General features: G+C 66.9%; 58 protein-coding genes, 1 other RNA gene and 1 pseudogene (1 of these 60 only partly in view). 35 read left to right on the top strand and 25 right to left on the bottom strand.

Features of this window, described 5'->3' with window-relative positions; all coding sequences use genetic code 11:
* A protein-coding gene (locus LL964_RS05175) for a DUF3108 domain-containing protein (protein ID WP_104587243.1) crosses the window boundary here: on the top strand, positions 1-48 show its final stretch. It extends 633 nt beyond the left edge of the window; the window shows 48 of its 681 coding nt (coding positions 634-681); its start codon lies beyond the left edge, outside the window; it ends in the stop codon at positions 46-48.
* 485 nt (positions 49-533) lie between these two features.
* On the opposite strand, the gene LL964_RS05170 is transcribed toward LL964_RS05175, so the two are convergent.
* From LL964_RS05170 to LL964_RS05160, 3 genes are all read right to left on the bottom strand, one after another.
* Positions 534-863: a hypothetical protein gene (locus tag LL964_RS05170; RefSeq protein ID WP_104587242.1), complete on the bottom strand. Its 330-nt coding sequence runs from the start codon at positions 861-863 to the stop codon at positions 534-536.
* The gene (gene murA, locus LL964_RS05165; RefSeq protein WP_104587241.1) at positions 860-2,134 is read right to left on the bottom strand and encodes a UDP-N-acetylglucosamine 1-carboxyvinyltransferase; all 1,275 of its coding nucleotides are present in this window, start codon (positions 2,132-2,134) and stop codon (positions 860-862) included. The genes LL964_RS05170 and murA overlap by 4 nt, the downstream gene beginning before the upstream one ends.
* 221 nt (positions 2,135-2,355) lie before the next feature.
* Entirely contained in the window at positions 2,356-2,583 is a 228-nt protein-coding gene (locus tag LL964_RS05160) for a BolA family protein (protein ID WP_104587240.1), read from the bottom strand.
* A 53-nt stretch (positions 2,584-2,636) separates the two neighbouring features.
* Here LL964_RS05160 and LL964_RS05155 point away from each other — a divergent pair, with 53 nt between their 5' ends.
* From LL964_RS05155 to LL964_RS05085, 15 genes are all read left to right on the top strand, one after another.
* A complete protein-coding gene (locus tag LL964_RS05155) occupies positions 2,637-3,638 on the top strand; it encodes a KpsF/GutQ family sugar-phosphate isomerase (RefSeq protein WP_104587239.1) in 1,002 nt (333 codons plus the stop codon).
* A gap of 49 nt (positions 3,639-3,687) precedes the next feature.
* Positions 3,688-4,236, top strand: coding sequence for a KdsC family phosphatase (locus LL964_RS05150; protein ID WP_104587238.1), 549 nt, complete (start codon positions 3,688-3,690; stop codon positions 4,234-4,236).
* Positions 4,233-4,808, top strand: a complete 576-nt coding sequence (gene lptC / locus LL964_RS05145) for an LPS export ABC transporter periplasmic protein LptC (RefSeq protein WP_104587237.1) — start codon at positions 4,233-4,235, stop codon at positions 4,806-4,808. The genes LL964_RS05150 and lptC overlap by 4 nt, the downstream gene beginning before the upstream one ends.
* Positions 4,786-5,346, top strand: coding sequence for a lipopolysaccharide transport periplasmic protein LptA (gene lptA, locus LL964_RS05140; RefSeq protein ID WP_104587236.1), 561 nt, complete (start codon positions 4,786-4,788; stop codon positions 5,344-5,346). The genes lptC and lptA overlap by 23 nt, the downstream gene beginning before the upstream one ends.
* Entirely contained in the window at positions 5,346-6,065 is a 720-nt protein-coding gene (lptB, locus tag LL964_RS05135) for an LPS export ABC transporter ATP-binding protein (protein WP_104587235.1), read from the top strand. The genes lptA and lptB overlap by 1 nt, the downstream gene beginning before the upstream one ends.
* A 40-nt stretch (positions 6,066-6,105) precedes the next feature.
* Complete coding sequence (locus LL964_RS05130; RefSeq protein ID WP_104587234.1) at positions 6,106-7,542, top strand: RNA polymerase factor sigma-54; 1,437 nt, start codon at positions 6,106-6,108, stop codon at positions 7,540-7,542.
* 87 nt (positions 7,543-7,629) lie between these two features.
* Positions 7,630-7,947, top strand: coding sequence for a ribosome hibernation-promoting factor, HPF/YfiA family (gene hpf / locus LL964_RS05125; RefSeq protein ID WP_011037930.1), 318 nt, complete (start codon positions 7,630-7,632; stop codon positions 7,945-7,947).
* 21 nt (positions 7,948-7,968) lie between these two features.
* Positions 7,969-8,427 (top strand): PTS sugar transporter subunit IIA, encoded by a 459-nt coding sequence (locus LL964_RS05120; protein ID WP_104587233.1) that lies wholly within the window; start codon positions 7,969-7,971, stop codon positions 8,425-8,427.
* Entirely contained in the window at positions 8,424-9,374 is a 951-nt protein-coding gene (hprK, locus tag LL964_RS05115) for an HPr(Ser) kinase/phosphatase (RefSeq protein WP_104587232.1), read from the top strand. The genes LL964_RS05120 and hprK overlap by 4 nt, the downstream gene beginning before the upstream one ends.
* The gene (gene rapZ / locus LL964_RS05110) at positions 9,371-10,243 is read left to right on the top strand and encodes an RNase adapter RapZ (protein ID WP_167395312.1); all 873 of its coding nucleotides are present in this window, start codon (positions 9,371-9,373) and stop codon (positions 10,241-10,243) included. The genes hprK and rapZ overlap by 4 nt, the downstream gene beginning before the upstream one ends.
* A gap of 458 nt (positions 10,244-10,701) precedes the next feature.
* A complete protein-coding gene (locus tag LL964_RS05105; RefSeq protein ID WP_104587231.1) occupies positions 10,702-11,094 on the top strand; it encodes a PTS sugar transporter subunit IIA in 393 nt (130 codons plus the stop codon).
* Complete coding sequence (locus LL964_RS05100; protein ID WP_104587230.1) at positions 11,087-11,356, top strand: HPr family phosphocarrier protein; 270 nt, start codon at positions 11,087-11,089, stop codon at positions 11,354-11,356. Before LL964_RS05105 ends, LL964_RS05100 begins: the two co-directional genes overlap by 8 nt.
* A 58-nt stretch (positions 11,357-11,414) precedes the next feature.
* Entirely contained in the window at positions 11,415-13,154 is a 1,740-nt protein-coding gene (gene ptsP, locus LL964_RS05095) for a phosphoenolpyruvate--protein phosphotransferase (protein WP_104587229.1), read from the top strand.
* Positions 13,155-13,457: 303 nt separating this feature from the next.
* Positions 13,458-14,819 (top strand): magnesium transporter, encoded by a 1,362-nt coding sequence (mgtE, locus tag LL964_RS05090; RefSeq protein WP_104587228.1) that lies wholly within the window; start codon positions 13,458-13,460, stop codon positions 14,817-14,819.
* A 96-nt stretch (positions 14,820-14,915) separates the two neighbouring features.
* The gene (locus LL964_RS05085) at positions 14,916-15,692 is read left to right on the top strand and encodes a carboxylesterase family protein (protein WP_425478158.1); all 777 of its coding nucleotides are present in this window, start codon (positions 14,916-14,918) and stop codon (positions 15,690-15,692) included.
* A 101-nt stretch (positions 15,693-15,793) separates the two neighbouring features.
* On the opposite strand, the gene cydB is transcribed toward LL964_RS05085, so the two are convergent.
* The 8 genes from cydB to LL964_RS05045 all read right to left on the bottom strand — a co-directional run bounded on the left by cydB (position 15,794) and on the right by LL964_RS05045 (position 24,318).
* A complete protein-coding gene (gene cydB, locus LL964_RS05080) occupies positions 15,794-16,810 on the bottom strand; it encodes a cytochrome d ubiquinol oxidase subunit II (RefSeq protein WP_104587227.1) in 1,017 nt (338 codons plus the stop codon).
* Positions 16,810-18,207, bottom strand: a complete 1,398-nt coding sequence (locus tag LL964_RS05075; protein ID WP_104587226.1) for a cytochrome ubiquinol oxidase subunit I — start codon at positions 18,205-18,207, stop codon at positions 16,810-16,812. Before LL964_RS05075 ends, cydB begins: the two co-directional genes overlap by 1 nt.
* Positions 18,208-18,624: 417 nt before the next feature.
* Positions 18,625-20,013, bottom strand: a complete 1,389-nt coding sequence (locus LL964_RS05070; RefSeq protein ID WP_104587225.1) for an amino acid permease — start codon at positions 20,011-20,013, stop codon at positions 18,625-18,627.
* 464 nt (positions 20,014-20,477) lie between these two features.
* Positions 20,478-21,539, bottom strand: a complete 1,062-nt coding sequence (locus LL964_RS05065; protein ID WP_104587224.1) for a pectate lyase family protein — start codon at positions 21,537-21,539, stop codon at positions 20,478-20,480.
* A 446-nt stretch (positions 21,540-21,985) separates the two neighbouring features.
* A complete protein-coding gene (locus LL964_RS05060) occupies positions 21,986-22,171 on the bottom strand; it encodes a hypothetical protein (protein WP_104587223.1) in 186 nt (61 codons plus the stop codon).
* A 177-nt stretch (positions 22,172-22,348) separates the two neighbouring features.
* Positions 22,349-23,296 carry a proline iminopeptidase-family hydrolase gene (locus LL964_RS05055; protein WP_104587222.1) on the bottom strand — a complete coding sequence of 316 codons (948 nt, stop codon included), beginning with the start codon at positions 23,294-23,296 and terminating at the stop codon, positions 22,349-22,351.
* A 125-nt stretch (positions 23,297-23,421) separates the two neighbouring features.
* Positions 23,422-23,497, bottom strand: a non-coding RNA gene (locus LL964_RS05050) — sX9 sRNA.
* A gap of 56 nt (positions 23,498-23,553) precedes the next feature.
* Positions 23,554-24,318: a LuxR family transcriptional regulator gene (locus LL964_RS05045; protein WP_104587221.1), complete on the bottom strand. Its 765-nt coding sequence runs from the start codon at positions 24,316-24,318 to the stop codon at positions 23,554-23,556.
* Positions 24,319-24,494: 176 nt separating this feature from the next.
* On the opposite strand from LL964_RS05045, the gene LL964_RS05040 reads away from it, so the two are divergent.
* From LL964_RS05040 to LL964_RS05030, 3 genes are all read left to right on the top strand, one after another.
* Entirely contained in the window at positions 24,495-25,877 is a 1,383-nt protein-coding gene (locus LL964_RS05040) for an APC family permease (protein WP_104587220.1), read from the top strand.
* A gap of 422 nt (positions 25,878-26,299) precedes the next feature.
* Positions 26,300-27,697 (top strand): trypsin-like serine peptidase, encoded by a 1,398-nt coding sequence (locus LL964_RS05035; protein WP_104587219.1) that lies wholly within the window; start codon positions 26,300-26,302, stop codon positions 27,695-27,697.
* Between the two features lie 198 nt (positions 27,698-27,895).
* The gene (locus tag LL964_RS05030; RefSeq protein WP_104587218.1) at positions 27,896-28,906 is read left to right on the top strand and encodes an MBL fold metallo-hydrolase; all 1,011 of its coding nucleotides are present in this window, start codon (positions 27,896-27,898) and stop codon (positions 28,904-28,906) included.
* Between the two features lie 30 nt (positions 28,907-28,936).
* Here LL964_RS05030 and LL964_RS05025 read toward each other — a convergent pair whose 3' ends face one another.
* The 5 genes from LL964_RS05025 to soxR all read right to left on the bottom strand — a co-directional run bounded on the left by LL964_RS05025 (position 28,937) and on the right by soxR (position 37,092).
* Positions 28,937-30,448, bottom strand: coding sequence for a tryptophan halogenase family protein (locus LL964_RS05025; protein WP_104587217.1), 1,512 nt, complete (start codon positions 30,446-30,448; stop codon positions 28,937-28,939).
* 178 nt (positions 30,449-30,626) lie between these two features.
* Positions 30,627-31,667 (bottom strand): cupin-like domain-containing protein, encoded by a 1,041-nt coding sequence (locus LL964_RS05020; RefSeq protein ID WP_104587216.1) that lies wholly within the window; start codon positions 31,665-31,667, stop codon positions 30,627-30,629.
* Positions 31,668-31,680: 13 nt separating this feature from the next.
* Positions 31,681-32,433 (bottom strand): SapC family protein, encoded by a 753-nt coding sequence (locus tag LL964_RS05015; protein WP_104587215.1) that lies wholly within the window; start codon positions 32,431-32,433, stop codon positions 31,681-31,683.
* 342 nt (positions 32,434-32,775) lie between these two features.
* A complete protein-coding gene (locus tag LL964_RS05010) occupies positions 32,776-35,931 on the bottom strand; it encodes a TonB-dependent receptor (protein ID WP_167395310.1) in 3,156 nt (1,051 codons plus the stop codon).
* A gap of 714 nt (positions 35,932-36,645) precedes the next feature.
* Positions 36,646-37,092, bottom strand: a complete 447-nt coding sequence (gene soxR / locus LL964_RS05005; RefSeq protein ID WP_104587214.1) for a redox-sensitive transcriptional activator SoxR — start codon at positions 37,090-37,092, stop codon at positions 36,646-36,648.
* 90 nt (positions 37,093-37,182) lie between these two features.
* On the opposite strand from soxR, the gene LL964_RS05000 reads away from it, so the two are divergent.
* On the top strand, positions 37,183-38,553 hold the full coding sequence (locus LL964_RS05000) for an MFS transporter (protein WP_208621433.1): 1,371 nt from the start codon (positions 37,183-37,185) through the stop codon (positions 38,551-38,553).
* A 501-nt stretch (positions 38,554-39,054) separates the two neighbouring features.
* Here the strand turns inward: LL964_RS05000 and LL964_RS04995 are convergent.
* From LL964_RS04995 to pdxH, 8 genes are all read right to left on the bottom strand, one after another.
* Complete coding sequence (locus LL964_RS04995) at positions 39,055-40,221, bottom strand: glutathionylspermidine synthase family protein (RefSeq protein WP_104587212.1); 1,167 nt, start codon at positions 40,219-40,221, stop codon at positions 39,055-39,057.
* Position 40,222: 1 nt separating this feature from the next.
* Positions 40,223-40,792 (bottom strand): DUF1190 domain-containing protein, encoded by a 570-nt coding sequence (locus LL964_RS04990; protein ID WP_104587211.1) that lies wholly within the window; start codon positions 40,790-40,792, stop codon positions 40,223-40,225.
* Between the two features lie 13 nt (positions 40,793-40,805).
* Complete coding sequence (locus LL964_RS04985; RefSeq protein WP_104587210.1) at positions 40,806-41,210, bottom strand: DUF350 domain-containing protein; 405 nt, start codon at positions 41,208-41,210, stop codon at positions 40,806-40,808.
* Between the two features lie 34 nt (positions 41,211-41,244).
* Entirely contained in the window at positions 41,245-41,922 is a 678-nt protein-coding gene (locus tag LL964_RS04980; protein ID WP_208621440.1) for a YjfK family protein, read from the bottom strand.
* Positions 41,919-43,001: a potassium channel family protein gene (locus tag LL964_RS04975; protein ID WP_104587208.1), complete on the bottom strand. Its 1,083-nt coding sequence runs from the start codon at positions 42,999-43,001 to the stop codon at positions 41,919-41,921. The genes LL964_RS04980 and LL964_RS04975 overlap by 4 nt, the downstream gene beginning before the upstream one ends.
* A 26-nt stretch (positions 43,002-43,027) precedes the next feature.
* Positions 43,028-43,801: a PspA/IM30 family protein gene (locus LL964_RS04970; protein WP_104587207.1), complete on the bottom strand. Its 774-nt coding sequence runs from the start codon at positions 43,799-43,801 to the stop codon at positions 43,028-43,030.
* Positions 43,802-43,810: 9 nt separating this feature from the next.
* Positions 43,811-44,227, bottom strand: a complete 417-nt coding sequence (locus LL964_RS04965; protein WP_104587206.1) for a YjfI family protein — start codon at positions 44,225-44,227, stop codon at positions 43,811-43,813.
* Between the two features lie 168 nt (positions 44,228-44,395).
* Positions 44,396-44,995, bottom strand: coding sequence for a pyridoxamine 5'-phosphate oxidase (gene pdxH, locus LL964_RS04960; protein WP_104587414.1), 600 nt, complete (start codon positions 44,993-44,995; stop codon positions 44,396-44,398).
* Positions 44,996-45,185: 190 nt separating this feature from the next.
* On the opposite strand from pdxH, the gene LL964_RS04955 reads away from it, so the two are divergent.
* The 11 genes and pseudogenes from LL964_RS04955 to LL964_RS04905 all read left to right on the top strand — a co-directional run.
* A complete protein-coding gene (locus LL964_RS04955) occupies positions 45,186-45,728 on the top strand; it encodes a shikimate kinase (protein WP_104587205.1) in 543 nt (180 codons plus the stop codon).
* Positions 45,725-46,837: a 3-dehydroquinate synthase gene (aroB, locus tag LL964_RS04950; RefSeq protein WP_104587204.1), complete on the top strand. Its 1,113-nt coding sequence runs from the start codon at positions 45,725-45,727 to the stop codon at positions 46,835-46,837. The genes LL964_RS04955 and aroB overlap by 4 nt, the downstream gene beginning before the upstream one ends.
* Positions 46,838-47,104: 267 nt before the next feature.
* Complete coding sequence (locus LL964_RS04945; protein ID WP_104587203.1) at positions 47,105-47,356, top strand: WGR domain-containing protein; 252 nt, start codon at positions 47,105-47,107, stop codon at positions 47,354-47,356.
* A 13-nt stretch (positions 47,357-47,369) separates the two neighbouring features.
* A complete protein-coding gene (gene hemE / locus LL964_RS04940) occupies positions 47,370-48,434 on the top strand; it encodes a uroporphyrinogen decarboxylase (RefSeq protein WP_104587202.1) in 1,065 nt (354 codons plus the stop codon).
* Between the two features lie 779 nt (positions 48,435-49,213).
* On the top strand, positions 49,214-49,501 hold the full coding sequence (locus LL964_RS04935) for a RebB family R body protein (protein ID WP_104587201.1): 288 nt from the start codon (positions 49,214-49,216) through the stop codon (positions 49,499-49,501).
* Between the two features lie 38 nt (positions 49,502-49,539).
* Positions 49,540-49,809: a RebB family R body protein gene (locus LL964_RS04930; RefSeq protein WP_104587200.1), complete on the top strand. Its 270-nt coding sequence runs from the start codon at positions 49,540-49,542 to the stop codon at positions 49,807-49,809.
* A gap of 30 nt (positions 49,810-49,839) precedes the next feature.
* Positions 49,840-50,106 carry a RebB family R body protein gene (locus LL964_RS04925; RefSeq protein WP_104587199.1) on the top strand — a complete coding sequence of 89 codons (267 nt, stop codon included), beginning with the start codon at positions 49,840-49,842 and terminating at the stop codon, positions 50,104-50,106.
* Positions 50,107-50,161: 55 nt separating this feature from the next.
* The gene (locus LL964_RS04920; protein ID WP_022973268.1) at positions 50,162-50,440 is read left to right on the top strand and encodes a RebB family R body protein; all 279 of its coding nucleotides are present in this window, start codon (positions 50,162-50,164) and stop codon (positions 50,438-50,440) included.
* Positions 50,441-50,542: 102 nt separating this feature from the next.
* Complete coding sequence (locus LL964_RS04915; RefSeq protein WP_104587198.1) at positions 50,543-50,878, top strand: hypothetical protein; 336 nt, start codon at positions 50,543-50,545, stop codon at positions 50,876-50,878.
* Between the two features lie 89 nt (positions 50,879-50,967).
* On the top strand, positions 50,968-51,147 hold the full coding sequence (locus LL964_RS04910; protein ID WP_167395309.1) for a RebB family R body protein: 180 nt from the start codon (positions 50,968-50,970) through the stop codon (positions 51,145-51,147).
* A pseudogene (locus LL964_RS04905) lies at positions 51,144-51,353 on the top strand (RebB family R body protein); the annotation flags it as partial. The gene LL964_RS04910 and the pseudogene LL964_RS04905, both read left to right, overlap by 4 nt.
* 214 nt (positions 51,354-51,567) lie before the next feature.
* Here LL964_RS04905 and LL964_RS04900 read toward each other — a convergent pair.
* On the bottom strand, positions 51,568-51,783 hold the full coding sequence (locus LL964_RS04900) for a hypothetical protein (protein ID WP_228329389.1): 216 nt from the start codon (positions 51,781-51,783) through the stop codon (positions 51,568-51,570).
* Between the two features lie 95 nt (positions 51,784-51,878).
* Between LL964_RS04900 and LL964_RS04895 the strand changes: the two genes are divergently transcribed.
* From LL964_RS04895 to LL964_RS04880, 4 genes are all read left to right on the top strand, one after another.
* Positions 51,879-52,226, top strand: a complete 348-nt coding sequence (locus LL964_RS04895; protein WP_047695780.1) for a hypothetical protein — start codon at positions 51,879-51,881, stop codon at positions 52,224-52,226.
* Positions 52,227-52,245: 19 nt separating this feature from the next.
* The gene (locus LL964_RS04890) at positions 52,246-53,316 is read left to right on the top strand and encodes a hypothetical protein (RefSeq protein ID WP_104587195.1); all 1,071 of its coding nucleotides are present in this window, start codon (positions 52,246-52,248) and stop codon (positions 53,314-53,316) included.
* Positions 53,313-53,933: a hypothetical protein gene (locus tag LL964_RS04885; protein ID WP_104587194.1), complete on the top strand. Its 621-nt coding sequence runs from the start codon at positions 53,313-53,315 to the stop codon at positions 53,931-53,933. Before LL964_RS04890 ends, LL964_RS04885 begins: the two co-directional genes overlap by 4 nt.
* 170 nt (positions 53,934-54,103) lie before the next feature.
* Positions 54,104-54,790 carry a glycoside hydrolase domain-containing protein gene (locus tag LL964_RS04880; protein WP_104587193.1) on the top strand — a complete coding sequence of 229 codons (687 nt, stop codon included), beginning with the start codon at positions 54,104-54,106 and terminating at the stop codon, positions 54,788-54,790.
* Positions 54,791-55,086 lie beyond the last annotated feature (296 nt).

The raw sequence follows: 55,086 nt of genomic DNA, 5'->3' as shown, positions 1-55,086 counted from the left end.
GAAAAAGGCCAGGATGCGCTGGACCTGACCATCAAGTCGCTGCGCTGAGCCTGATGTGACTGCCATTTCAAGAGCGCGCCAACGCGCGAGGCTTTAGGAGCCAGTGGGTCGAGGGCGCGGCGCCCTCACCGCTCGCGGAACACGCCGTGAATCCGTCCGTGGAGGCTCGGTGGCGGCATCCATGCCGCCACACGGTCCCGCAAGCGGCGAGGACACCGCACCAGACAATTGGTCGGTTGTTCGCTTAAAAGCTTGTCCGTTGATCGGCTTGCGTATTGATCCGCTCGGGTTGGGAGATTAGCGGACGCTTGCTTGTCAGAACTGCAGGGCACGGTGCCTGCTCTTACGATGCACACCGACCCTCTCGACCGGTCCTTGCCCGCCTACCGTCGCGGGACCTTACGCGGCATGGATGCCGCGTAAGAGCTTACAAGGACGTACTTGCAGCGTGTCCCGCGATGGTAGGCGGGCAAGGACCCTGCGACCAGGCCGCAGATCAGCCGCTTTACGACTGATCCATCCGCACCAACCCATCACTCCTCAGGCTTGGCCGCGGCCTTGTCATCGCCGCTGGAGAACACCGTGCGGCAGTCCACGCGGATCTGCTCGCCGCTGCTGCGCCAATAGAACAGATCGCAATGGCGCCTGCCTTCGACGGTCTTCTTGACCGCCACCGCGTAGAACGACTGCGCGATCTCGTCGCGGCTGGCGGTGCCGTCGCCGTTCCAGTCCATGTCGTTGAATTCCACGCCCTGGGTGATCGCCATGCCCACGCTCCAGGCGTAGGCCAGCCAGGCCAGGATCAGCACGATCACGCCCAGCAGGACCTTGCGTCGGGTGGTGAAGCGTCCGCGCAGGATCATGCGGTGCGCCGGATGGTCGCGCCCAGCGCCCCCAGCTTCTCCTCGATGTTCTCGTAGCCACGGTCCAGGTGGTAGATGCGATCGATGGTGGTCTCGCCGTCGGCCACCAGCCCGGCCAGGATCAGCGAGGCGGAGGCGCGCAGATCGGTGGCCATCACCGGTGCGCCACTCAGGCGTTCGGCGCCGCGGACGATGGCGGTATGGCCTTCGACCTGGATATCCGCGCCCAGGCGCAGCAGCTCGTTGACGTGCATGAAGCGGTTTTCGAAGATGGTTTCGTTGATCACGCCCACGCCCTCGGCCACGCAATTGAGCGCCATGAATTGCGCCTGCATGTCGGTGGGAAACGCCGGATACGGGGCGGTGGTGAGGTTGACTGCGCGCGGGCGCTTGCCCTGCATGTCCAGGGTGATGCTGTCGCCGCTGGCAGTGATGCTGGCGCCGGCCTCGGCGAGCTTGTCCAGCACCGCGTCCAGGGTGTCCGGACGCGCGCGGCGCACGGTGACGCTGCCACCGGTCATCGCCGCGGCCACCAGGAAGGTGCCGGTCTCGATGCGATCGGGCAACACCGCATGATGCCCGCCGCCCAGCCGTTCGACGCCCTGCACCACGATGCGCGGCGTGCCGGCGCCTTCGATCCGTGCACCGAGCGCGGTCAGGCACTCGGCCAGGTCGGTGACTTCCGGCTCCATCGCCGCGTTTTCCAGCACGGTGGTGCCGTCGGCCAGTACTGCCGCCATCAGCACGTTCTCGGTGCCGGTGACGCTGACCATGTCGAACACGTAACGGCCGCCCTTCAGACGACCGTTGCTGGTGGCCTTGATGTAGCCGTTCTCCACGCTGATCTCCGCACCCAGCGCCTGCAGGCCCTTGATGTGCTGGTCCACCGGGCGCGAGCCGATCGCGCAGCCGCCCGGCAGCGACACCTCGGCGGTGCCGTAGCGCGCCAGCAGCGGCCCCAGCACCAGGATCGAGGCGCGCATGGTCTTGACCAGCTCGTACGGGGCGACCTGGTGGGTGACCGAACGCGGATCGACCCGGATCGAGCGCCCCTTGGCCAGGGTGCCCTCATCGATGGTGACCTCGGCGCCGAGCTCGCCGAGCAGCTTCACCGTGGTGATCACGTCGTGCAGGTGCGGCACGTTGCTGATCTCCACCGGCGCATCGGCCAGCAGGGTGGCGCACAGGATGGGCAGCACGGCGTTCTTGGCGCCGGAGATATTGACTTCGCCATGCAGCGCTTGGCCGCCGGTCACTACGATTTTTGCCATGGGAATCTAAGAAGTCCGAAAGGAGAGGGATGTCGGAGAAGTGGTGAGCGCAACGTTCTGACGCTGGGACGTGCGGCGCGGCGCTGCAATCGGAGGAGCGAGCGGCGCCGGCACGGCTCGGCACGCGAGGGATGTCGCCAGGTCATGGTGGAGGATGCAGTGGACCACGCGATTCGGGCGCGCACCGTTTTTTCCACCCCGGCACGGCCCGCCTGGCGTGCTCAGCCTTCCTCGGGCGTCAGGGTCTTCAGCTGCAGCGCGTGGATCGCCCCGCCCATCAGGTCGCCCAGGGTCGCATAGACCATGCGGTGGCGTGCCAGCGGCGCCTTGCCCGCGAAGGCTGCGCTGACCACGGTGGCCTCGAAGTGCACGCCGTCGTCGCCGTGCACGTCGACGCGGGCTTCGGGCAAGCCGGATTCGATGAGTTTACGGATGGTTTCGGCGTCCAAAGGGCGTTTCCTCATAAAATGAGCGCACATTCTACTCTTCAGCCGGGTTCTGCATGGCCGTCTCGCACCTGCCTCCTGCCACCGTCAGCGACGCCAGCCTGATCGCCAGCGGACAGCGCGTGCTTGGGATCGAGCAGGACGCGCTGGCCAGCGTGGGCGCGCGGATCGGCAACGACTTCGCCGCCGCCTGCCGGCTGGTGCTGGCCTCGCGCGGGCGCGTGGTCGCCACCGGCATGGGCAAATCCGGCCATATCGCGCGCAAGATCGCCGCCACCCTGGCCTCGACCGGCACCCCGGCCTTCTTCGTGCATCCCGGCGAAGCCGGCCATGGCGACCTGGGCATGATCACCGAGGCCGACATCGTGCTGGCGCTGTCGTATTCGGGCGAATCGGACGAAGTGCGCATGCTGCTGCCGGTGCTCAAGCGCCAGGGTAACCCGATCATCGCCATGACCGGCCGCCCCGCCTCCACCCTGGCCCAGGCCGCCGACGTACACCTGGATGTCAGCGTCGCCGCCGAAGCCTGCCCGCTGCACCTGGCCCCGACCTCCAGCACCACGGCCTCGCTGGCGCTGGGCGACGCGCTGGCGGTGGCCCTGCTCGATGCGCGCGGCTTCACTGCCGACGACTTCGCCCGTTCCCACCCGGCCGGCAGCCTGGGCCGGCGCCTGCTGCTGCACATCACCGACGTGATGCATGCTGGCGACGACCTGCCCCGCGTGCGCGAAGACGCCAGCCTGAGCCAGGCGTTGATGGAAATGAGCCGCAAGCGGCTGGGGATGACCGCGGTGGTGGATGCCGAGGGGCGGCTGATCGGCCTGTTCACCGACGGCGATCTGCGCCGCGCGCTGGACAGCGACATCGACGTGCGCAGTGCCGGCATCGCCGAGGTAATGACCCGCAACCCCAAGACCATCGGCGCCGACCAGCTGGCCGCCGAGGCCGCTCGCCTGATGGAAGAGCACAAGATCAACGGCCTGATCGTGGTCGACGCGCAGCAGCGTGCGGTCGGCGCGTTGAACATTCACGACCTGTTGCGCGCCAAAGTGGTTTAACAGGTTCAGTTTTCAACCTGTCGGACCCCGTTCCCACCGATTCGTGCCGATGCCCTACTCTCCCCTGCAGCACCTCCCCGCCGAGTTGATCGACCGTGCCGCACGCACCCGTCTGGCCTGCTTCGATGTCGATGGCACGCTGACCGACGGGCGCCTGTACTACGACCATGCCGGCAACGAGAGCAAGGCCTTCAACGTACTCGACGGCCAGGGCCTCAAACAGCTCGAACACGCCGGCATCCATGTCGCACTGATCACCGCGCGCGCCAGCCTGTCGGCGGAAAAGCGCGGCCAGGATCTGGGCCTGCACGTGCAGATCGGGGTCAAGAACAAGCGCCTGGCCGTCCTGGCGCTGTGCCAGGAACACGGGCTGTCGCTGGACCAGGTGCTGTTCATGGGCGATGACCTGCCCGATCTTCCGGCCCTGCTCGCGGTCGGCTTGCCGGTCGCCCCCGCCAATGCCCACCCGTGGATCGCCGAGCGGGTGCAGTGGCATACCCGGGCCCGCGGCGGCGAAGGGGCCGCGCGCGAGGTCTGCGACACGCTGCTGGCCGCGCAGGGCCAGATCGACGCCATCATCGCGCGGTTCTCGGCATGAGCTGGAACTGGCGAACCACTCTTGGCGTGGTGCTGTTCGTGGCCGCGGTGGTGTCCGGCTGGTCGGCCTGGCAGCAGCGTGCGCGCCCGGTGGCGGCGGCGGTGGACGAGTCCAAGGCCGACTACGTGCTGCGCGATTTCGAGCTGATCGCCCTGGACAAACAGACTGGCAAGGAATCGATGACGCTGCGTGCGCCGGAAATGCACCGCAACCGTGCCGATCAGACCGCAGAAATCACCACGCCGGTGTTCCTGCTGCCCGATAACGCCAACCAGCCGTGGACCTTGCGTTCCAAGACCGGCTGGATCAGCCCCAAGGGCGACGAACTGCGGCTGCGCGGCGATGTGGAAGGCGACAGCCCGACCACCGGCCCCACCCCGCCGACCACCTTCCGCACCCAGAGTCTGGACGTGTTCCCGCAGCAGAACCTCGCCAAGACCGCCGCGCCGGTGAGCATGAGCCGGCCGGGTATCATGCAGAGCGGGGTCGGCTTCGAGGCCGATCTCAAATCACGCCAGTACAAGCTTCTCTCCCAGGTCAAGACCCGCTATGAACCGAATGCTGCCCGCTAAACTGGCGTTCGCCGCGCTACTGCTGCCTGCGATGGCCATGGCCAAGAGCAGCGATCGCAATCAGCCAATGGCGATCGACTCCAATGCCAACGACTGCAACATGCTCGATGACAGCGGCAAGTGCCGCTTCAGCGGCAATGTGGTGATCACCCAGGGCACGCTGGAGATCCACGCCGATACCGCCGACATCTTTCAGAAGAACGGCCAGACCGACCGCGTAGTGCTCACCGGCAAGCAGGCCACGCTCAAGCAGCAGATGGACGACGGCGCGATGATGAACGGCCAGGCCGACAACATCGAATACAAGGTTGCCGACGAAATCATCATCCTGACCGGCAACTACAAGGTCGACTCGCCCAAGGGCAGCAATGCCGGCCAGCGCATGGTCTACAACACCAAGACCGGCAACATGCAGAGCGGCGGCGATGGCAGCCGTGTGCGCACCATCATCCAGCCGAAGAACGCCGCCCCTGCGGCCGCACCGCCGGCCGCCAAGCCCGCTGCGAAACCTGCCGCCAAACCGCAGGGGAAGCCGTAATGCTGGTCGCCACCGGTCTGCGCAAGAAATACAAGCAGCGCGAAGTGGTCAAGGAATTCGGCCTGACCCTGGAAGCCGGCGAAGTGGTCGGCCTGCTCGGGCCCAATGGCGCCGGCAAGACCACCTGCTTCTACATGATCGTCGGCCTGGTCGAGGCCGATGCCGGCCGCATCGAGCTGGATGGGCGCGACCTCACGGCCGAGCCGATGTATGCACGGGCGAAACTGGGTGTGGGATACCTGCCCCAGGAGCCGTCGGTGTTCCGCAAGCTCACCGTGGCCGACAACATCCGCCTGGTGCTGGAGCTGCGCGAGGACCTCGACGGTGCGGCGCGCGAAAAGGAGCTCGCTGCGCTGCTGGACGAGCTGCAGATCACCCACGTGGCCGATCAGCTGGGTGCCAGCCTGTCCGGTGGCGAGCGCCGGCGCTGCGAGATCGCACGCGCGCTGGCGGCCAAGCCGCGCATGATGCTGCTGGACGAACCCTTCGCCGGCGTGGATCCGATTTCGGTCGGCGAGATCCAGCGCATCGTCACCCACCTCAAGGAACGCGGCATCGGTGTGCTGATCACCGATCACAACGTGCGTGAGACCTTGGGAATCTGCGACCGCGCGTATATCCTCGCCGAGGGAGGCGTGCTGGCGCAGGGGGCACCGGACGCGCTGCTCGCCAATCCCGACGTCCGTCGCGTGTATCTGGGGGAAACTTTCCGCCTTTGAGCGCGCCGCCGCGCCAACGATTTTCCCAGTCAGCGCCCGCATGAAAGCCCGGCTCCAGACATCGCTAGGACAGCAGTTGGTCATGACGCCGCAGTTGCGTCAGGCGATCAAGCTATTGCAGATGTCCACCACCGAACTGGAACTGGAGATCGCCGAGGCGGTGGAGACCAATCCACTGCTGGAATGGGCCGACGAAGCCGTCCAGGCGGCGAACGAGCCGCCTGCAGACGCGGCATCCCCGACCGGCGAGGACAGCCGACACGAGGACAGCCCGCCCGCCGAGCGCGACGACGACTGGTCGCAGGACGAACTGCAGTGGACCGGCTCGGGCAGCGGCGGCAGCTTCGACGACGACGACACCGGCGATGCGGCCGAGCGCGTCGCCGAATCGGAGACCCTGGCCGACCATCTGCTGTGGCAGTTGCACCTGTCGCCGCTGTCGCCGCGCGACCGCCAGATCGGAGCGACCCTGATCGATGCGCTGGACGAAGACGGCTACCTGCGCGAGCCGCTGTCGGCCATTCTCGACACCCTGGCGCTGGGCACCGCGGTCGATGAGGCAGAAGTCCTCACCGTTTTGCATCAGATCCAGCGCTTCGACCCGGTGGGCGTGGGCGCGCGCACCCTGGGCGAGTGCCTGGCGCTGCAGCTGGCGGTGCTCGATCCCGCCACCCCGGGCCGCGAGCTGGCGCTGCAGATCGTGGCCGGCCCGCTGGAACGGCTGCCGCGCAGCGGCGTGGCCGGCCTGGCGCATGAACTCAAACGCTCGGCCGCCGACGTGGAGCAGGCGGTGCAGTTGGTGCGCTCGCTGGACCCGCGCCCGGGCAAGCAGATCGGCGAACTGGCCCAGGACACCTACGTGGTGCCCGATTGCGTGATCTGGCGCCAGCGCGGTGTCTGGCGCGCGGCGCTGGCCGGACGCGCGCAGCCGAAGGTCACCATCCATCGCGGCTACGAGAACCTGATCCGCAGCTGCGGCGAGTCCGATGCCGGCTATCTGCGCGGGCAGCTGCAGGAGGCGCGCTGGCTGCTCAAGAGCCTGGAGGCCCGCGGCGAGACCTTGCTGCGGGTGGTGCGCTGCCTGCTGCAGCACCAGGCCGGCTTCCTGGAGTTCGGCGCGCAGGCGCTGCGGCCGCTGACCCTGCGCGAGATCGCCGGCGAACTCGGCCTGCACGAGTCCACGATCTCGCGCGCGATCGCGCGCAAGTACGTGCGCACGCCCCGCGGCACTATCGCACTGCGCTCGTTCTTCGCGTCCGGCATCGACACCGACGGGGGGGGCGAGGCCTCCAGCACCGCCATCCAGGCCATGATCCGGCGCCTGATCGAGGCAGAGAACCCGCGCAAACCCTTGTCTGACGCCAAGCTTGCCGAACTGCTGAAAACATCCGGCGTCCCGGTGGCGCGGCGCACCGTTGCGAAGTATCGTGAGGCCATGAACATTTCCGCCTCCCACGAACGCGTGCGCATCGCCTGACGTTGCAACCACCGCAACGCCGGCGCGTGCCGGGTTTGTCGGAGCACCGGAACGGTTCATTGGCCCACCGACCAATGGAGGTATCCGATGCGCATCGAGACGTATGGCCACCAGCTTGAAGTGACGCCCGCCCTGCGGGATTACGTGGCAAGCAAGCTGCAGCGCTTGCAGCGCCATTTCGACCAGCACTGCGAAGTCCGCACCCAGCTGGCCGTCCGAAAACCGGACCATCACGTGGTCGCCACCGTCAACCTCCCCGGCCGCACCCTGCACGCCGATGCCAGCGGCTCCACCATGTATGCGGCCATCGACCTGCTGGTGGACAAGCTCGACCGGCTGGTCCTGAAACACAAAGAGAAGAAATGTAACCACCACGCACGCGAGGTGCGCGACAATCCCGCATGACGCTTCCCGCTTGATGCCCTCATGCCCTTAACCGATCTGATGGCGGCCGTGCGCACCGTGGTGTCGCCGGCCGCCGATCGCGACACCGTCCTGCGCGTCGCCGCCGAGCTGCTGTCCTGCCCGCAGGCCGGCGCAGACGAGCTCTACACCAACCTGTGCGAACGCGAGGCCCTGGGCAGTACCGCCATCGGCCACGGCATCGCCATTCCGCATGGGCGATGTTCCAACCTCACCGAACCGCGCGGCGCGCTGCTGCGGCTGGACACCCCGGTGCCGTTCGGCGGCGATGAACCAGTGGATCTGGTGTTCGCCATGGCAGTGCCGGCGCACTACACCCATCAGCACCTGATGCTGCTGTCGGAACTGGCCGAACGCTTCTCCGACGCGGGGTTCCGGCGACAGCTGCGCGAGGCGCCCGATGCGCAGACCTTGCTGGCCCTGCTCGGCGACACGCCGCCAGCGCAGGCCAGCGCGGCATGAATACCGCCATCACCGCACGCGAACTGTTCGACCAGCAGCGCGACAAGCTGGCGCTGCGCTGGGTGGCCGGGCAGAAAGGCGAACACCGCGAGATCCAGGCCGGCAGCAACAATGCCCGCCGCCCGTCGCTGGCCGGCTACCTCAATGTGATCTACCCCAACAAGGTGCAGATCCTGGGCAGCGAGGAACTGGCCTGGCTGGATTCGCTGGATGCGCGCCAGCGCTGGGAAACCATCGAGAAGATCATCCAGGTGCAGCCGCTGGCGCTGGCGATCAGCAAGAACCAGTCGTGCCCGGAAGACCTGCGCGCGGCGGCCGACGAATCCAACACCCCGCTGTGGATCTCGCCCAAGCGCGGCCACGAGCTGCTCAACCACCTCTCCTACCATCTGGCGCGCACGCTGGCGCCGCGGGTCACCCTGCATGGGGTGTTCATGGAGATCTATTCGATCGGCGTACTGATCACCGGCGAAGCGGGCTCGGGCAAGAGCGAGCTGGCACTGGAACTGCTCAGCCGCGGTCACCGTCTGGTGGCCGACGACGCGCCCGAGTTCACCCAGATCGCACCGGACGTGCTGGACGGCACCTGCCCCGAGCTGCTGCAGGACCTGCTGGAGGTGCGTGGCCTGGGCGTGTTGAACGTGCGCGACATGTTCGGCGACACCGCAGTGAAGAAGAACAAGTACCTGCGCCTGATCGTGCACCTGACCCGGCCGATGACCGAGCCCACGCCATCCGGCTACGAGCGCCTGACCGGCGATTCGGGCAGCCGCCACGTGCTGGATCTGGACGTGCCGCTGATCACCCTGCCGGTGATGCCCGGGCGCAACCTGGCGGTGCTGACCGAGGCGGCCACCCGGCTGCACATCCTGCGCACCAAGGGCATCGACCCGGCGGCGATGTTCATCGCGCGCCACAGCAACCTGCTGGAGCGACGCACGCCATGAGCACCTCGCCCTCCTCGCTGATGATCGTGAGCGGGTTGTCCGGCTCGGGCAAATCGGTCGCGCTCAAGACCTTCGAAGACCTGGACTATTACTGCTCGGACAACCTGCCGGTGGAGCTGCTGCCGGACTTCGTGCGCAGCCGCCTGCGCGGCAATCCGCTGGGCGACCAGCGGTTGGCGGTCGGCATCGACGTGCGCAGCCGCAGCGACCTGACCCAGCTCGCGCAGTGGCGCCAGTCCGCCCAGGAGTACGGCATCGAGGCCCGCCTGCTGTTCTTCGAGGCCAGCGACGAAGCCTTGATCAAGCGCTATGCAGACACCCGTCGCCGCCACCCGCTGAGCCATCTCGGCCTGGCCTTGCCCGAAGCGATCACCCGCGAGCGGCAGTTGACCGAGCCGCTGCGCGATCAGGCCGACGCCATCATCGACACCAGTGCGCTCAACGTGCATCAGTTGCGCCGCCGCGTGGTGACCGAGTTCGCGCTCGGCTCGCATGATCGGCTGTCGCTGCTGTTCGAATCGTTCGCCTACAAACGCGGCGTGCCGGCCGAGGCCGATTTCGTGTTCGATGCGCGGGTGCTGCCCAACCCGCACTGGGACCCGGAGCTGCGCCCGCTCACCGGCCGCGATGCCGGCGTGCGCGAGTATCTGGACAACGAGGCCGACGTGCAGCGATACAGCGCGCAGATCGTGGATCTGCTCGATACCTGGCTGCCGCGGCTGCGCAACGACACCCGCAGCTACGTGACCATCGCCTTCGGTTGCACTGGCGGCAAGCACCGCTCGGTCTACATGGCCGAACGCCTGGCCCAGCACGCGCGCACGCAGGGCTGGCCAGAGGTGGCGACGTTTCATCGCGAGCAGGATTGAGGGGCGGGGATTCGGGAATCGGGAATCGTTGAAGCGGCATCCTGCGACGTGAGCGTGCTGCACCTAGGTTGAGGACGTCATGCTTGCTGGCCTCAGGTTGCGATCGCTTGCGAGTGGCTGGCGTGTGGTGGACGCTGCGCAGTCCGACAGCGCTGTAGCTGACGCAACACTGCACGATCGATGCGCTGGCGCCGTCACAAGCCATGCGTCGGTGTCTCCGCCACGCATGGTTCCAGTGCCCTGCCCGCCATCGCATGAAAGGCAGCGCTCGCTTGAGACGTGGGCCGCACCGCCGACGCTGCAGACGTCACGGATCAGGGCCACGCATGCAACGACACGATGGCGACATATGCTGCAGCCGCTTCGGCTGCAGCACTTCTAAACGGCTATTCAGTTCGCAACACTTCGGTGCGGACAAACGCTATCGCGCAGTCATGCCGACCTGTTAACGTTTCGACATGGCCTGTGGCATTCTCCTCATCACCCATCCCGGCATCGGCGCAGCGTTGTTGAACGTGGCGACGGGGCTGTTGCGGCATTTGCCGCTGAAGACCGAAGCGTTCGACGTCCCGTTCGATGCAGACCTGGATGCCTTGCTGCCCCAGGCGTCGGCGGCGATGCGGCGGGTCGACGGCGGCGACGGCGTACTGGTCATGACCGACCTGTACGGCGCCAGCCCCAGCAATCTCGCCAGCCGCCTGGCCAGGCTCGGCACACCGGTGCGCCGCGTCTCCGCCCTGAGTCTGCCGATGCTGCTGCGGGTGATGAACTACCCCGAACAAGGTTTGCAGGAGCTGCCCGCCACCGCGGCGGCAGGTACCCGCAACGGAGCGATCATCGACGATGCTTGAACGCGAACTCATTGTGTCCAACCGACTCGGACTGCATGCGCGGGCAACCGCCAAGCTGGTGCAGACGCTGTCGTCCTATCGCAGCAACGCCACGCTGGCGGCCAAGGGCCGCGAAGTGAATGCCAAGAGCATCATGGGCGTCATGCTGCTGGCCGCCGGCCAGGGCACCAAGGTGATGGTGCGGCTGGAGGGCGAAGACGAGGCCGAGGCCCTGCAAGCCCTGGTGGACCTGTTCGAGCGTCGTTTCGACGAGGACAGCTGAGCATGCGCGGCGTCGGTGCCGTTACGACCGGCACGGCGCGATCGCGCCGGGGGCACGCATGAGCGTGCGCCTGCGCGGACACGGCGCCGCGCGCGGCAATGCGCTCGGGCGCGCACGGGTCCGCCAGAGCCACGCGCTGGAGGTGGCCGAACAACGCGTGCCCGCCAGCCAGGTGGAAACGCAATTGCAGCGGCTGCATGCAGCGATCGACGCGGCCCGCGGCGAGATGCAGCAGTTGCGCGATCGGCTGCATGGTGCGCTGGCGCGCGAGGTGGGCGAGTTTCTCGAGCTGCACGCCTTGTTGCTGGACGATCCCGAACTGCTGCAGGGTCTGGACGAGCTGATTCGTACCCACCGCTACAGCGCCGACTACGCCTTGTGCGTGCAACGCGACCGGCTGGCGGCGGTGTTCGACGGCATGGAGGACGCCTACCTCAAGAGCCGCATGGACGATCTGGACCATGTCATCGGCCGCATCCACGCGTTCCTGCACAAGCGCGCCCCCGACCTCAAGGGCGTGGCCGGGGAGATCCTGGTCTGCGACAACGTGGCGCCGTCCGAACTGGCGCAGTTGCAGGCCCAGGGCGTGGTCGGCATCGTCACCGCTGCCGGCAGCGCGCTGTCGCATAGCGCGATCCTGGCGCGCAGCCTGCACCTGCCCCTGGTCGTGGGTGTTGGCGAGGCATTGCAGCGGATCGACGATGGCGATGTGCTGATCGTCGATGCCGGCTCCGGCCAGGTGATCGTCGATCCCACGCCCGAACACCTGCGCGACTACCGCGAACGCCTGCGCGCATTGGCCAAGGAACAGCGCGAACTCGGGCGCCTGCGCTCCAAGCCCACGCGCACGCGCGACAACGTCGACATCACCCTGCTCGCCAACGCCGAATCGCTGGAAGACGTCGCCAGCGCGCACGCGCTGGGCGCCAGCGGGCTGGGGCTGTATCGCACCGAATTCCTGTTCCTGCAGCGCAACGAGCTGCCCGACGAAGACGAGCAGTTCCAGACCTATCGCGATACCGTGCTGGGCATGAGCGGCCGCCCGGTCACCATCCGTACGCTGGACCTGGGCGCCGACAAGGCCGACCGCACCGGGCTGACACTGAGCGACGAGGACAACCCGGCACTGGGCCTGCGCGGGGTGCGGCTGTCGCTCGCCCGGCCGGCGGTGGCGCAGGCGCAGCTGCGCGCCATCCTGCGCGCCTCCGGCTACGGGCCGGTGCGCATCCTGGTGCCGATGGTCAGCGGCCGCGAGGAAATCCAGTTGCTGCGCAAGCAGCTGAAGAAACTGAGTACGCAGCTGCGCGAAGAGGGCCACGAGATCGCCGAGCATATTCCGCTCGGTGCGATGATCGAGGTGCCTGCGGCGGCGCTGGCGCTGGATTGTTTCATCGACGACATCGACTTCCTGTCGATCGGCACCAACGATCTGGTGCAGTACCTGCTGGCGGTGGACCGTAACAACGAAGCGCTGGGCGAGCTGTACTCGCCGCTGCACCCGGCGGTGCTGCGCCTGATCGCGCAGGTGATCGCCATCGGGCGCACCTACGGCAAGCCGGTGGCGGTGTGCGGCGAGATCGCCGGCGACCCACGCTTCGCGCCGATGTTGCTGGCGCTGGGGCTCACCGAATTCAGCCTGCATCCGGGCACCCTGCTGGAAGTGCGCCGCGCCATTCGCGACAGCCATCTGGGCGAACTGCGTGTGCACGGCGAAAAATTGCTGCGCGCGCGCGACCGCAAGGGTATCGAGAAATGGCTGGCAGCCATCGCACACGGCTGCAGCGGCAAAAGCAGCTAGGACAGCGCAGCTGCACCTCCTTCTCCCGTTTGCGGGGGAAGGTGCCCGTAGGGCGGATGGGGGCGCCGCGCCGATCATCGACCCGGCACTCAATCACCCAGTCACTACCGACGGACCAATTTGGGAGCGTCGTTGCGGCATGCAGCGTTTGCCAAGCGCGCCGGCGAGCCGGCGGCGCCCCATCGACCGTCCGCAAGCGCGCCGACACTGTATGTTTCGTCACCGTGCGCAAGCGATAATGCCGTGCTGACCCAGCACCGCGTCTTCCACTGACGGCGCGCCCACTCTTCCAGGGAGCCGCGCATGGCCGAAGCCGTCCGCCACGACAAGACCGCGCGCCAGCTGCGATTGCTGTCCGACGCGCTGGATAGCGGACGCCTGGGGCCGGTACGCCGGCTGGTCAATACGCTGGCGCCGGCGGAGATCGGCAACCTGCTCGAATCCTTGCCGCCGGGCAAGCGCGAAGTGGTGTGGGGGCTGGTCGATCCAGAAGACGATGGCGAGGTGCTGCTGCACGTCGGCGACGAAGTGCGCGAAAGCCTGCTGGCCGACATGGATCCGGACGAGATCGTCGCTGCGGTCGAAGACCTGGACATCGACGACCTGGCCAACCTGGTCGAAGACCTGCCCGACACCGTCATCGACGAAGTGCTCAAGTCGATGGATCGCGAGAACCGCGAACGGCTCGAACAGGTGCTGTCGTATCCGGAAGACACCGCCGGCCGCCTGATGAACCCGGACGTGGTGACGGTACGCGCCGACGTCAATGTCGATGTGGTGCTGCGTTACCTGCGCCTGCGCGGCGAACTGCCCGATCATACCGACCACCTGTACGTGGTGAGCCGTCGCCACCAGTATCTGGGCCGCGTGCCATTGGCAGCGCTGGTCACCCACGAGGACAGCACCCCGGTCAACCGGCTGATCGACGACGAGCAGCCGGCCATCGACGTGGGGGACGGCTCGGACGAAGTGGCACGCCGCTTCTCCGACCACGACTGGATCTCCGCGCCGGTGGTGGACGACAACAACATCCTGCTCGGCCGCATCACCATCGACGACGTGGTCGACATCATCCGCGAGCAGGCCGAGCACCAGGCCTTGAGCGCCGCCGGTCTGGACGAGGACGAGGACATGTTCAGCCCGGCGCGGCGCGCGTTCCGGCGCCGCCTGATCTGGCTGGGCATCAACCTGTGCACCGCGTTCCTGGCGTCCAGCGTGGTCAGCCAGTTCGAAGGCACCATCGAGAAGCTGGTGGCGCTGGCGGCGCTGATGCCGATCGTGGCCGGCATGGGCGGCAACGCCGGAACCCAGGTCTTGGCATTGATGGTGCGCGGCCTGGCGCTGGGGCAGATCGGCTCGTCCAACGTGATGACCCTGCTCAAGAAGGAGCTCACCGTGGCGCTGATCAACGGCCTGTGCCTGGGCGTCGGGCTCGGCCTGATCGTGCTGGCATGGTTTCGCCAACCGATGCTGTCGCTGGTGATCGGCACCGCCCTGACGGTGAACATGCTGACCGCCGCCTTCGGCGGCGTCCTGGTGCCGGTGACGCTCAAACGCCTGGGCTTCGATCCCGCGCTGGCCGGCGGGGTGATCCTGACCACGCTGACCGACGTGATGGGCTTTCTGAGCTTCCTCGGCCTGGCCACATTGATCCTGCTGCGCTGAGGCGGCCCCCATCGCCGCGACGCGACAGACGCGCCATATGCGTGATACTCCAGGCCTGTATTGATGCGGGAGGCGTGCGTGATCGGTCGTTACGTGATGTTGGGTCTTCTGGCGCTGGCGCTCGCCGGCTGTTCGAGCATGCGTGGTCCCGGCGATGGACGAAGCGGCCATTTCGTCACCCGCACCTTGCAGATGGAAGGTCGCCTGTATCGGTACCAGGTGTTCGTGCCGGCGGCCAAGGCGCCGCAGCCACGGCCCATCGTGTTGTTCCTGCATGGTTCCGGCGAGCGCGGCGACAACGGCCGCGATCAGGCCGAGGTCGGGCTCGGCCCCTATCTGAGCGCGCATGCCGACCGGTTCCCCGCGCTGGTGGTGCTGCCGCAGGTTCCCGAGAACGAAGAGTGGCTGGGAATCAACGCGCGCATGGCGATCGCCGCGCTGGATGCGGCCAGTGCGGAGTTCGCGGCCGATCCGCAGCGCACCTACCTGACCGGCATGTCGATGGGCGGCTACGGCGCCTGGGAGATCGGCTTGATGCAGCCGCGGCGCTTCGCGGCGATCGTGCCGATCTGCGGCGCGCTGAAGGCACCGCGCGAGGAACGCCGCACGCTCTATGTCAGCCTGGTCGCCAAGGAAGCCGACCCGTATACCGCGGCGGTCACCCAGCTCAAGCACGTGCCGATCTGGATGTTCCATGGCGCCAACGACGATTCGGTGCCGCCACACGACGACCGCGCGCTGTACCGCGCGGGCAAGGGCGTGGGTGCGAACCTGCGCTACAGCGAGTATCCCGACGGCAACCACAATGCCTGGGACGCGACCTACGCGGACCCGGCAATGTGGGAGTGGATGTTCAAACAGCGGCTGCACTGAGGACGGCCGCTGCCCGGACCCGGCAGCGGTATGCGTGCACGCCGGTTCCGGGCGCGCCATCCACATCACCCGACCCTGCCGGCGACGTCGCGTTCGCCGCGTCAGTGGTGATAGCCGGTGTCGGCAGTGATCTTGCCGCGAAACACGCGGTACGACCACACCGTATAGCCCAGGATCAGCGGCAGCAGCATGACCAGGCCCACCATCGCGAACGCCTGCGAGGACGGCGGCGCCGCCGCCTGCCAGATGGTGTAGATGGGCGGCACCAGATACGGCCACATGCCCAGTACCAGGCCGACGAAGCCCAGCACGAACAAGCCCATCGCCAGCAGGAACGGTGGCGTATCCGGCTGCCCGGGCGCACTGGCGCGCCACAATGCGATCCCCACCACGGCCACCAGCAGCGGCACCGGCATCAGCCACAGGTAATGTGCGCCGGTGAACCAGCGTTCCATCACGTGCGATTGCAACGACGGCAACCAGGCGCTGACCAGCCCGATGAAGATCAACACGCTGATGGTCAGCGGCCGGGTCAGTTGGCGCGCCAGCTGCTGCACATGGCCGTCGGTCTTGAGGATCAGCCAGGTGCTGCCGAGCAGCGCGTAGCCGAACACCAACGCCGCACCGGTCAGCATCGCGAACGGACTGAACCACCCCCAGACGCCGCCGACATACCGGTCGTTCTCGATCGGCAGCCCCTGCACCAGCGCCCCCAGGATCACGCCCTGCGCGAAGGTGGCCAGAATCGATCCGGCCGCGAACGCGTTGCTCCACAGCCGCCGCGAGCGCTGCGCCTTGAAACGGAACTCGAACGCCACGCCACGGAACACCAGCGCCATCACCATCAGCAGCACCGGCAGATACAGTGCCGACAGGATCGCCGCATAGGCCTTGGGGAAGGCCGCCAGCAGGCCCGCCCCGCCCAGCACCAGCCAGGTTTCGTTGCCGTCCCAGATCGGCGCGGCGGTGTTCATCATCAGATCCAGCTGCTGTTCGTCGCGGCGAAACGGCGCCAGGATGCCGATCCCGAGCACGAAGCCGTCCAGCACCACGTACATCAGCACACCGAAGCCGATCACCGCGAACCACGCCACCGGCAACACGCTCGTCATGTCCATCACACCGCTCCGTCGATGGGTTCGTCGGCGGCCGATAGCGGTCGCGCCGGAGTATGTTCACCGTGATCCAGCTGCGGCGCGTCGTGCGGGGTCGGCCCGATCCTGCCGATCTTGACCAGGTACCAGATGCCCCAGCCGAACACGAACGCATAGCCGGCCACATAGACTGCCAACGAGATCGCGGTCATCCAGGCCGACTGCGGGCCCACCGCATCGGCGGTGCGCAGCAGCCCATAGACCACATAGGGCTGCCGGCCCATCTCGGTGACGAACCAGCCCGAGAGCAGCGCGACGAAACCGCTCGGCAGCATCCAGCGCCACACCGTCAGCAGCCAGCGCCACTGCAGCAGGCGGCCGCGCCACCACGCGAACGCAGACACCCAGGCCACCAGCAGCATCAAGGTCCCCAGCCCCACCATGATGCGGAAGGCGAAGAACACCGGCATCACCGGCGGGCGCTCGGCCGCCGGCACCGTGGTCAACGGTGGAATGCTGCCCTCCAGGCTATGGGTCAGGATCAGGCTGCCCAGGCGCGGAATCGCCAGCTCGTACGCATTCCGCTCGGCCTGCGCATCGGGCAAGGCGAACAGCACCAGCGGAACGCCCTCGCCCGGCTCGCCTTCATGCCAGTGCGCTTCCATCGCGGCGATCTTCATCGGCTGGTGCTCGAGCGTGTTCAGACCATGCATATCGCCAACCACGATCTGCAGCGGCACGGTGATCGCAGCGAACACCACCGCCAGTTTGAGCATGTGCAGGCCCGCCTCGCGGTGCACGCCACGCTGCAGATACCACGCGCCCACCGCACCCACCACGAAGCAGGTGGTGATGAACGATCCCAGCGCCATGTGCGCCAGACGGTACGGGAAGGACGGGTTGAAGATGATCTGCAGCCACGCCACCGGGTGCACGATGCCATCGATCACCTCGTAGCCGGCCGGCGTCTGCAGCCAGCTGTTGGAGGACAGGATCCAGAACGTGGAAAACAAGGTCCCCAGCGCCACCATGCAGGTGGCGAGGAAATGCAGGCGTTCGGAAATGCGCCCCCAGCCGAACATCATCACGCCCAGGAAGCTGGCTTCGAGGAAGAACGCGGTCAGCACCTCGTAGCTCAACAACGGGCCGATCACCCCCCCGGCGATGCGGCTCAGCTCCGGCCAGTTGGCGCCGAACTGGAACGCCATCACGATGCCGCTGACCACGCCCATGCCGAAGGACACGGCGAAGATCTTCTGCCAGAAGAAGTACAGCTCGCGCCAGACCGGCAGACGCGTGCGCAGCCAGCGCCATTCGAGGAACGCCAGCAAACTGGACAGCCCGATGGTGAACGCAGGGAACAGCACGTGGAACGCGATGACGAACCCGAACTGGATCCGCGACAACAACAGGGCGTCCATGGAGAACCCTCCAGGAGTGAGTGGACCGTTGGCGCATCGGCGGTCGATCGACCGCCTTCGCCTGCGCTACGCCGTCATGATAAGGACGCCCGCCTCGGTTCCCGATGCGACACGGCGTCGCATCTGCGTCGAACCGTCGCGGCCTTCCTGCATCGGGATGCTACGCCTGCTGTGTAACGCAACATGTGTTTTCTGCCACAACGGCGTCCGCCCGTATCCGCTGCCCGGAGACGGCAGACGCGACGGTTGCTCGTGCAGGCGCATGCAATGATGCCCGCACGCTGCAACCGGCCTGTACCTGCCTCCTGGTGGCCATCGGGTGCTTCCGGCTCCGGCAGGTGCGTTGCCACCGAAGCTTGAGACACGCGGGCCGGCGAGCGGCAGCGCGGAGCGCTGCCTCACGTGGTGCTGGTGCCGTCACACCGTGCGGCGGATGCGCCGGGCGATTTCGCTGACCAGCGCAATGGCGACGGTCAGCCCGACCATCGACAGGAACTGCACCTGCGTTTCTGCCGAACGGGCCAGCAGCACGAAGATCATCGCCAGGATCGCCAAGGCCAGCACGGTCAGGAACGGATAGCCGCGCATGCGGAACGGCAACGCGACGCCGGCGCGATCGGCACGCGCACGCAGGATCAATTGCGACAGCAGCGAGATCGTCCACACCAGCAGGCAGGTGGCACCGACGATGTTGAGCAGCATCGGCAGCACCTTGGTGGGATACAGCAGTTCCAGCACCGCTGCGGCGAAACCGAACAGTACGCTGGCAACCACTGCCGCCAACGGCACCTGTTCCTTGCTGGTCCTGCTCAACCAGTGCGGCGCTTCGCCACGCTGCGCCAGCGAGAAGATCATCCGCGAGGCGCCGTACAGGTTGGCATTGAGCGCCGACAACAACGCCACCACCGCCACCAGGGTGATCGCGGTGGCCGCGCCGGGAATGCGCGCCACGTCCAGCACCGCCGCGAACGGCGAGCCGAGTGCGGCACTGGTCCACGGCACCACCGCCACGATCACGCTGATCGAGCCGATGTAGAAGACCAGGATGCGCCAGGCCACGGTACGGATGGTGCGCGCCAGGCTGCGGCCCGGGTCGGCGGTTTCCGCAGCGGCCACGGCCACGATCTCGGTGCCGCCGAAGGCGAACACCACCACCAGCAAGGCAGCACCGACGCCGGCCAGGCCGTTGGGGGCGAAGCCACCGTTCTGCGTGAAATTGGCCACGCCCGGCGAGGCAACGCCGGGCAGCCAGCCGGCCAGCAGAGCGAAGCCGATCAGCAGGAATACCACGATCGCCACCACCTTGAGGATGGCGAACCAGAATTCGAACTCGCCGAAGTTACGCACACCCAGCAGGTTGATCGCGGTGAAGACCGCCATGAACAGCGATGCCAGCAACGGAACCGGCAGGCTGGGCCACACCGACGCCAGCAACCCGGCCGCGCCGACCGCCTCGGCCGCAATCACCACCACCACCTGAAACCACCAGAGCCAGCCCACCGTGGCGCCGGCGGTCGGCCCCATGGCATCGGCGGCATACACCGAGAACGCCCCGCTGGACGGCTTGGCCGCCGCCATCTCGCCCAACGCGTTCATCACGATGATCACCAGCGCACCGGCGATCAGATACGACAGCAGTACCGCTGGCCCGGCCTTCTGGATGCCAACGCCCGAGCCCAGGAACAGCCCGGCACCGATCGCAGTGCCCAGGCCCATCATCATCAATTGCCGCGGTTTCAGCGCGTGGCGCAAGGCGGGCGCGGCGGTCGAAGCGTTCTGGGCAACAGGATCGGTCGGAAGCGACATGGAAGGAATCGGGAAAGGTGGTAGCCCGACACGATACCGCGTCGCGGCGCCCATCGCGCCTCTTGACGTCGAGGCCTGGGACAGGCGAAGGCGGGGCAACGCCGCCAGGCCAGGCGCGACGGTTGGCAACGACCGCGCCACGCCGTGTCCGGCGCACACCGCCGCTCCGCTGTGCTGCGGTGCACACCCACCGGCAGAGACGTTGGCGATCACGTCCACGCCTTGAACAGCAGTCGCATGGCGACCTGAAGCCACGCTTGTGTCGCGCCCCTCCTATCGCGGCGCTGCACAAGCGGCCACCGGCTCTGCCCGGCGACGAGGCACAGGCCTGCCTGTACGACCTGCGCGGGCAGGTCGAAGCCAAGCTCCCCTCCACGCACGCGCGGCGCCCCGCGGGCCTGCCTGCCGCATTGAAAAGATCCCCGGCGCTGCCGGGGATCTGTGGTGATGCGCGACGCCGACGCTTACTCCGCCAGGTTCGTGCCTGCGCCTGCGGTGGCGATCACCTTGGCCTTGACCTGCGCGGCCGGGGTGACGGTGTAGATGTAGCCCAACGGTTCCGGAAACACCTTCGAACTGATCCAGGTGGTGGCGTTGGCGTAGGGCTTGCTGCCGTCCGGAGTGCTCCAGGTGATGCCGCCGCCGACGTAGTTGTTGATCAGGTCCCAATAGCCGATCTCGCTGCTGTCGCGCGAGGTCACCGGGTTCTTGATGTTCTCGAAATAGTTGGATTCGATCTTGGCCACCCCGCCCATGCGCACATTGATGCCGGAGGTGGTGACGTTGTTGAAGTAGTTGTTGTAGATGTGGCTCAGGCCGCGCCGCTGCAACGGTACGCGCGACTCCACGTTCTCGAAGCGGTTGTGGTGATAGGTGGTGCGCGCCGCCGAGTTCTTGCTGTCGCTATCGCTGAAGCCGTTGAGCGCGACCTTCTGATAGTTGTAGACATGATTGTAGGACACGGTGACGTGGTGCACGCCCTTCTTCATGTCGATGCCGCCATCGAAAGAGGCATCGCCGGCGCCCGAGCATTTGGTCAACGACGCGAAGACCGTGTTGTGGTCGATCCAGATCCTGGATGGCTCGCCGCTGGAGTTTCCTTCCAGCGAAATCGAGTCCGCCGCCTCACCGCCCTGCAGCAGGCCGATGGTCATGTTCTGGATGATCACGTTGTGCGCATCGCCGACCACGCGCAGGCCGAAGTTCGCCGCCGAGCCATTGGCACCCTTGATGGTGATGTTGCTCTTGTTCTTGATCTGCACGGTCTTGGCCGGCAGCTTCCATTGCGCGCACACATTCTTGATGGTGCCGAAGTCGAACTTGCCGGTGTAATTGAGAACCAGCCCACCGCTGCCGGAGTAACCATCGATCGCCGCCTGCATTGCCTCGAAACTGGCCACGTTGACCGGTGTCTTGTTGCCGCCACCGGTGGTGGCGGCGCCGTATCCGACCGGCCCGGCGATCGCGCCGGCAGCGCAGGCGGACAGTGCGAGCGCAAGCGCGCCCTGGAGCATCTTGCTAGTCATGCAGCCTCTCCCAAAAAAGTCGATGAGCGCTGCGTCGCGCCTGCGCAGTGGCAATGGCGACGACAACGCGTTACGTGGGGGGCTGCATTCTTCGCGCGCCTTGAAACAGAAAACAATTATCCATCTTTGAAACTTTGACGTACCCCGGTGTTCTCCTTGCAGGACATGCAAAAGAGACAGCATGGGACAGCAGGGACAGGACACCGGCGCAACGCACGCTGGCGCCCGCAGGATCGACGCATTGCCGCCACCACCCGAAAGAACTGCATGCGTCTTTCAAGCTGCACTGCCGTCGTACCGCAGCAGCTGCAAGCAAGCACGGCCAACAGTCGCCCTTCCCCGCCTGGCGGCGAGCGCAGTGGTTTCGTCAGCTGCGCTGAGGCGACGACGACCGCGGAGGCTGCATCGCAACCAGCCCGGCGATACGCAAATGACGCATCGCTCGCTCAGGCCATGTCGGTAACCGGATGCACCGTTGCGCCTGTTGCGCGCGCACGGTCGCGCACCTGTGCGCTGCGCTTACCGGCGCTGCTGCGCGGCCGCTTCGTACCTGCGCCACGCAGCAGCGAGGCGAACCAAACGCCGATATGTCGATCCACCCAACGACCCTGCACGTCGGCGATGATCGCCACTGGCCGCCCGCCGGCAGCTGCCCCCCCCAAGGCGGGCCGCAGACGCGATCATCGCCTTGCCCAAGCGCGCGAGGCCTACCAGTGCGCAGAACGCAGCAGGACATGCTGGCGGGCGTGTTCGCCAACCCGCTGCGCGCACCGGCCTGCAGCTTGCAGCGGCGCGTCCGCCTGCTCGGTTCAGATCGTGCGGCTGGGGCTGGCCAGTGCCCGTGTGCCGGCCACCTCGCTGCAGGCCCACGGGGTGTGGTCATCGAGAAAATCGCCGACCAGCCGCATGCAGGCCACGCGTTCTTCCACGTGCGGCATGTGGCTGGACTGCGCGAACACGTGCCAGCGCGCATCCGGAATCAGGCGTGCGTAGGGTTCGACGGTTTCCGCAGTGGCTTCGTCGTACCTGCCCGAAAGCACCAGCGTGGGCGCATTGATGCGGTGCAGGCGCTCGATGATGCTCCAGTTGCGCAGGCTGCCCACCACGTGGAATTCGGTCGGCCCGTTCATGGCGTGGTACACGGTGGGATCGGCGTCGATGGCGGCAAAGGTGCGGGCCACCTCGTCGGGCCAGGGCAACACGCGGCACACGTGGCGGGCATAGAACACCTGGCTGGCAGCCCGATAGGCCGGATGGTCCAGTGTCCCCGCCGCCTCGTGTTCGTCCAGTACCGCCTGTACCGGCTCGGGCAGTTCGGCGCGCAGCCGCAATGCTGCGGCCCGCCACAGCCCCATCGACGCCGGCGAATTGGCGATCACCAGCGCGCACAGGCCAGCCGGGCGCCGCACCGCATGCTCGGCCGCCAGCATGCCCCCCCACGACTGCCCCAGCAATGCGTACCGCGCCAAGCCCAGGTGCGTGATCAAGGTCTGCAGCTCGTCCAGAAACAGCCCCACCGTCCAGAAGCCGGGATCGGCGTTGGGCAGGTGGGTGGAGCGGCCATTGCCGAGCTGGTCGTAATGGATCACCGCACGGCCACCGGCAGCCAGATCCCTGAAACTGTCGACGTAGTCGTGCGTGCAACCGGGCCCGCCGTGTAACACCACCAGGGGGCAGGCGTCGCTGCGCAGGTCGCCGGTGATGCGGTACCAGGTGCGGTAGCCGCGGAACTCGACGTAACCTTCGGTGGACTGCATGACCTGCGCCTGCTGTGCGGCAATGATGACCAGCGAGCCTAGCGGGCATGCCGCTCCGCGTGTACTGGCAAATCTCCCAGGTTTGCGGCGCCCGGTGCCCGGCGGCGGTCGAGCGGCCGAAGAGCGGCCAGCAACACGTCGCGAGCAGTCGTCAGGCGGGTGTGGACGGCGCGCAGGAACCGCAGTGGACGAGCGGTACATGCCGATCCGGGCACCGGCCGCGCCCGCCGGGCGGGGAGCGCAGTCGTCTTGTCGCTCTAAGGCTCCAGCAACCGGTAGTGCATGCCCCGCACCACCGCCTCGACCCGGTTGCGTGCGCCCAGTTTTCGCGCGGCCGAATTCAGGTGTAGGTTCACCGTGGCCGTGGACCGATTCAGCGCGGCAGCGATGCTCTTGGCGGTGAGCCCCTTGGCCGAGTAGTGCAGGCATTCGCGCTCGCGCCGGGTCAGCACGATGTGGTGACAGCGACGCTCCTGCGGGTCCAGCAGCTCCTGCGCGCGTGCCTGGAAGGCGTGGGCAATCAGCATGAACGCAGAGAGCTGCGCCTCGGCCAGGCGCGGCGCTTCGGCCGCCGCGGCGTCGACCGCGCCACTGAAGGTCGCGAATGCGCCGCCCGGCAGATGCAATGGCACGGTGACACCGGTTGCCATGCCGCTGTCGCACAGGTAGCGCGTGACCTGGCGGTGCTGCCCGCCGACATACTCCACCCCGGAGGCGCCGCCGTCGTTGCGGTAGGACCAGACGAATGGCGTGGTACGCCGCGTCGCGCGCTGCTGCACCGGATCGTGCTGGTAGTAGCCGTGCGCGCACCACACGTCCTGCATGTCGCCGGGGGCATTGCGCTGCATGAACACCGTCGGCGTGATCAGCGCGCCCTCGATGCTCAGTGGAACCGGCGCGTAGTCGTACACCAGCGACTGGAAACCCAGCGCGCTGATGTCGCCAAAGACCCGGTCCAGACAGGCATCCAGCGTATGCCGTGCCTGCAGATCGTGGCCCAGGCTGGCCAGTGAGTCGAACATGGGTATCCTTCGCGGAAAACCAGCGCACTGGAAGGGATCCAGCACGGAAAACCTAGCATTTTTACCAGTGGATGGGTGCGGCGGCCACATTATCGTCACAATGCCGGTCGCGCAGCGGTGGCTTCGTTCGCAAGGCGACGCGCGCGGCCCCGGCCCCCCTCACAGCGGACACCTGCATGACCGATACCCCACGCCGCGACGACGCGGCCGCGCTGGAACGCTTCGGCTATGCGCAGGAGCTCAGGCGCCAGCTCACGCTGAAGGATCTGCTGATCTACGGGCTGGTGTTCATGGTGCCCACCGCGCCGTTCTCGATCTTCGGCGGGGTATTCGACATCAGCGCGGGAATGGTGCCGCTGACCTATCTGGTGGGCTTCGTGGCGATGCTGTTCACCGCGCTGAGCTACCAGCAGATGTCGCAGGCGTTCCCGGTGGCCGGCTCGGTCTATGCCTATGTGGGGCGCGGATTGAGCAGCGGCATGGGGTTCCTGGCCGGGTGGGCGATCCTGCTGGACTATCTGCTGGTGCCGACCCTGCTGTACGTGGTCGGCGCCAATGCGATGCATACCGTGTTTCCCTCCGTGCCGCAGCCGGCGTGGATCGCCTTCTTCGTGGTGCTCAACACCGTGGTCAACCTGCGCGGCATCGAAACCACCGCACGCGCGAACCGGTTTTTCCTGTACGCGCAACTAGCAGTGCTGGCGCTGTTCGTGGTGCTGGCGACCCTGGCCATCCAGCGCGGCGTCAACGGCGCGCACTGGAGCCTGCGCCCGTTCTACAACCCGCAAGCATTCTCGCCGCAGCTGATCTTCAGCGCCTTGTCGGTCGCAGTGGTGTCGTTCCTGGGCTTCGACGCGATCTCCACGCTGTCGGAGGAAACCCGTGGTGGCAACCGCGTGGTCGGCCGCGCGACCTTGCTGGCGTTGGTGCTGGTGGCCGGCCTGTTCGTGCTGCAGACCTGGCTGGCGGCATTGCTGCAGCCCAACCTGCAGCGCTATCCCGATGCGCAGGTGTCCAACGATGCCTTCTTCGAAATCGGGCGGCTGATCGCCGGGCCATGGCTGCAGATCGTCATCGCGTTGACGGTGGCCATCAGCGCGGCGATCGCCAATTCCTTGGTCGCACAGGCGGCGACCTCGCGCCTGCTGTTCGCCATGGCACGTGATCGTCAGCTGCCGGCCTTCCTGCGCCACATCCATCCGCGCACCGCAGTGCCGCAGCGCGCGATCCTGCTTGTCGCAGCGCTGAGCATGGTGCTGGGGGAAGTGTTCGTCGGCCAGATCGCGTTGTTGTCGTCGCTATGCAACGTCGGCGCGCTGAGCGCCTTCGTGTTGTTGCATATCGCCGTGCTCTGGCACTTCCGTCGACGCGCCGGCATCGTGCTGCATGGTCTGGTGCCGTCGATCGGCATCGTGATCCTGAGCTATGTGCTGATCAATGCCGACCGGCACGCGCAACTCGGCGGCGTGGCATGGATGTGCATCGGTGTGGCCGTGCTGGCATTCCTGAAGCATAGCGGTCGCTCCACCCACTTCCGCGCCAGCGACGCACGCGAATAACCGCGGCCGCCCGTCCGGCACATCGATCAAGACACTCGCGCAGGCAGCCAGCAGGCCACGCTGCCAACGCGCGCCGACACTGCGCAGCTGCAGCCGATCGCCGCATCACAGGTGCGCCGTCACCGCTGCGTTCGACGCAGCCGGACGCTCTCATTCGCCCACGCATCACGCCCGCTCCTGTGGCCTGCCACCAGTGCTGCGCACGCATCAATGCGCTGTACGCCGGAGCCGTACGGTCGCGATACTGCCATCTGCCGCCTTGCCAAATCGGTAATGTATTTTTGCATATAACTTATCTCCGAACGAGATAGTTAGCACATATTCATTTTTGTACATTCGCTAGTCTCGTCGAGCGCCAACGATGGCGCCGCGGGTTGTGGCCCCCGCCGCAGCCCGTTGTTCCCTGACGAGAAGGACTATCCATGAATCGCAAGAATGCGTTGTATCTGGCGCTGTTCTCGGCTGTTTCCGGCTCTGCGCTGGCAGCGCCGCCTACCGAAATGGACGCCGCACCGGTGAGTTCGGCGCCTCAGGCGGCCAAGCTGGGCGGGGCGTCGTTGCAGTCGGCCGCGCTGCGGGGCGGCATCGTGCCGACGCGTGTGGCGCAACTGGCGGCGCCGACCAGCCAGGAACTCGGCCGCGTACGTGAGCGGCGCGTCGCGCAGGTCAAACATGGCCAACCGCTGCAGATCGGCTTCTCGCGCGCACTGAAGCAGCCGTCGGTGAACCTGGCCAAGCTGGATTGGCAGATGGCAGGCGACGGTTCGCGCGTTGCCACCTTGAAACTCGGCTCGGCGCAGGCCGCTGCGCTGCGTGCGGCACTTGTCCTGCGTGGCGCCGGCGCGACGCCGGGCGACCCGTCCAGGGTCACGCTGCGCTTTGCCGGTGACGACGGCCGCGTGTTCGAGCAGTCCGGCGCCAGCTTCGTGACCACCGGCGATGCCATCGGCTGGTCGCCGACGGTCAGCGGCGAAAACCTGCTGGTGGAAATCTCCTTGCCCGCAGGCCTGTATCCGGAAAACTTCAGCCTGAGCGTGCCGCAGGTGTCGCATCTGGACATCAGCCCCACCGCCAGCACGCGCGACATGATGACCATTGCCATCGGCGAGAGCGATGCCTGTCAGAACGACGTGATGTGCCGCACCAACCCCACTGCAGGCTTCACCAATGCGTCCAAGGCGGTGGCACGGATGGTGTTCACCACCAGCCAGGGCTCGTTCCTGTGCACCGGCACGCTGCTCAACAACACCAATACGCCCAAGCGCAACCTGTTCTGGACCGCGGCGCACTGCATCAGCAACCAGACGGTGGCCAACACCTTGCAGACCTACTGGTTCTACGACGCGGCGCGTTGCAATGGCAATACCGTCAGCCCGCAGGCGACCACGCTCAGCGGCGGCGCGTTCCTGCGCCATGCCAACAGCACGCGTGACACCGCATTGTTGGAACTGAAGACCGCACCGCCCAGCGGGGCGTTCTACGCCGCCTGGACCAGCGCGGCGATCGCTTCCACCAGCACATCGATCGTCGGCATCCATCACCCGTCCGGCGACGTCAAGAAGTATTCGCTGGGCACGGTCAATGCGCTCAACACCTCCATCGACGGCAAGAGCCCGCTGTATCGGGTGGTCTGGAGCGATGGCGTCACCGAGGGCGGTTCTTCGGGCTCGGGCCTGTTCACCATCGCCAGTGGCGGTGCGTACCAGCTGCGCGGCGGCCTGTACGGCGGCTACTCGTTCTGCACCGCGCAGAGCGATCCGGATTACTACTCGCGTTTCTCGGACGTGTACTCCTCGATCTCGAGCTTCTTCGGGCAGTAAGCGGCCGATGCACGTGGCAGGCGATCGGCTTGCCTGCCACGTGCGATCGCAGCGTGCGCGATGATGCCTTGCCACCGCGCACGCTGCGGGCCGGCAGCGCGAACACGGCAGGCCGTGCAGCCTGCCACGTTTGGTCACCGCAATGCGGTGCGGCGTGTCGGCGCTACCCTATGCTCCCGCCACGCCCCTGGAGCCGCCATGTCCGTACCCTCCCGACCGCACTCCCGCCGTACGCTGCTGCGGCTGGCGCTGGCTACGGCAACGTCGATGGCGGTCGGTCCGTTGGTCGCGGCGTCGCGGGCCGGTGCCGGACACGCGCAACCGGCAGATGCGGCCAGGGCTCCGGAACCCGGCTTTCCGGCCGAAGGCAGCGTGCTGGTGCTGCTGGGGACCAAGGGGGGGCCGACACCGTCGCCGTTGCGCGCTGCCGCCGCCAACGCGCTGGTGATCGATGGGCAACCCTATCTGATCGATTGCGGCAATGGCGTGGCACAGCAGTTGGCCAAGGCCGGCATCCAGCTCCCTGCGCTGCGCGACATCTTCGTGACCCACCATCATTCCGACCATAACGCCGACCTGCTCAATGTGGTGTGGCTGGCCTGGGCCAGCGGCCTGCAGACGCCGGTGCACCTGTATGGCCCGCCGGGCATCGGCAGGATGATGGACGCCTTCGTGGAGATGAATGCCATCGACATCGACGCGCGCATGCGCGAAGAAGGCCGCCCGGCATTCAGGCCACTGATCCAGGTGCACGAATTCGACCGGCCCGGCAGCGTGCTGAAGAACGACCAGGTCGAGGTCACCGCCACCTTGGTGGATCATTACACGCTCGCACCGGCATTCGCCTACCGCTTCCAGGCGCGCGACCGCAGCGTGGTGTTTTCCGGCGACACGCGTTATCTGCCGGCACTGGCCGACTTCGCCAAGGACGCCGACATCCTGGTGCACGAGGTGATGCACCTACCGGCGCTGAAGAAGCTGCTCGAGACCGACGACAACGCCCCTACCCTGCTCGATCACCTGCTCAAGAGCCATTCCACCAGCGAGCAGGTCGGCAGGATTGCCGCTGCTGCCGGCGTCAGGATGCTGGTGCTCAACCACTTCGTGCCCGGCGGCGATGCCTCCATCACCGATGCGATGTGGAGCGAGGGCGCACGCAGGCACTACAGCGGCCCGATCGTGGTGGGCAAGGATCTGATGCGGCTGTAGACGCAGCGGCCGCATCGGATGCGGTGATGCTCAGGCCGGAACCGGCGCACGCGCACCCCAGACCTGCGCGCCTGCCTTGCAATACCGTTCGATGAACGCCTGCTGCGACGGCAGCTGGTCCACTGCCTGCCGGATCGGCACGGCAATGCCGTCGAGTAGCCGTTGCAGATCATGGTCGGAGAACGCGCGCGTCAGCGGGTGATGCTGTTCGGGCATGAGGCCCTGGCCCATCAGCACGTGGGTCCAGGAATCGACGCGAAACAGCTCGTCGGTGCCCTGCCAGGCATGCGCGCGTTCGCGCCATGCGCGCAGGCGCAGCGCCAGCGATTCGGGCAGCTCCATCTCGCGGCACTGCCGCCACAGCGGCTCATCGCGCCGGGTCGCGTGGTAATGCAGGGTGACGAAGTCGCGCACATGCTCCATCTCGGCGCGGCTGACATCGTTGAACAGCTGCACCTGCGAGGGCGCGATGCCATCGGCCGGGAACAGCGTCAGCAGCCGGACCACGGCCGAAATGGTGAGATGGATGCTGGTGGACTCCAGCGGCTCGATGAAGCCGCTGGCCAGGCCGAGCGACACCACGTTGCGGTTCCAGGCCTTGAGACGGCGGCCGGTGCGGAACGGCACCATCCAGGGTTCCTTCACCGCCGGGGCGGCAACCTCGCGCAGCAGCTTGGCGTGCGCCTCGTCGTCGGACAGGTGCTTGCTCGAAAATACCAGGCCGTTGCCCACACGATGCTGCAACGGAATATGCCAACGCCAGCCGGCTTCGTGGGCGATGGCGCGCGTATACGGCACCGGCGGCCCCAGCGCTTCGGTCTGCACCGCCACGGCGCGGTCGCAGGGCAACCAATGGCTCCAGTCCTCGTAACCGGTCTGCAGCGCCTGCTCGATCAACAGCCCACGGAAGCCGCTGCAATCGATGAACAGCTCGCCCTCCAGCACCTGCCCGTCCTCCAGTACCAGGCTGGCGACATCGCCGCTCTCCGGCTGCAGCACGACCCGCTGGATCCTGCCCTCGATACGGCGGACCCCGCAGGCCTCGCTGCGCGCGCGCAGAAAGCGCGCATACAGCGCCGCGTCGAGGTGATAGGCGTAATTGACCGCCGGCTCGCGCGGAATGCCGAAGCGGTCCACCCGCGAGGCCACGGTTTCCAGGCAGTAGTCACCGAAGCTGCCGGGCATGCCGCGACGCTGGCTTTCCAGCCACAGATGGTGGAACGCGCAGACCAGAGTACTCTGCCCGGTGATGCCGAACGGATGGATATAGCGGTCGCCCTGACGCAGCCAGTGTTCGAAGGAGATCGACAGCTTGAAGGTGCCGGCGACCGCGCGCAGGAATTCCTGTTCGTCGATCTGCAGGAAACGGTGGAAGGTCCGGATCGGCGGCACGGTGGACTCGCCTACCCCTACGGTGCCGATCTGCTCGGATTCGACCAGCGTGATCTCGAGCAACTCGCGAAACTGATGCGACAGCGCGCATGCCGCGATCCAGCCGGCGGTGCCGCCACCGGCGATGACTACCTTGCGAATCCGGTTCACTGCGAACTCCTGTGGGAACGATGACGGGATGCCGACACGCCGCCGGGACCGGCTGCCCGCGCTGGCGCATGCGCTGCGGGCACGGGTTCGACACCGCAGCGCTGCGATTGCCGACTCCGCCGCCGCCCAGCACAGCCGGTGCCAGTCTGCGCGCTCACACTGCATGCCGCGCCGGGCATCAGCGATTGAGCCGGCCGATCAGCATGGCACGCAGTTGTCGTGCCAGCGTAGGGTCGACCGGACCCAGCGCCTGCCGCACCGGTTCGGGCAGGTGCTCGCCGGCGCGCTCGGCGGGCCCGAACACGTAGTAGTCGAACAGCGCGCGCCAGGCATCCTTCTCGGCCGACGGCCGATCGCGGATGGCCCATAGTGCGTGGTACAGCGCCGGCATCGCTGCCGGCAACTGCGCAGGCGCGCTGCTCCACCAATAATTGACCAGCACGTTGAACGGCTGCAGCGCCTGCACGTGATGCCACCACATGCTCGGGATGAACAAGGCATCGCCCGGTTCCAGCACGGTGGTGCGCGCGTGTTCCAGCGCATCGGCGAAACGGGGATACCGCTGCAGGTCGGGATCGGCGACATCCACCATGCTCACCACCTGCCCGCCCGGCGTGGGCTCCAGCGGGCCGGGATACAGGTTGCCCACCTGCTGCGGCGGAAACAGGGTGAATCGGCGTCGCCCGACGGCGCAGCAGGCCAGGTTGTCGGGCGCATCGTAATGGCAGGACGCGGTCACGCGATTGCCGATCCAGATGCTCGGCTGCGCCACGACGCCGCTGGCGGCCAGGTCCAGATCGTTGCACGCGCGCAGGCCGTGCAGGTTGTCGTCCACCGGCAGCGAGGCCAGGTAATACGTGGGCGGTCGCGGGTCGTCGCGATGGGCCGCAATGGCGTCGAGCAAGGCGCTCAACGTGCCGCGCCGCACCTCGAAGTTGAGTGCGCTGCCGTCGTCGGTGTAGAACGGGCGGCCGGCGATCTCCGGGCCACCGTAGGAATACTGCAGGGCACGCCCGGTGTCGTGCGCGCGCAGCAACGCCATCGCCTCGTCGGCGCTACGCAGCCCGGCCTGTACCAGCGCCCAGTCGGCGGCGACACCGCGCAGCACCACCGGCTCGGCAGCGGCGCACAGCTCGGCCAGCGGCAACGCGCCCGGACGGCCATCGCTGCGCTCGGCGATGGCCATAGCAGGACGCACGGAAGCCACGAATCCGCCCATTCGATCGGCGGACCTAAGCCGCCACGGCGGCGGCCTGCAGGCGCTGCAGGCGACGCTGCTTCTCGGCCATCAGCCGGCGCACGTTGTGCAACGACGCCAGCATCAGATACGCACCTTCCAGATACCCGGCCCGGTGCAGCTGTTCCAGCGCCTGTGCATCGAGCGCGGCCAGGCGGTCGCGATCGATGGCGAACAGGCCGTCCAGATGCGCGGCATGGCTCGCATCCAGCGTCACGTCCAGCCGCACCGGCTGGATCAGTCCCTGCGCATCGAGCGCGGCCGCCATCGCCTGGCCCGCGTCCACACCCTCGCGAATGCCGCGCAACACGCCGATGATGTGTTCCAGATACGGGCTATGGCCGCCCTGCGGCAGGAACACCGCTTCGCCCTCGCTGCGGCTCACCCGCGGGTGTTCCAGGTCGACATGGATCACCGGCTCCTGCACCAGCGCGCCATCGATCCGTTGTTCCTGAAACCCGATCAGGAACGGTCCCTTGGCGACGATGCCGGGCAGGTAACTCGCATTCCAGCGGCCTTCGTGCAGGAACAGGTTCTCGTCCTGCGCAAAGCCCAGCAACGCCACCGCCTGATAGCCACCGGTGGCCGGATCCTTGCGAAAGAACAGCGGATATTCGCGTTGCAGCTCGGCGTACTCGGTCACGAACGCCGGCACCAGGCCCACGGCATCGCCGAACTCGGTGCCGAAGCGCAGGATCACCCGCAGATCGTGGTGGGCCACGTTGTTGAGTACGGCGTATCGGCTCATCTCATGCTCCCGCAGCCGTCTGCGCTGGACGCCTGCATTGAAAAGGATCGCGCGCGCTTGCGCAGCTGCGCACGCCGAGGACCGAGCATTGCCAAAAACGCACCGCCCGGCAAGCCGCAGGGCAGCATCCGCGACCTCCGGCAGCGCGTGGGCGCCTGCAGACGCATGCGCGTGCGCCGCTCCTCACGCGCGATCGATCGACACCGCACGCAGCAGCGGTCATACCACGCGCCATCGCGACCGACCCGCGGCACCGCGCACGGTCGCGGCCGCCGTCCAGCAGCGGCTGGCAGGAGCGTGGCGAGCGATCGCCGCGGCCTGCCAGCCGGTCGCACTGCCGGCTCAGAACGCGTAGCGCACACCCAGTGTGTAACGCGGCTGCTGATCGATCAGGCGCACGATCTGCTTCTCCGAACGTCCATGCCAGCGCACGTCTTCGCCGGTCAGGTTGATCGCCTCGAATCCGACCGACAGCTGCTTGTTGAGCGCATAGCTCACGCTCAGGTCGAACTGATGGTACGCCTCGACATAGTACGGATTGCGGTTGGAGGCGTCCTGGTTAGCCGCGATCAGGTATTCGTCGCGCCAGTTCCAGGCCAGACGCGCGCTCCAGCCGTACTTTTCGAACATCAGCATGACATTGGCGGTATCGCTCAGGCCGAGCAAGGCGAACTGGTCGCGGTCGATGACGTTATTGTTGAAGGCCACATCGCCTTCGACGATGGTGTAGTTGGCGTAGATGCCGAATCCGCTGCTGCCGAAGAAGTACTGCCCGCCCAGTTCCCAGCCGTGGATGTTGGCCTTGTTCTGGTTGACCGGGCGCGTGACATCGAACTGGTACAAGGGGTCGGCGGCAGTGCCGGCGAGGTCGTAGGCATTTTCCAGCGCCAGGCTCTGCGCCGAGCTGCCGTTGTAGGCGGCCAGCCCGCCGGTGGCGGCGGCATTGCGCAGCAAGGCAGTGGCGGCGAACAGCGAAGTGTCGTTGGCCGAGCACGCGGCCGCCACATCGTTGCCGGCCGCGCCGACCTGCGCGGCGCAGGCACCGCTCTGCAGGAACGCCAGCGCCGCCTGCGCGTCTGGCCCGGAGGTGGGATCGGTCAGCCCATACAGGGTTTCGCGCGATACCGTGCTGCCGATGAAGTTGCTGACGCGCTTGTTCCAGAAGGTCGCCGACACGTAGCTTGCGTCGGCGAAATACCACTCCAGCGCCAGGTCGAGATTGTCCGATTCCAGCGGCTCCAGGGTCGGGGTCTGTGCATCGCCGCTGGCGCGGTTGGACGGATTGATCAGGATGGAACCGGCCGGGGTGTTGGGGGTCGGGCCGGCCAGCAGGTTGTTGTACGGCGCCCGCGCAATGGTCTGCCCGAACGAGGCACGGCCCTTCAGCTGGTCGGTGATATCGATGCTGAAGTCCAGATTCGGCAGGATGTAGTTGTAGCTGGTCTTCTCGCTGAAGGGCTGCTGCTCGGCCGAGCGCACCAGCTGGAAGTCGTTGTTGGCCTGCCATTGCAGCGCGACCGGGGTGGCCACCTGCGAGGTGGATTCCACATCGGTGCGCTCGTAGCGCAGGCCCAGGCGCGTATTGGTGGTCATGCCGGCGATATCGCCGCTGAGTTCCAGCTGGACGTAGGCGGCGCGCGTCTTCTCTTCGACCTGATTGTTTGCGCTGTAGAGCGGGTTGTAGCGCGTGGCGGCGCCGTACTGGCTGCCCCCCCACAACGCCAGCTCGCTGGCATTGCCACGCCAGGCATTACGCGGCGCGCCATTGGCGTTGAAATCGTCGAACATGCCGACGATGCTCACCGGCCGCAGCAACGCGACCATGCCCGGTTCGTTTCCGGCGTTGGCCACGCCCCAGTCGCCCAGGGCCGAGTAAGTGTCGCTGGTCAATCGATTCATGGTGGTGTTCGACGAGCTGACACCGAACTGGAAGCGCCCGTCGTCGAAGTCGAACTTGCCGTCCAGCCGGCCTTCCTTGGTTTCGGTCACCTGCTTCTGGTAGTAGATACGCTGCACCTGCGAACCGAGATTGGCCGGCGTGAAGTCCGGATTGACCACGCCGTTGGTGCCGGCCAGCGAATCGGCGACGGTGGGATACCAGGTCCGCGCGCCGATCGGCAGCGAATTGTTGAACCACAGTTCCTGCGCCCACTGTCCGCCGCAGGAAGGGCCGTTGACGCAGTTATTGGTGCCGGCGAAGCTGAAGTAGGTCGCGCTGCCGCCGGTCACCGGATCGTTCGGCAGGCTCTGCGTCTTGGAATTGTGCGCATCGAAGGTCAGCTGGAAGCGATCGCTCACCTGCCAGTCCGCATTGAAACCCAGCGAACCGAGCCTGTACTTCTGCTCGTTGCGCTGCTGCTCCATGCCGAAGTCCTTGGCGCCATTGGGCACATCGCGCAGGTAGATCGGCGTGGCCACGGTCTGGCCGGTATCGAAGGTCAGATTGGTGAAACTGTTGGCGCGCTGCAGCCAGATGCCCTGCTCGCCGCGGTCTTCGCGGATCTCGTTGGACGAATAGGTGTAGTCCAGGGTCAGGGTCAGGCTGTCGCTGGGCGCGAACTGCATGACCGCCTGGCCGTTGGTGCGCTCGCGCTGGAAGTCGGCGAACGCGTAGCGCAGATCGTTGGGCATGCCATACAACTGGCCGATCGCAGGCGCGTTGGTCACCACCGTATCCGGGCGCAAGGCCGGATCGGTGCCGGTCCAGCGCTGGATGTTCCAGCGGTTCTCGGTGGCCTGCACCGAGCCGCCGTGACGCTTCTGGTAGCTGGCGCTCAGGCCGATGCCGAAGGTCTTGTCCGGGTTGGTATAGCTGAAGATGCCCGACAGTTCCGGAGTGAGCGTATCGCCGAAGGGCTGGGAACGGTCGGACATCATCTTGGCACCGGCGCTGGCCACCACGCCGGAGTGGTTGAAGGGCTTGTCGGTCTGGATGTTGATGGTGGCGCCGATACCGCCGCTGGGCGCGGTGGCACGGCTGGTCTTGAACACTTCGATACCGGTGATGGCTTCGGACGCGAGCTGCGCGAAGTTGAACGCGCGCGTTCCCACGTCCACGCCGCCGATCGGCGTCTGCCCAGGCGCACCGAAGGCATCGGCGCCGGGGATCAGGCGGCCATTGAGGGTGACGGTATTGAACTGCGGACCGAAGCCTCGCGCGGTGACCTGCGCGCCTTCGCCATCGCGGCGTTCGATCGAGATGCCGGTGATGCGCTGCAAGGATTCGGCCAGATTGGTATCGGGAAACTTGCCGATGTCTTCTGCGCTGATCGCATCCACCACACCGGCGGCGTCGCGCTTGATGCCCATCGACTGATCCAGGCTGCTGCGGATCCCGGTGACGGTCACGGTGTCGAGCGTCGTGGCGGCATCGCTGCCGGACTGCGCTGCCGCTGCGGGCGGAGCGACGTCCTGCGCGAACGCGGGGTTGATGACGAGCAAGCCACCGACAAAGGTGAACATGGCCTTCGACTTGAAGCTGTTCAACGTACGACGCATCGATCTGTCCTCGGGAATGGAGTCCAACCGTCTACGACCGCTGTCGCGGCATGCGACACGGCAGAGTCTTGCCCACCGCCCGACGGGCGTTGGCAAGCGGTACTGCAGCACTTCAATTCAGTCCCCTAGCGCGCAGGCCGACACTTCCCCTTCGAGCATCGGCGTGCGGTGTACGGTGCGCATCTGCGGCACACGGCAACGACCGTGGACGGTCGTACCGCGGAGGCGATGGCGCCTTACCTGCGTGTCCCCAGTGATAGCGCTAACACGCCGCGAAGCCTAGTCATCCCGTCGAGCGCTTGTCCACCATGCGTTGCAGCATAGTGATGGGGCTGCACGGTTACAGCCGAAACGGCAGTCGCTCGAGTCCGTCTGGGTGTTTCAAGCCCGGCGCGGCTGTAAGCGTTACCATCCGATTACGCGGATTCGCACGCGGAAGGCAGCGAAAATTGCACAATGCCTGCGCACCGCGCTGCCACCGGCGTGGCAACTGCGCAAACATGGCTCGCCCGACGGACCGTTGAGTCGTATGCGATCGGTGTGCGTCTGTCGTTCAAGGCCGGCGGCAGCGGGCAGGAGTCGGAGCACGGCCAGCTGCGCGTGCAGGTCACGAAGCATGGGTATGGAGGCGGCGGTACGGAGCGCGCCGCTGCGCCGCCGCGCCGTCCCGGAACCGCGCGTGAGATGGTCCCGCGGAGGTGCCGGACCCGGTTGCTAGCCCAGACCTGCGGTGTCCAGACGTACGGCACCATCGCCGTCATCGGCCAGCCGGTCGTCCGGATTGCTCAACGCGCAGCGACGCAGTGATAGGCAACCGCAGCCGATGCAATCGTTGAGCTGATCGCGCAGCGCCTGCAATTGGCCGATACGCGCATCCAGTTGCGTGCGCCAGCGCGCGGACATCCGCGCCCATTCCGCGCGCGTGGGGGTACGCTGCTCCGGCAGCACCGAGAACGCCTCCAGCACCTGCTGCAGCGGTATGCCCAGCCGCTGCGCGACGCGGATCACCGCGATCCGCCGCAGCACGTCGCGCGCATAGCGGCGTTGATTGCCGGCAGTGCGCAGACTGCGGATCAAGCCCTTGCGTTCGTAGAAATGCAATGCCGATACCGCCACGCCGCTACGCTTGGCCACCTCGCCCACCGACAACTCGCGCTGCATCGCCTTGACCTCAACCCTGGTTGAGGAAGGATGCTGCGCGGCCACGACCGACGCAAGGTCGTGGCCACACTCACTCGCCCTGGATGTCCGATGTCGATCGAAACCACTTCATTCAACGCACCGCCGGTTGCGTCGCCATCCATCTCTATCCTCGCGGCGCCGTACCGCGCCGCGACACTGGGCATGGTGGCGTTGGTGTCGCTCAACGCCTTCGAATCGCTGGCGGTAGCCGCAGCCATGCCGAGCGTGGCGCGCGAGCTGAACGGCCTGCCGCTGTACGCACTGGCATTCGGCGGCACGCTGGCCACCAGCGTGGTCGGCATGAGCGCCGCCGGGCGCTGGAGCGACCGTCACGGGCCCGGCGGCGTCCTGGGCGGCGGGTTGCTGTGTTTCGTGCTCGGTCTGCTGATCGCCGGCCTGGCGCCGAGCATGCCCCAGCTCATCGTCGGGCGCCTGTTGCAGGGATTGGGTGCCGGTGCGTATTCGGTGGCCTTGTACGTGATCGTCGGGCGGTTGTATCCGGAGGACTTGCGCCCGCAGGTATTTGCGGCATTTTCGGCCGGCTGGGTGGTGCCGTCGTTGATCGGGCCGGCAATCAGCGGGCTGATCGTGCAGCACGTGGGCTGGCGCTGGGTGTTCCTGTCGGTCCCGTTGTTGGCGATTCCCGCCGGGCTGGCGCTGTGGCCGGCGCTGCGTGGGCGCGCCTGGAACGGCGAGGCCGGTAGCGGATCGCAGCAGAACTTGGGGTGGGCCTGCGCAGCGGCGGCAGGCGTGCTTTGCGTGTACGTGGGCGGGCAACTGCATGGCGTGCGTGCGCTGCTGACGATGGCGCCGGCAGTGCTGCTCATGCTGGTGTGCGCCTGGCGTCTGCTGCCGGCCGGCACGCTGCGGCTTGCCCGCGGCCTGCCCAGCGTGATCGCATTGCGTGGCATCGCGGCGGCAGCGTTCTTCGGTTTCGAGGCGTTCCTGCCGCTGCTGCTGTCGCGCGAACGAGAGCTGTCGCCGCTGCTGGCCGGTGTGGCGCTGAGCGTAGGCGCGCTCGGCTGGTCGCTTGGCTCGTGGTATCAGGGACATGGCCGCGGTGGCTGGTCGCGCAGGCGCCTGCTGCAGACCGGTGCGGTACTGATGATGATCGGCATCGCCATCAGCGCCATGGCGGCCTGGCCTGCATTCCCGGTGCCCGCAGCGATCGCCGGCTGGGCGCTGACCGGCCTGGGAATGGGCCTGCTGTTTCCCAGCCTGTCGGTGCTGACCTTGTCGATGTCGCCACCGGAGCGCCAGGGGCTCAACAGCTCGGCGATGCAGTTGAGCGAAGCCATCGCCGTCGCCGGGACACTGGCGCTGGCAGGCGCGCTGTTCGCAGCGTTGCTGGCCTCGGCCACGCAGGCCGCCTATCTGAGCGTCTTCGCGCTGGCCTGGCTGTTGGCCGCAGCGAGCCTGGCGGTGGCACGGCGGGTATGAGCCGCGCTGCGCGTACGCGGGCAGTGGTGACGCACTGATGTGACTGCCGAGCCGTCGGCGCCGGTTCGATAGGCATCGCCCGCGCCATCGCGCCAGTGAAGACAGCAGGTGCCAGCCCATGCCGGCCGCGCGGCGCATCGATGCGCAACACAGACGACGTTGCCGATCCTGGCGGCATTGCCCGAATCGATGCTGCCGATGCGGGCTCGCATGTGGCTGGTCATTTTTTCACCACCCATCTTGACAACGTTGCGGGCCGGGGCCTGCGCGCACTTGTCCACAGCCTTGTGCAAGTTCCATCCACAGGGGGTGTGGAAAACCCGCGCCGCATCACGGCTGCGAACGGACTTGCGCACGCTCGTGATGCAATGCTCGCACCACGCCGCCCATCTGCGGCGGCATCGGCCGCCCTGCGGTGGCCTTACCGTCAGCCGCGCCTGCGTCCTGGCGCACGCGCAGCACACCGGCGTAGGCGCACGCAGCCGCCGCGCGCGACGAGCGTCAGTCCAGGATCACATGCGGTACAAAGCGCGAGGTGTCGCGGGTGATCGGGCCATCGTCGTCGCGCATGCCCAGCCCTGCCGGCCGATCGGCCACCACCCAGCTGCCGACCAGCGCGTGCCGGCCCTCGAACACCGGCAACGGATGATGCGCCTGCAGGATCGCCGGCCCGTCCGCATAGGGTCCGTCGGTCTGCACCGTCTCGCCCTGTGCAGTCACCAGGGCGATGTTGGCGCCCTCGCGCGACAGCAACGGCTTGCGCACCCAGCCGGCACTTGCCGCCTGGCCCGGTTGGGCGAAGTGCGCGGGCAACAGGTTGGGGTGGCCCTGGTGGCGTTCCCACAACAACGGCAGGATGCCCTTGTTGCTCAACACCGATTTCCAGGCCGGCTCGATCAGGCGCACGCGGTTGGCGATCAATGCCGGCCCGAAGCGCTCTTCCATCATGAATTCCAGCGGGTACAGCTTGAACAGCGTGTGGATCACGCGGTCCTGCTCGTCGGTGAACCAGCCTTCGGCGCTCAGGCCGATGTCTTCGATGGCCACTTCCTCGGTGGCGATACCCACCTGGTGCGCGCAGTCGCGCAGATAACGTACGGTGGCGCGGTCTTCCAGCGACTCGCGCACCGCAGCGAAATGCATCTGCGCGCCGAGCGTGCCCTCCATCGCCAGCGCGCCCAGCGTTTCGCACAACAAGTCCTGGATCAGGTTGTACTGATCGCTACCCTTGGGCAGCGCACCGGCGGCAATCTGCTGCTCCAGCCACAGCCACTGGAAATACGCGGCCTCGTACAACGCGGTCGGCGTGTCGTAATTGAGCTCGTACAGTTTGGCCGGGCCCTGGCCGGAGTAGGCCAGATCCATGCGGCCGTAGAGATGCGGGTCGCGGTTCTTCCAGGAGCTGGCGATCCAGTCCCAATAGAACGGCGGGATCGCCAGCTTGCCCAGCAACTCTTCCGAGCCGACCACCTCGTCCACCAGCTGCATCGCCATGTCGTGCAGGTCCTGGGTGGGCGCTTCGATGTCGTCTTCGATCTGCCGCAACGAGAACGCGTAGTACGCGCGTTCGTCCCAGTACGGCTGCCCATCGATGGTGTGGAAGTGGAAACCGAGCGACTCGGCCTGCGTGCGCCAATCCGGGCGTTCGGCAATCGCGATGCGTTGCATGTCAGCCGCCGAACCCCGAACGCCCGCCGCCGCCGAAGGAGCTGCGTGCCGCGGCGCTGGAACCGAAACCCGAACGCGACACGGTGATCGCACGGGTCGGCATGTCGATCGCACCGCTGCGCCCGCGCACGGTGCCGATGCGATTGCTGGCCAGATCGCCGTTGGGCTTGTAGAAGCCGCCGCTGCGGTAGTCGCGATACAGCGGTATTGCGCCGCCGTAGCGGTACCCGCCACCGCCGCTCATGTTGCCCAGCGCATAGCCCAGCAGGAACCCTCCCATCGGCGGGATCCAGCTCTGCTGGCCCTGGTTCTGGATCGCGGTGCAGCTGCCGAATTGTTCGTCGCATTCGTAGCGGGTGCTGAAACGCGGTGCGCTCTGCTGATGCTTGGTGGAGGCCTCGTCGTAGGCCTTCAGGCATTGCTCGATGCTGCCCTGTTCCTGCTTGATCTGGTAGCAGTCCGATGCCGACTGCAGCACCACCCCGGTTTCCGGCTCCGAGCCGCAGCCGGTGGCCAGTGCGGCCGGCAAGGCGGCCATCAGGGTGAGTTTGAGATTGCGTGATCGCTTCATGGCGCAGGCTCCGTTACGGCGTGATCGCCGCGGCATTGATCAGGCCTACCGCGATCGACACACCGGCAGAGAAGATGCCGGCAGCGGCGACGTTGTCGGTGATCTGCCGCGAGATGCGCCCGGCCACCAGATTGGCCAGCAGGTACGCCACGATCTGGATGCCGCAGGCCACCGCGCCCCAGATCAGCGCATCGACCAGGCTCACCGAGTGGGAAATGGCCGAATGCAGCGGCAGCGCCACGCCGATCAGGTTGCCGGCCAGCGCCGTGGCGGCGGCGACGTTGCCTTGCCGCAACAAGGTGAAGTCCTTGTGCGGGGTGACCAGGGTCACCAGCACCACCGAGACGATCAGCACGCCCAGGCCGGTGCCGAAGTAGGAAAGAAACGCCAGAAAGCTCTGCAGATTGATCGGGTTCATGACAGGACCGGTTGAGGAAGGGGCGAGCGCAGGCTCAGGTGATATCCAGATCGGCGACGGTGACATCGATCCCGACCGCATAGGTGACGCAGAACTCGTTGGGGCCGGAATCCTCGCCGGTGACCAGCAGGAATTCCTCGCGCTGCAGCTCCGGCACCTGCCGGCTGTAGAGCATGGCGTAATGGGTCAGGTCGCCGTCGCGGCGCGGTGGCTGGTAACGAAACAGCACCTCGTCGTAGACGATCGGCGGGATCCGCCCGGTATCGTCGGTGGACTGGGTGGCGCGCTGCCAGCGCTTGCCGGCATAGTCGATCTGCGCCGCGCCCAGATGCGGATGCTGCATCACGAACTCCTGGAAGGCCTGCTTGCTCGGCGGGTTCACCGTTTCGCAGAACACGAAGGCCTTCATGGCCTCCAGTTCGCCGCCCACGGTGGTGACCTGCAGAAAGGCATCGTCGTCCAGGTAGAACCGGTGCAGCGCGTAACCGTCGCCCAGATCGACATGGCCGTAGCACGGAATGCCTTGATGGCCCCCGGGCAATTCGGCGGTCATGGCCTCCGGCGACATGCGGTACAGCGTGGTGTCGATGGCGACCTGGCCACCCACGCGCAGGCCCAGCGGCAGCGCATGCCCGATCGCACCGTTGCCGGTGGTCGGCGGCGGGGGCGGAGTGGATTGGCCGAACAACTTGCTGAAGAAACTCATCGTCAGAGACCTCGCGGCGATGCGGAAATGGGAGCCTCGGCTGCGCGTAAGGCCTGCCATGCGATGGCATCGGCGGCAATGCGCTGCTCGGCCAGGTAGTACAGCATGGCACCACCGGGCACCGTGGTGCGTGGCGGTGGATTCAGGCGCACTGCGCCACCGGGCGCACGCAGCCCCAGCAGCAAGGCGCCGCGCTGACCGAATTCGCCGGCAAGCCGGCTGTAGTCCAGCACGGCCTGCTGGTCGGGCACGGTCAGACTGAACTGGGTGGGGCCATCGTCCACCGAGAGCAGTTCGGCGGTGATCGCCGCGCTGCCAGGGTCCTGCGCGGCACGCGCCAGGATCTCGGCAGTCATCGGCCGGGTGCATTCGATCGCCGGGTAATGGTGGTTCACCAACTGCGCGGCACTGGCCGAATCGAAGTGCGCCACCACGTGCGCGGCCGGCGCATGCGCCATCAACGCGAACACGGCGGCCAGGGTCTGGTCGTCGGACGGTGGATTGACGATCACTCGCGCCGCGCCGGCGATACCGGCACGTGGATACACCTCGGTATGCGTATAGGACTCGGCCGCGACGAAGCGCATATGGTCGGGCATCGGGTTTTCGGCGATGCCTTCGGCGATCAGCACCACGCCTTCATCGTCGGTGGCGGTGTCTGACAGCAGCAGCTCCAGCAGCCTGGCCGAGGCGGCGCCCTGCCAGCCGATCAGGATGGTATGCCCGCGCAACGCGTCGTAGGCCATCTTGCCCATGTAGTGACGCCTCCAGAAGGTGATGAGCACCGCACTGGTCTTGGCCAGCACCGTGGCGAACAGCGCCACCGCACCCGGCATCAGCACGAACGCGGCGATGTAGCGCCCGGCCACCGAACCCGGCGACAGGTCGCCGTAGCCGATGGTGGTGGCGGTGGTCATGTAGTAGTACGGAAACGCATCCAGGCCGACGAGCTTGTGCTCGCCGGCCAGCAGCAGCAACGCCCAGCTCAGCCCCATGTGCGCCAGCAACGCCAGCGCCACCACACCCCAGCTGACGCGACGCACGTGGCGTCGCAAGACCCGGAACAACCGTCCGACGATGATCATGGCGCGTCCTGTGCCGAGGGCTGAAATCAGCTGTCGCTACGCGGAACCTGTTGCACGTCGCGTACCTGGCCGATCAATGGCGCGGCGCCGCCGGCGGTGTCGTGGCCGAGTTGCGCAGCCGGCTTCTTGAACCGGGCCAGCACCGCAGCGGCGTTGGACTCGCCTTCCATCAGGCCGGCAGCGGCCAGCCGCCGATTGAGATCGCCATCGCCGCTGGACGCTTCCAGTTCCTCGGCCGATTCGATGCGCGCGGAGGTCTCCGCCTGCCGCGCCTTGATGCGCTCCAGCGATTCCAGTGCCGACCCCATCTTGCTGCTGGCACCGGAATGGCGCGCGGCGATGGCGGCCTGCGCCCGCTGCACCGCATCGGTGGCCTTGACCGTGTCGATCTGCTGGCGCATGCCGCGCAGCTGGTTCTCGGTTTTCTGGATGGTGGCCTTGAGGGTCACCACCGACTGGTCGAGCGCGGTCTTGGAAGCCTTGTCGCCGGCATCCTCGCTTTCCAGCGCGGCGAGCTTCACCGCCACGTCGTGCGCCAGCGTTTCGTCGTTCTTGGCCAGGGCGCCTTCGATGTAACGCGTGTACTCGGCCATCTTGCCGGCGCGCGCGTCGATCTTCTGCTGGGCCAGCTTGCTCTGCGCCATCAGCTTGGTCAGCTCCTCGCGCGAGCGCGTGAGCTGGGCGCCGGCATCGCGCATTTCCTGGTCCAGGATGCGCAAGGCATTGGCGTCCACGGCCTTCTGGCCGGTTTCGTGTGCGGTCCCACGCAGCAGCGTGATCAGCTTGGAAAAGATACTCATGACAACGCCTTATGAAAAAAACGGCTTGAGAGATTCGGCGGCATCCAGCGTGTTGGCCGCCAGGGTCTGGATTTCCTCGTCGATCTGATCGAGCGTGGACGACGCCGAGAGTTCGCCGAAGACCACATAGCTGTCCTTGCCTTCCACCTGTACCAGGCCCAGGTTGGAGAGCGGATTGAGCGGGTTCAGCCGCAGGCAGGCGTCGTTGAACGCAGCCCGGTCGCTCACCTGCTCGGCATGCGCCAGCAAGGTGGACACGAAGATCTGCGAGCCGGAGGCGGCGACCTGGATCTGCATATCGCCGTGGTCGGCCAGGGTGAGGTTGATGGCCGGTTCCAGCCCGTCGATCAACTCGACCTCGATCGGCTGTCCGCGGTAGCGCTCGGCCAACAGGCCGTGCAGGTCGACGGTGGTGTATTGGGTCATACGATGTCCTGTCCTTTGGTCATGCAGCCGTGGCCATGCGATGGGCGGACATACTACAGACTGTTCGCAACCGGCAGAAAGGCCCGTTCGGCCTGGCCGTTCATTGCACGCTGGCCGCGCTGCGATCGCGGCGACGCCGGCGTGGTCGCAACCGGGCGCGGGCGCGGATCACGGATACAGCATTCGCTTGCTCCAGTGGCTGGCCGCATCGGCCTCGTAGCGCCAGCGCTCGTGCAGGCGGAACCTGGCGCCATACCAGAATTCGAATGCCTGCGGCACCACCCTGAAACCGCCCCAGCCATCCGGCCGCGGCACCTGCCGGCCGTCGAAAGTGGCCTCGGCCTTGGCGAGGGCGGCCTCGAATTCCTCGCGCGAGCCCAGCGTCTGCGATTGCAGCGAGGCCCAGGCGCCGATCTGGCTCTGGCGTGGACGCGAGGCGAAATAGGCATCGGCCTCGCCTGCGCTCACCAGCTGCACCGCACCCTCGATACGCACCTGGATGCCCGCCTCGCGCAGCGTACGCCACAGGAACAGCAGCGCCGCCTGCGGGTGGGCCTGCAGGTCGCGCCCCTTCGCACTGTCCAGATGCGTGTAGAACACGAACCCGCGCGTATCGAAGGCCTTGAGCAGGACGGTACGTGCACTCGGCCGCCCATCCAGGTTGGCGGTCGCCACGGTCATTGCGCTGGCTTCGGGTTCGGCGCTGGCCTGCGCCTCGGCGTACAGCGCGGTGAAGGTGGCAAGAGCTTCTGCGTACAGATCGGGCATGACGGTGCGTGGCAGCAAGGTGGGCACCTATTGTGGGCGCATCGTGTGCGCTTGTCCCGGGCGCGGGGGCGCTGCCGCGCCTGCAGCGGTGCGACCGGCGATGCCGCGACGGCCGGCGCGGCACCGCCGAATGGTGTCAGCGCGCGTCCACCGGCCCGGTGGGCGAGCGCCAATGCTAGGATCGGTGCGCATGAACCCCGCTCCCAATCTCGTGATGGTCGGCCCGATGGGCGCCGGAAAAAGCTGCATCGGCCGCCGCCTGGCCGAGCGCTTCGGGCTGGACTTCGTGGACGTGGATCAGGTCATCGTCGAGCAGGCCGGCAGCAGCATTCCGGACATCTTCGAGCAGCACGGCGAAGCCCACTTCCGGCAACTGGAAGCCGATACCCTGCAGACGCTGCTGCAGCAGCACAACAAGCTGATTTCCACCGGCGGCGGCGCGGTGCTGGATGCACGCAACCGGCAGTGCATCCGCGAGGGCGGCTTCGTGGTCTACCTGCACGTGAGCGTGCCGGCGCAGCTCGCGCGCCTGGCGCGCGACCGCAACCGACCGCTGCTGCAGCGCGCCGACCGCGCACAGGCGCTGCACACGATGGCCGCCCAGCGCACCCCGCTGTACCAGCAGGTCGCCGACCTCACGCTGGAAACCGATCATTTCTCCCCCGCCGAGGCCACCGCGCAGCTGGTGCTGCGGCTGGCCGCGCAATGGCGCATGTCGAGCCCTCCCGCATGACACTTCCCCGTTCCTCGCGCAGCGTCGCCGTCGACGCAGCGATTCCCTACACCATCACGATTGCCCCTGGCCTGCTCGACGATGGCGCACGCCTGGCCGGGCACGTCCGCGGTCGCCACGTCTTGCTGCTCAGCGACTCGCAGGTGGCTCCGCACTACGCGGCCGGCGTACGCAATGCGCTGCTGCAGGCACGCCCGCAACTGCAGCTGGGCGAGCTGGTGATCGCCGCCGGCGAGGCCTCCAAGACGCTGGACAACTTCGGCGCTGCCATCGCTGCATTGGCCGAACTGGGCGCAACCCGCGATGCCTGCGTGTTCGCGCTCGGCGGCGGCGTGGTGGGCGACCTGGCCGGCTTCGCCGCTGCGTGCTGGATGCGCGGCGTGGACTGCGTGCAACTGCCCACCAGCCTGCTGGCAATGGTGGATTCTTCGGTCGGCGGCAAGACCGCGGTGGATATCCCGCAGGGCAAGAATCTGGTCGGCGCGTTCCATCCGCCGCGTGCGGTGATCGCCGACACCGACACCTTGCGCACGCTGCCCGCGCGCGAATTGCGCGCCGGGCTGGCCGAGGTGATCAAGTACGGCGCCATCCGCGACCCCTTGTTCTTCCAATGGCTGCATGCCGAACGCCGCGCCTTGCTGGACGGCGACGCGGCCGCGCTGGCGCAGGCCATTGCGCGCAGTTGCGAACACAAGGCCGAGATCGTGGCGCGCGATCCGCTGGAGAAAGGCGAACGCGCCCTGCTCAACCTGGGCCACACCTTCGGCCACGCGATCGAAACCGAACAGGGCTATGGCGCGCCCGGCAACGACAACCTCAATCACGGCGAAGCGGTGGCGGTAGGCATGGTGCTGGCGGCGCGGTTGTCGGCCGCGCTGGGGATGAGTAGCGCCGAAGACACCGAGGCGCTGCGCGCCTTGCTGCGCGACTTCGAGCTGCCGACCGAGATTCCGGCCGGCCTGGCACCCGAGGCCCTGCTCGGCCGCATGCGTCTGGACAAGAAGAACATCGCCGGGCGCCTGCGGCTGGTGCTATGGCGCGGCATCGGCAAGGCCGAAGTGGTCCCCGATGTCGAAGAGGCCGCAGTACTCGACGTCCTGGCGGGTTGAGACCAGCCGGCCGCGCGACGCCCTCGCTCACCGTCTCCAGCGCATTGGTAGGGGCACCCGGGCGCGGCCGGGCCTTGCCGAGCACTTCCCATCGCGCCCAGCTGCGCTCCCACGCACTGCCTGCCAACATCGGCGCGGGCGGTGCGCACTGCTGCCCGTGAGCGCGCCGGCAGGCCTGGATGCCAGCCAGCACTGGCTTCGCAACCGGAGCGAGCAGGCGTGCCCATTGCCCCCAGCCTTCAGCACCGCCCGGCTACAATCGTGCACATGCGCATTCTCCTGCAACACGATCCCGGCGGTAACGCGCCGCTTCGCTATGTCCAGCTGACCCTGCAACCGGATCTGTTCGGCGGCTGGGAACTGCTGCGCGAGAGCGGACAGATCGGCGGCCGCACGCAACTACGGCGCGACCAGTACCTGCTACAGGACGAGGCCGACCGCGCGTTCGAAAAGGCCCGCGATACCCAGCTCAAACGCGGCTTCCGACTCATCACCGGCGGCGCCGACGCGCCGCACTGAGGACATCTTCCCCATGCTCAAGAACGATCGCCTGCTGCGCGCCCTCAACCGTCAGCCCGTCGACCGCACGCCCGTCTGGCTGATGCGCCAGGCCGGCCGCTACCTGCCGGAATACCGCGCCACCCGCGCGCGCGCCGGTAGTTTCCTGGGCATGGCCAAGAACCCGGAAATCGCCTGCGAGGTCACCCTGCAGCCGCTGCAACGCTTTCCGCTGGATGCGGCGATCCTGTTCTCCGACATCCTGACCATCCCCGATGCGATGGGCCTGGAGCTGTATTTCGTCGAAGGCGAAGGCCCCAAGTTCCGCCACCCGGTCCGCGATGCAGCCGCGATCCAGCGGCTGGGCGTGCCGGACATGGAGACCGAGCTGCGCTACGTGATGGATGCGGTGCGCCTGATCCGCCGCGAACTGGATGGCGCAGTGCCGCTGATCGGGTTCTCCGGCAGCCCGTGGACGCTGGCCTGCTACATGATCGAAGGCGGCGGCAGCAAGGAATACGCACGCATCAAGGCCATGGCCTTCAATGCACCGGAGCTGCTGCATCACCTGCTCGGCACGGTCACCGATGCGGTGATCGCCTACCTGTCGGCGCAGCGCGCCGCCGGCGCACAGGCGCTGCAGGTATTCGACACCTGGGGCGGCGTGCTGTCGCCGGCGATGTATCGCGAATTCTCGCTGCCTTACCTGACCCGTATCGCGCGTGAGCTGGAGCGCGGCAGTGGGGCCGAGCGAACCCCGCTGGTGCTGTTCGGCAAGGGCAATGGCGCCTATGTGAGCGAGCTGGCCGCCAGCGGCGCCGAAGCGGTCGGCGTGGACTGGACCATCTCGCTGGCCGATGCCGCCCAGCGCGCCGCAGGCCGCGTCGCGCTGCAGGGCAACCTCGACCCGGCCACTCTATACGGCTCGCCCGACGCGATCCGCGCCGAAGTCGGCAAGACCCTGGACAGCTACGCGCAAGGCAACGGTGGCTCGCGCGAAGGCCACGTGTTCAACCTCGGCCACGGCATGTCGCCGGACATGGATCCGGATCACGTCGGCGTGCTGGTCGAAGCGGTGCAGAGCTTGAGCAAGCGCTGACGGGCCAGATGACCGGCGGCACTGCACCCGCTGCCGGTTGCCGCAGCAGGCACATGAGCGATTGCGAACATGTGCCTTTCCCGCGTACCGCTGCGTTTCAACGCACCCGGCATTGAAACGCTGTCTGCATTGCTGACATCGGTTCGTGGTGACGCTCCGCATCATCACCGATGCATCCCCACTTCTGCACTGGCGCCCCACCGACGCCGCGACGTTGGTCTTTGGTCGCGGCACCTCCGCCCATGCCAGGCCCTGACGAAGCGCGCATGCCTGGCGATCTCGCAGACAGTACGGCCAGCGCGTAGTGACTCGCTGCAGACGCGCATCGGTTTGTGACGGCGCTCAAACTGTCGGTCGAAGCACTGCGTCTGCGGCGACACAGCCGGCTCGCTCTGATCCCGCACCAGCGGCACGTGGTGCGGCTGGCGCACGAACGTAATGCGGTCCCGGCTGGCAGCCCGGCCCGGACGGCGCGCGTTCTCGCGCGTTCTGCAGGGTATTTGTGTCAATTCGGTTGCGATTCGCCAATGAATTCCCCGCACCGCGTTCCAGATCGCGGCGACAAGCCGCGTGTCGCTCTCAAGCCGGCACGGCTTCACGTCGATAAACCCGGCATTGCCGTCGTTTGCACCAATTCTTCCACGGCACGGCGATCTACTGTTGCTCCACGGTGATGCGGCGCCACTGCGACATCTCCAGACAGGCGCTCCGCCTGCCGAACCTCGACACCGTCACGTTTGTTCAAACGCTTCACTCACCCGCGAACCAGGGAGAAAAGCATGGCCTTTCCAACTGCCGTCAACGACCAGATCACCGACTCCGTCACCCAAGCCAATACCAAGGTGTTGGGCGATGCCCCCGCCATCGCCATGGGCAATCTGTACCAGGCCACCGCGCAGGCGCTGGCCAACGCCGCCCACAACGCGACCAATGCGCAGCAGCAGAGCTATGTCACCGCGCAATCGGCCACCACCATGGGCGTGGCCACGCTCTACTCCATCGATACCGCCACCACGGGCGTTGCGACCAAACAGATCCTGAGCACCGGCATCAAGGGCCTGGGTTGAACCCGATGCGCTGACCACCGTCCACCAAGGAGCACCACATGGCATTCCCAACTGCAGTGAACAACCAGATCACCGACTCGGTCATCCAGGTCAACACCAAGGTGCTGGGCGACGCCCCGGCCATCGCCATGGGGAATCTGTACCAGGCCACCGCGCAGGCGCTGGCCAATGCCGCCCACAACGCGACCAACGCGCAGCAGCAGAGCTACGTCACCGCGCAGTCGGCCACCACCATGGGCGTGGCAACGCTGTACTCCATCGACACCGCGACCACCGGCGTCGTCACCAAGCAGATCCTGGGCGTCTGACGACCCGGCTGACGCCAAGGACATCCGCCAATGGCCTTTCCCACCGCCGTCAACGACCAGATCACCGATTCGGTCACCCAAGCCAATCTGCAGGTATTGGGCAGCGCTCCAGCCGCAGCCATGGGCAATCTGTATCAGGCCACCGCGCAAGCGCTGGCGAATGCGGCCCACAACGCAACGCTCGCGCAGCAGCAGATGTACGTCACCGCACAGGCAGCAACCACGATGGGCGTCTCGCTACTGTACTCGCTCGATACCGGCGCCACAGGTGCCGCCACCAGGAAGATTCTCGGCTAACACCACCAACGCCGCAGGCTCTTCGCTCTTCCACCACCGCTAAGGAGCTATCACCATGGCCTTTCCGACTGCCGTCAACAGCCAGATCACCGATTCCGTCTCCCAGGTCAACACCAAGGTCCTCGGCGATGCGCCGGCGATCGCAATGGGCAACCTGTTCGTGGCCACCAGCCAGGCGCTGTCCAATGCCGCACACAACGCAACGAACAACCAGCAGCAGTCCTACGTGACGATGCAGGCATCGACGACGCAGGGCGTGTCCACCCTGTATTCGATCGATACCGCGTCCGATGGCGTGGCCACGCGCGAAATCCTCAGCGCCGGGCTGCGGTAATCGGTGGCCAGGCACCGCCGCCGTCTCGCCGGTGGTGCCTGGTTCGATACGCGGCGCCATGCTCCCCCGCATCTGGCTGGTCGATTCCAGAAAGGACGCACCATGTTGCAGTTACATCATGTCCCCACGTCCAACACCCTGGATGTGGTGGTCAGACTCATCAGGGGCCGCACCATCGTGGCCACGTTCGCACCTCACCAGAAAGCGGTGATGAATGTCGCCTTCGACGGCATCCTGCCCCTGATTCCCGGAGCGCAGCCATTGGTCTATCGCCAGAGGCCAGGCAACGTGATCGAGGTGCCGCGCGGCAATTTTGCTTTCCTGGAACGCGTTCCCGATGGCGTGGCCTTGCAGTACGCGTGCAGACACGAGCCGCAGAACACCGTGCTGTTCTCGGCGTCGGCGGGGATTGAACAGCGCAGGCCGTCGTTGGCCTAGAACACCGACGCCAGTGCCCTGTCATGCAGCCAAGCGCGCAGGCCGCAAGCATCGCCAGCCTGGTCGGCCCTGCCGCAACAGGTGCGGCGATGGCCATCGGGCAAGCGCCGGCCTTCGCGATGGGAGCCACCTACCTGGCGCTGGCGGACTCCATCGCGCTCGCAATGGAAAACGCCGTCGCCAACCAGCAACGCGGACAGGTTCTTGCCGATGCCGCACTCACCCAGATCCTTGCCTTGATCATCCAGAAAGGAGCGACTTCATCATGATCGACGATAGCAGCGTAAACAGTCAGATCGTCGATGCCGTCAGCAGCATCGTGACGCTGACCACCGGTCAAGCGCCCGCACAGGCGCTGGGCATGCTCGATGCGGTGATGCTGGAGACGCTGGGCATGGCGATGCATAACGCCGTGAACCGGCAGCAGGGCGCAGGCATGATCAATGCTGCTGCGATCACCGCCGCCTGCGCCAAGATGATCTCGGCGCCGTTCCCGGTTCCGCCACCGCCGCCGCCCGCACCACCCGGACCAGCGCCGACCGTGGCGCCGTTACCTGGCCCACCGCCCGCGCCTTCTCCCCCGGCGGCGCTGATCGCTGCTGCAGCGGCGGAAGCCAAGACGGCGGTCGATGTGCTGAAAACGCAGGCGCAAGGCGCCTCGGCAGATGCCGCGACCGCAGCCGCCGACCTCATGGAAGTCCATGCACTGAGCGTCCCGCCGCCCCTGCCTGCCACTCCCCCCGCCCCCGGCGCCGGCCCCAATGATGCTGCCACTGCTGATGCTCCTGTTGCTCCACCCCCAGTTCCACCCGCAGCCGCAGCTGCTGGCGCACCCGCTCCTGCATCTGCACCTGTTGTTCCTGCTGCACCTGCATCTGCATCTGTGCCTGCACCTGCACCTGCATCTCCGACGCCGCCTCCGCCATAAGCCGACCGCGTAGAGGCGTGTTTCACCACCAGGCCTCATCGCCAGGCCGCAGATCAATCCACGGGAGCCGAGATGGAACCGAGCAAGGTCAATGCCCAGGTCATCGATGTGATCAACCAGACGCAGATGGCCACCATGAGCCCGCAGGTCGTGCTGACCAGCGGGGCCGGAAAGGCCTATCAATCGGTGGCTCAGTCCACGGCCATCGCGGTGCAGGACGCCACCGACGCGCTGCGCAATGTCTCCACCATCGCCACCACGGCCGTCGGCGTGGCGATGGCGCAATACCTGGCCACCGGCGACGCCAAATACGTCACCGCGCTCACGCAGGCACAGGCGCTGATGCAGGGTGCCACCGACGACTTCGCCAGGATCGGCTCGGCGGCCGGCCTGGTGCTGAAAAACTTCCCCGCTGGTTGAACTCACAAGGAGTCATGCAATGTCCGTTTCGATCGCTGGCCGCCTGATCTCGATGCCGACGATGCTCTCGACGCTGGGCAGGCAGTGCCTGGCCTTCATCGATGGAGGCACCCAATGGCTGGCCTGGGCGATCCAGTCGCCCGGCGTGCGCTACGACTTTCCCGACGAGAGCAGCTTGCTCGATGAGGTGCAGCAAGGCCTGCATGGCTCGCGCCTGGCCTTGCTGCCGCAGCTGGAACTGAAGGTCAGCCCGGTCAAGCTGATGAGCTTGAGCGCGACCGACCTGGGCACGTTGGCGCAGGCCGAAGCCGGCGATACCGGATCGGTGGTCAAGGCGCAGTTGCAGCGCATCTTCCGCGACAACGCCCTGTTCACCGCAAGCGACCTGGGCGCAGGCCGTAGCCTGCTGACCCAGCTGAAGGTCGACGGCGCTGCGGTGTTCCAGTCGCTGGACCTGGAAGAGAGCCTGGCGCTGCGCCAGCTGGCTGCGGACGCGCCGCCGGCCAACGTGACGCCGGCGCTGCAGCAGGAAGCGGCCGCGTTCGCCGTCGAGCAGGCGCGAACACCGCTGGAATTCTGCGATTACTACCGTTTCTACCTGGCCTGCACCGCCACGATTACCGCTGCGGACGAGCGTGCGCATGCGGCGGCCTCGGCGCTGCAGACGCTGCTGCCGCTGCTGTTCGCCACCCTGGATTGCCCACAGGTCCAGGGACTGCCCTCGCCCAACGAGGTCGAACGCAGTGTTGCCGACTGGCTGGCGCGCGGTCGCCAGATCGGCTTCGCGCGGCTATCGCTGGCGGCCCAGCAGATCGTCCAGCACACCCGCTACCAAGGCAGCGGAGACGACCAGGCGGCGAACGACGCCATCGGCCTCTACCTGCAATCGGCGCAGGCCTTCCTGGCAGCCAACCGGCCCAGTCGTGGCGTGCTTGGTCAGGACGGCAACAGCTGCGTGTTCGCCATGCGCAACGACACCCTGGCCGCGCTGCTCCAGGTCAACGGCGGCGTCATCTCGCTCCGCGATTTCGGTGCGGCGCCTGCATCCAGCAGCACATCGCAAGCTGCGGACACGGAGGCTTCGGAGTGAACGCATCGCGCTCGCTTCCTGCGGCCAGCGACCAGACCCCGCCTGCGATCAGCGCCGCTGACGCGGCCCGTGACGCGGTGCATGCAGGACGCGCCGCTGCCCTGGCGGCCGCACGCCAGACCATGGCGCAAGCCGAACACGCACTGGGCGCGATGCTGCGCACGCTGGCGGCGCAGCGCCCGCCCGATACCGCACCACTCACGGTCCCGCTCCGGCCATCGCGTACCGATGCCGTTGCCCCGCTCCATCCCGCGTCCACTTCAGGAGACACCCGCATGACCGACGATACCCAGCCCACGCCTCCGGTTCCGCCCACTGCCACTCCTGCGCAATCGCCAGGATCGTCGCAGATCGAAGCCGCACTGAAGGCGGCGCAAGCCCAGATCGATCAGGCGATGGCCGCCAGCGACAGGGCCGTGCAGGCGGCCATGCAGGCTGCAAACGCCGCGACCGCCGCAGCCGGTAACAATCCAGCAGTCGACAACGCAACCCAGGCGCTACAGCAGGCCGACCAGGCCGCAGCCGCTGCGGTTGCCGCCGCGCAGCAACAGGCCGAGCAGGCGATGAACGCAACGCCTTCGGCAAACCCAGACGCAGACAACGGAACAGCCGCCTAACGCATCGGAACGTATCGATGTCGCGGCGACGCCGGTCCTGCAGCGAGCACACCCGTTTCCTTTGGGGCGGGTCACCCGACCCGGCCGCCACTTCGATCCAGTAGCGCAACCCCGTCGTTCTAGCCATCGCGCCCCGGTCCAGCCACCGCCCGATCCCAAGGAATGCCGACATGACGTTCTACACAGGCTTCGACACCGATCAATTCCCCGGACTCCCCGCCCTCGACTGGCTCAAGAACGAGACCAGCCTGGCATGGTGCGGCTACTACCTGGCACCGGCGCCAAGCCACGCCGATACCGGCTGGATGGGCCAACGCGCGGCGTTGACCGCACAAGGCTGGGGTCTGGCGCCGGTGTACCTAGGCCAGCAGACGATCGGCCCGGGTTCGCATGAGGCCAACGCGCGACAGGGCAGTATCGATGGTGCACAGGCTGCGGCGCTGGCACGCGCCGAAGGCTTTCCCGGCGGTGCGGTCGTCTATCTCGACTGGGAAGATGGCGGTAGCCCGCCCCAGGCTGCCATCGATTACATCCGCATGTGGATCGCCGCTTTGGTGGAGCATGGCTACTCGCCAGGTCTGTATTGCTCGCACGCGCGCGCAGTGGAATTGCTGTCGCGCATCGGCCCCGGCCCCACCCCACGCGTCTGGGCCTGGCGCGTCTCGACGGCAGCGCGTCACCCCTACGCTGGCGACATCCGGCACATCCAGCCCGCCGACCCGGCCGGCTGCGGCTATTCCCAGGCCATGCTCTGGCAATACGAACAGGATGCGGTGCTATCGCTTCCCGGCACGCCCTGCGATGGGCTGGAAGTGGACCTCAGTTATTCGAGCTTGGCCAATCCGAGCGCGGCGTGATTGCGCAAGTTCCCCGTTCCAACGAAGTGCTGAATGGACGCACCTCGGCAGGCACGCAAGAAGAGCCATGCTGCTAGCCGCTTGCTCACTCAGCTGATCGACAGCCGCAGTCATGCGTTTGGAATGCGGGGGAACTCGTGCTTTGCTACCACATCCCACGTAACTGGCCGAAGCCAATCCGGGTCAACCAGAGAAGTGGGATTTACTTCTGCGCCGCTAAGAGGGTGTTTACATAATGGTAATCTATGATCCCAACGTGGAAACAAGGGATCGAGATGGGGCGCCCACCCAAGATT

The organism is Xanthomonas melonis, from assembly GCF_020783655.1.
Classification (GTDB): domain Bacteria; phylum Pseudomonadota; class Gammaproteobacteria; order Xanthomonadales; family Xanthomonadaceae; genus Xanthomonas; species Xanthomonas melonis.
The sequence above is the reverse complement of the archived record's forward strand: the minus strand, read 5'-3'. Positions and strand labels throughout refer to the sequence as shown.

Excerpts from the sequence above, each read along its gene's own strand:
- LL964_RS05170 (WP_104587242.1), bottom strand. The coding sequence starts at position 863 with ATGATCCTGCGCGGACGCTTCACCACCCGACGCAAGGTCCTGCTGGGC.
- murA (WP_104587241.1), bottom strand. The coding sequence starts at position 2,134 with ATGGCAAAAATCGTAGTGACCGGCGGCCAAGCGCTGCATGGCGAAGTC.
- LL964_RS04890 (WP_104587195.1), top strand. The coding sequence starts at position 52,246 with ATGTCCGTTTCGATCGCTGGCCGCCTGATCTCGATGCCGACGATGCTC.
- LL964_RS05150 (WP_104587238.1), top strand. The coding sequence starts at position 3,688 with ATGCCCTACTCTCCCCTGCAGCACCTCCCCGCCGAGTTGATCGACCGT.
- LL964_RS05015 (WP_104587215.1), bottom strand. The coding sequence starts at position 32,433 with ATGAGCCGATACGCCGTACTCAACAACGTGGCCCACCACGATCTGCGG.
- LL964_RS04955 (WP_104587205.1), top strand. The coding sequence starts at position 45,186 with ATGAACCCCGCTCCCAATCTCGTGATGGTCGGCCCGATGGGCGCCGGA.
- LL964_RS04880 (WP_104587193.1), top strand. The coding sequence starts at position 54,104 with ATGACGTTCTACACAGGCTTCGACACCGATCAATTCCCCGGACTCCCC.
- LL964_RS04925 (WP_104587199.1), top strand. The coding sequence starts at position 49,840 with ATGGCCTTTCCCACCGCCGTCAACGACCAGATCACCGATTCGGTCACC.
- LL964_RS04995 (WP_104587212.1), bottom strand. The coding sequence starts at position 40,221 with ATGCAACGCATCGCGATTGCCGAACGCCCGGATTGGCGCACGCAGGCC.
- soxR (WP_104587214.1), bottom strand. The coding sequence starts at position 37,092 with ATGCAGCGCGAGTTGTCGGTGGGCGAGGTGGCCAAGCGTAGCGGCGTG.
- ptsP (WP_104587229.1), top strand. The coding sequence starts at position 11,415 with ATGAGCGTGCGCCTGCGCGGACACGGCGCCGCGCGCGGCAATGCGCTC.
- LL964_RS05000 (WP_208621433.1), top strand. The coding sequence starts at position 37,183 with ATGTCGATCGAAACCACTTCATTCAACGCACCGCCGGTTGCGTCGCCA.
- LL964_RS05035 (WP_104587219.1), top strand. The coding sequence starts at position 26,300 with ATGAATCGCAAGAATGCGTTGTATCTGGCGCTGTTCTCGGCTGTTTCC.
- LL964_RS05020 (WP_104587216.1), bottom strand. The coding sequence starts at position 31,667 with ATGGGCGGATTCGTGGCTTCCGTGCGTCCTGCTATGGCCATCGCCGAG.
- LL964_RS04930 (WP_104587200.1), top strand. The coding sequence starts at position 49,540 with ATGGCATTCCCAACTGCAGTGAACAACCAGATCACCGACTCGGTCATC.
- hpf (WP_011037930.1), top strand. The coding sequence starts at position 7,630 with ATGCGCATCGAGACGTATGGCCACCAGCTTGAAGTGACGCCCGCCCTG.
- LL964_RS04990 (WP_104587211.1), bottom strand. The coding sequence starts at position 40,792 with ATGAAGCGATCACGCAATCTCAAACTCACCCTGATGGCCGCCTTGCCG.
- hprK (WP_104587232.1), top strand. The coding sequence starts at position 8,424 with ATGAATACCGCCATCACCGCACGCGAACTGTTCGACCAGCAGCGCGAC.
- LL964_RS04945 (WP_104587203.1), top strand. The coding sequence starts at position 47,105 with ATGCGCATTCTCCTGCAACACGATCCCGGCGGTAACGCGCCGCTTCGC.
- LL964_RS05105 (WP_104587231.1), top strand. The coding sequence starts at position 10,702 with ATGGCCTGTGGCATTCTCCTCATCACCCATCCCGGCATCGGCGCAGCG.
- LL964_RS05055 (WP_104587222.1), bottom strand. The coding sequence starts at position 23,296 with ATGCAGTCCACCGAAGGTTACGTCGAGTTCCGCGGCTACCGCACCTGG.
- LL964_RS05120 (WP_104587233.1), top strand. The coding sequence starts at position 7,969 with ATGCCCTTAACCGATCTGATGGCGGCCGTGCGCACCGTGGTGTCGCCG.
- LL964_RS04915 (WP_104587198.1), top strand. The coding sequence starts at position 50,543 with ATGTTGCAGTTACATCATGTCCCCACGTCCAACACCCTGGATGTGGTG.
- LL964_RS04985 (WP_104587210.1), bottom strand. The coding sequence starts at position 41,210 with ATGAACCCGATCAATCTGCAGAGCTTTCTGGCGTTTCTTTCCTACTTC.
- pdxH (WP_104587414.1), bottom strand. The coding sequence starts at position 44,995 with ATGCCCGATCTGTACGCAGAAGCTCTTGCCACCTTCACCGCGCTGTAC.
- cydB (WP_104587227.1), bottom strand. The coding sequence starts at position 16,810 with ATGGACATGACGAGCGTGTTGCCGGTGGCGTGGTTCGCGGTGATCGGC.
- lptC (WP_104587237.1), top strand. The coding sequence starts at position 4,233 with ATGAGCTGGAACTGGCGAACCACTCTTGGCGTGGTGCTGTTCGTGGCC.
- aroB (WP_104587204.1), top strand. The coding sequence starts at position 45,725 with ATGACACTTCCCCGTTCCTCGCGCAGCGTCGCCGTCGACGCAGCGATT.
- LL964_RS04900 (WP_228329389.1), bottom strand. The coding sequence starts at position 51,783 with ATGCAGGTGCAGGTGCAGGCACAGATGCAGATGCAGGTGCAGCAGGAA.
- hemE (WP_104587202.1), top strand. The coding sequence starts at position 47,370 with ATGCTCAAGAACGATCGCCTGCTGCGCGCCCTCAACCGTCAGCCCGTC.
- LL964_RS04910 (WP_167395309.1), top strand. The coding sequence starts at position 50,968 with ATGGCCATCGGGCAAGCGCCGGCCTTCGCGATGGGAGCCACCTACCTG.
- LL964_RS04965 (WP_104587206.1), bottom strand. The coding sequence starts at position 44,227 with ATGACCCAATACACCACCGTCGACCTGCACGGCCTGTTGGCCGAGCGC.
- LL964_RS05065 (WP_104587224.1), bottom strand. The coding sequence starts at position 21,539 with ATGACTAGCAAGATGCTCCAGGGCGCGCTTGCGCTCGCACTGTCCGCC.
- LL964_RS04935 (WP_104587201.1), top strand. The coding sequence starts at position 49,214 with ATGGCCTTTCCAACTGCCGTCAACGACCAGATCACCGACTCCGTCACC.
- LL964_RS04970 (WP_104587207.1), bottom strand. The coding sequence starts at position 43,801 with ATGAGTATCTTTTCCAAGCTGATCACGCTGCTGCGTGGGACCGCACAC.
- LL964_RS05075 (WP_104587226.1), bottom strand. The coding sequence starts at position 18,207 with ATGGACGCCCTGTTGTTGTCGCGGATCCAGTTCGGGTTCGTCATCGCG.
- LL964_RS05010 (WP_167395310.1), bottom strand. The coding sequence starts at position 35,931 with ATGCGTCGTACGTTGAACAGCTTCAAGTCGAAGGCCATGTTCACCTTT.
- LL964_RS04920 (WP_022973268.1), top strand. The coding sequence starts at position 50,162 with ATGGCCTTTCCGACTGCCGTCAACAGCCAGATCACCGATTCCGTCTCC.
- LL964_RS05155 (WP_104587239.1), top strand. The coding sequence starts at position 2,637 with ATGGCCGTCTCGCACCTGCCTCCTGCCACCGTCAGCGACGCCAGCCTG.
- LL964_RS05030 (WP_104587218.1), top strand. The coding sequence starts at position 27,896 with ATGTCCGTACCCTCCCGACCGCACTCCCGCCGTACGCTGCTGCGGCTG.
- LL964_RS05100 (WP_104587230.1), top strand. The coding sequence starts at position 11,087 with ATGCTTGAACGCGAACTCATTGTGTCCAACCGACTCGGACTGCATGCG.
- LL964_RS05085 (WP_425478158.1), top strand. The coding sequence starts at position 14,916 with ATGTTGGGTCTTCTGGCGCTGGCGCTCGCCGGCTGTTCGAGCATGCGT.
- LL964_RS05130 (WP_104587234.1), top strand. The coding sequence starts at position 6,106 with ATGAAAGCCCGGCTCCAGACATCGCTAGGACAGCAGTTGGTCATGACG.
- lptA (WP_104587236.1), top strand. The coding sequence starts at position 4,786 with ATGAACCGAATGCTGCCCGCTAAACTGGCGTTCGCCGCGCTACTGCTG.
- LL964_RS04975 (WP_104587208.1), bottom strand. The coding sequence starts at position 43,001 with ATGATCATCGTCGGACGGTTGTTCCGGGTCTTGCGACGCCACGTGCGT.
- lptB (WP_104587235.1), top strand. The coding sequence starts at position 5,346 with ATGCTGGTCGCCACCGGTCTGCGCAAGAAATACAAGCAGCGCGAAGTG.
- rapZ (WP_167395312.1), top strand. The coding sequence starts at position 9,371 with ATGAGCACCTCGCCCTCCTCGCTGATGATCGTGAGCGGGTTGTCCGGC.
- LL964_RS05070 (WP_104587225.1), bottom strand. The coding sequence starts at position 20,013 with ATGTCGCTTCCGACCGATCCTGTTGCCCAGAACGCTTCGACCGCCGCG.
- mgtE (WP_104587228.1), top strand. The coding sequence starts at position 13,458 with ATGGCCGAAGCCGTCCGCCACGACAAGACCGCGCGCCAGCTGCGATTG.
- LL964_RS05045 (WP_104587221.1), bottom strand. The coding sequence starts at position 24,318 with ATGTTCGACTCACTGGCCAGCCTGGGCCACGATCTGCAGGCACGGCAT.
- LL964_RS05040 (WP_104587220.1), top strand. The coding sequence starts at position 24,495 with ATGACCGATACCCCACGCCGCGACGACGCGGCCGCGCTGGAACGCTTC.
- LL964_RS04895 (WP_047695780.1), top strand. The coding sequence starts at position 51,879 with ATGGAACCGAGCAAGGTCAATGCCCAGGTCATCGATGTGATCAACCAG.